The organism is Staphylococcus sp. HMSC034G07 (genome assembly GCF_001835975.1).
Classification (GTDB): domain Bacteria; phylum Bacillota; class Bacilli; order Staphylococcales; family Staphylococcaceae; genus Staphylococcus; species Staphylococcus ureilyticus.
The window spans coordinates 361,289-418,959 of record NZ_KV826609.1 but is presented as its reverse complement, the minus strand read 5'-3'; the positions used below and the strand labels follow the sequence as shown (position 1 = coordinate 418,959).

Below are 57,671 nucleotides of genomic sequence, written 5' to 3'. Positions count from 1 at the left end.
GTATTAATTGATAAATACTTTGATATGATTGAGTCTTTTTTTAAACAAATCAATCACATTCATACGATTGATTTTGAACAATTAAACGATTATCCAGTTGTACCAATGAATTTTAAAGAGCGTTATCAATATATGCTTGCCCGTAAATACCATTTTATGGGTTACAGTCAAATGAAGACAGTCAAATCAGAATTAATAAAAATGAATGCATCCTATCAAATACGTAGAAAAAACAAAGGTAATCCTTAAAGTCCCACTTCCCAACTTGTTGGGTTAGTGGGACTTATGCATGAGCAGAAGCTCAGGTAATCCTTAAAACCACTTCCCAACTTGTTGGGTTAATGGGACTTATGCATGAGCGAAAGCTCAATACTTGATAGTCAGTTGCTCACTCATACAAAGCCATCAATCTTCAATTAGTTACGAAAACTCTATAAAATAAAGAAAACGCCAATTTCTATAATATTTCAATAGAAATTGGCGTTTATTTGTTAGTAAAGAATAATGATAATCAAGTGTTTATTAAGCACTTAGTTACTTGTTCAAAAATTTATTTGGACACTATTGTGCTCTTGATAAACCAGTAGAATTATTTGCATTATTACTGTTCGAGCTAGCTGATGATGCATTATTGTTATTGTTGTTGTTATTATTGCTACCACCGCTATTATTATTACTACTACTGCTGCTGCTTCCACCTTGTCCTCGAGGCTTATTACTTGTTGTGTTGTCATCAGGATGTCCTGCAACAGATAGGCTGTCTTTACTATCACCATTTACTGAGTCAGGTTTACTAAAGTCCTTGCCGTCTCTTGGTGAGATATTACTCATTACATCCTCGAATAAATATTGCGGATATTCTTGTTCGTCATGACCAACAAATGAATTTACGCCGCCTTGTTTAACTTCTTTGAAGCCCATCCACACAGACATGCTGTATTTTGGCGTGAAACCATTCATCCATACATCTTTTGCAGCATCGTCAGGTAAACCATATTGTTGATAAGTTTGATCACCATAAGTACCTGTACCAGTTTTGGCTGCAACATTTACACCAGATATACCGTGGCCATATGCAGAACCATATGCTTCAAATGTACCTTTAAGTACTTCTGCAAGCATATAAGAAGTGGAATCTTTCATTGCTTTCTTACTTGTGTGATCGTAATTAATTGTTTCCCCATCTTCTTTTTCTACTTTTTTAATAGAATGCGCATTATTATATTCGCCACCATTTGCAATTGATGCAAAAGCAGATGCTAATTGAGTAGGAGAGAATTCTGATGATGAACCACCTAATACTTCAGAAGGTCCAATATCTCCTTCATATTCCAAACCTACTTTATTTGCGAAATCTTTTGGTGCGTCATTTCCAGCGTTCTCTTTTGAAGATTGCCATGCTTTTAATGCTGGAATGTTGAAACTTTGACGTAAAGCGTCATACAATTTAACCTCGCCGTGACCTTTAGTATCATAGTTTCTAAATGTAACACCATCAACTTGATATGCTTCTTCATCCTGAATTGCGTGGTTCGTAGCCCAATTCATATTTTCTATAGCAGGGCCATAAGCTAAGAATGGTTTTAATGATGAACCAGTAGGGTGTGCATCTGTAGCTAAGTTTCTATCAACAATATCTTTATAGTTTCTACCACCTGATATTGCCACTAATCCGCCAGATTCACTGTCTACGATAGAAGCACCAACTTGTTGGTCTTCGTTTTTATAGTAACCACCATTATCTACACGATCTTGAAGCGTTTGTTGTACGTCTTTGTCCATATTTGTGTAGATTTTAACACCACTGTTAAGAACTTCTCCTAAATCTTTACCTTTGAATGCTTTATTATTCATTAATTCAGATTTTACGAAGTTAACATAAGAATCGTATTCAGGATTTGAACTTTTATCACTAACTTGACGTTCTTCCGAATCACGTTTTACTAAATTATCTTCTAATGATGTATTTTGTGCTTCTTCTTTTTGCTTCTTAGTAATACGATTATGATATTCCATTAAGTATAAAACAGTATCTTTACGTGATTCTGCTTCTTTTGGATGATCATAGATATTATAAGTATTCGGAACTTGTGGTAAACCAGCAAGATAAGCCGATTCAGCTAAATTTAAATCTTTTAAATCTTTATCAAAATAATATTTAGCTGCAGCCTTCACACCATAAACACTGTCAGAATAGTAAATTTTATTTAAATACATCTCAAATATTTCATCTTTACTATATTCTTGTTCAAGTCTATATGATAGGTAAGCTTCTTGTGCTTTACGGGCAATTGATTTTTGATCCGTTAAGAATGAACGTTTAACTACCTGTTGAGTCAATGTCGATGCACCTTGTGAACCAAATCCTCCCGTAAAGTTTTTAGCCACTGCACCAAACAAACGTTTATAGTCAAGTGCACCATGGTCATAGAAACGATTATCTTCTGTAGCCAAGACAGCTGCTTTCATGTTTTTAGGTACTTCATCTAAATCAACATGTTCACGTCTTTGCCCATTATCAATCGTTTTAATCAAATCGCCATCTTTATCATATATTTTAGCAGGAATTGGATCTTGTAATTTTGATTCTGTAAATGCTGGTGCTTTCCAAGCATAATATGCAAATAACAAAATACCAATTAATGCTAGAACAATGAAGGCTATGATGAGAAATCCGATTATCTTAATAATCGTTCTTTTTATATTCCTATTCTTTTTTTCTCCGGACTTATCATTCTTTTTTGAATCAGAAGTCCTTTTTTTCTCCGTCATACGCGGTCCTCACTTTCATCTAATATCAACTTATCAACTGCTTTGAGGTAATTCAATCTTGGTTGATACTGATAAGGAATATAGTAACCATTTTTTCTAATTTCTTCAACCGTAATCGACTTTTTAATTTCTTTTTTGTACCGATGCCAATAATATTTAAATTTGCAATAAGGCAATAAATAAACTTCATCTAATAATTTAAAGCGAATTAATAAAAAAACAATACCTCCTTGATCATAACAAGCATCCATGTGTATCACTTGGTGCTCATGCATATTATTCAATGGAAATGAAGTTTTATTTTTAGTTTCTTTCGCTTCAAAATCTAAATAGTGCCCTTTATAAATACCATTGTAATCAGTAGTCGAAGGCGTTCGGAAATAAGCCTCATTAATTACCGCCTTACTTCTCATAGGATAATGAACATTAACTATTTGAACGGGGGTGGGCTTTTTATGTATAACAGCTTGCCCAAGTTTCAAATAGTGCGTATTAGATAATTCAATATCGCTCTCAAGTGACATACCTCTGCCACCATAATTTATTTTACTCTTATCATCCTTATAAGTTCGTCCGACTTGAGACTTATTTCCGTAAAATGGTTTCCCATTTGGATAATTCATTGTTTTTCACCACTTTAATTTGGTTTCAAAAACTTTTTCCATTATACATGAAAACAGTCATTTTTTCCAAACTATGAAATATAAAGCAATGTATCTGTACATACATCAATATTTATTTTAACGTGCTTTTCTCAATTAAACAATATTTCCCTATAAATAAGCCTATAATATGACATAAATGTAAGTTCGTTGTTTCTCAAATGACTATCAAATTCATTTATGGTAAATTTAATATGTAGGAGGAAACTTCATGCAACAATTAATTACCCAACTCTTAAATGATGTACAAAAGATGCAAAATAGATACGAAACAGTCAAATCGAAAGATATAGATTATGACTTTTACAAAGATGTTGTTCCATTTACGAGTTACATAGATAATCTGTTAGAAACGTTTAGCACCTTCGAACCTAAAATACTAAGATTATCCTATATGAATAAGAAAAAATTTGATTTACTTATTTCAAATATTGAATCACTGTCCGTTGAATGTCATTTTAAAAGGACTAGCCGGAAATTATTTACTGAAAAAGTCAAGGCAGTACAATACGATTTAAGTTATATACAAAGAAGTGATGCTAAATTATGATAAAGACAATTTATGTGACTGGCTACAAGTCATTTGAACTTAATATCTTTAAAGATGACGCACCTGAAGTTTCATATTTAAAAAAATTTATAGCACATAAATTAAAATCATTGATTGAAGAAGGACTTGAATGGGTATTAATACAAGGACAGATGGGTATAGAATTATGGACTGCTGAAGTAGTAATTGATTTAAAAGAAACATATCCTGATTTTAAACTTGGTGTCGTTACACCATTTTATGGCCACACAGATAGATGGAATGAACAGAATCAAGCAAAATATAATCACATTGTACAGCATGCTGATTTTGTAGATAGTGTATTTCATACATCATATGTGGGACCACACCAATTTAAACAAACAGATCAATTTATGCTCGACCATACAGATCAAACATTACTAATATATGATGAAGAACAAGAAGCTAGTCCAAAATACTTTAAGCAAATGTTAGTTGATTTTATGGAAAAAACAAATTATACTTGTGACATTGTTTCGTTTGATGAATTAACAGAATTTATCAACGATTTACAGTGGTCTCAAGAACAAAGTTTCGAATGAGGTGGAAAAAATATGTCAGATGTTTCATTAAAACTATCAGCTAAAGATATTTATGAAAAAGATTTTGAAAAAACTATGACACGTGGTTATAGAAGGGAAGAAGTGGATGCTTTCTTAGACGACATCATAGCAGATTATCAAAAGATGGCAGATTTAGATAATGAAGTTGTTAAACTTTCCGAAGAAAACAATAAACTAAAAAAAGAACTAGAAGAATTGAGATTGCGTGTGGCTACTTCAAGACCACAAGAAAACAAAAACTTTTCAGCAAATGGGAATGCTGCAAGCAATGCTACTAATAATAACAATGTCGATATACTAAAAAGAATTTCAAACTTAGAAAAAGCAGTTTTTGGTAAATAATAAAACAAGCAATCATAACAAATGCGATGTCCAAGTAGTTATAATTGCGTACATAAAGATAAGTTTTGTTTTTCTCAAAACTTATCTTATTTTTATTTGTTCTGATCTTTGAAAAATGATATACTCTTAAAGATGGTGTTTTGGGTAATCGCTATAGCGATATAGAGGAAAGTCCATGCTCACACAATCTGAGATGATTGTAGTGTTCGTGCTTGATGAAACAATAAGTCAAGGCATTAAGTTGACGGCAACGAAATAACCTAAGTCTTTAGATACGGTTAAAATAGTTTGAAAGTGCCACAGTGACGTAGCTTTTATAGAAATATAAAAGGTGGAACGCGGTAAACCCCTCGAGTGAGCAATCCAAATTAGGTAGGAGCACTTATTTAACGGAATTCAACGTATAAATAAGGCATACTTTAAAAGTATGTAGACAGATGGTTACCACCAGCGTACGAGTGTAACTAGTACACGTTGGCAGTACAAAGGTACAAAACATGGCTTATAGAAACATCATTACTAGACCCCAAGCTCTCCCAATTAGGAGAGCTTTTTTAATGTTTAAAATTAACATAAAGCCATAATATAATCCAGAACAGAAGTAAGGTCATATCTATTTAAAATAACTTTTGATAAAATAAAATTAAATCCACTTAAAAAAGGAGCAAAACAATGTATCAATTATTAGCTGTGTGCCCAATGGGGTTAGAAGCAGTTGTTTCTAAGGAAATTCAAGAACTTGGTTATACAACAACAGTAGAAAACGGCAAAATCTTTTTCGAAGGTGATGAAGCAGCAATAGTTAAATGTAATTTATGGTTAAGAACTGCTGATAGAATAAAGATTGTTGTTGGACAATTTAATGCAACAACATTTGATGAATTATTTGAAAAGACAAAAGAACTCCCTTGGGAAACAATCATCGAAAAAGAAGGAAACTTTCCAGTACAAGGTCGTAGTGTAAAATCTACTTTGTATAGTGTGCCAGATTGCCAAGCAATCGTTAAAAAAGCAATAGTAGAGCGTTTAAAATCTGCTTATAAAGAAAAAGGGTGGCTAGATGAATCGGGAGCTAAATATCCAGTGGAAGTATCTCTATTAAAGGATAAAGCACTACTGACAATAGATACTTCTGGATCAGGACTTAACAAACGTGGTTATAGACTAGCTCAAGGTGAAGCACCTATAAAGGAAACACTTGCTGCTAGTTTAATTAAATTAGCAAATTGGAAAGGTGATACACCATTGATTGATCCATTTTGTGGTTCTGGAACGATTGCGATTGAGGCATGTTTAATTGCTCAAAATATTGCACCCGGTTTTAATCGAGATTTCGTTTCAGAAACATGGGATATTATGCCTGATAGATTATACGATGAATTGAGAGATGAAGCTGATCAACAAGCTAATTATGATAGACCTTTAAAGATATATGCATCAGATATTGACCCAGAAATGATAGAAATAGCACGTAGAAATGCTGAAGAGGTTGGCTTATCAGACATTATTAACTTTAAAGTTCAAGATGTTAACACTTTATCAATTGAGTCGGCAGAACCAGTTGCATTGATTGGCAATCCACCTTATGGTGAACGCATTGGCGATAGAGCAGAAGTGGAAGAAATGTATCGTTATATCGGCCAATTAATGCAGGAGCATCCTTACTTATCAACTTATATTTTAACAAGTAACAATGAATTTGAATTTTTAGTTAATCAAAAAGCAACCAAAAGACGAAAGTTATTTAATGGTTATATAGAGTGTACTTACTATCAGTACTGGGGGAGTAAAAAACCTAAAAAATAGACTGCATGAGCAATCAGAAAGAGGTGTGACAAATGAATAACGAGTTTAAAAAAGGCATATTTTTTGCTTTTGGTGCATATATTTTATGGGGGATTTTACCTATATATTGGGATTTAATAGAAGATATTGGTGCTTTTGAAATATTAGCTTTTAGAATTATACTTTCAATGATATTTATGTTAATAGTGGTAGTCGTCACTAACAATACAGCACCATTTAAACGTGATTTACAACAGCTCATAGCAAATCCTATACAACTCATTGCTATCATAGCTGCTGGTTATGTAATAACAATTAATTGGGGCACTTTTATATGGGCTGTTACGAATGGCCACGTATTGCAATCCAGTTTAGGCTACTACATTAATCCACTCGTAAGTATACTATTAGCGTTAATTTTTCTTAAAGAGCGATTTAATAAATTAGAATGGATTGCCATTGGATTTGCAGTTATCGGTGTTTTGTATATGACTATAAGAGTCGGTGTATTCCCTAGTATTTCGTTACTACTAGCATGTTCATTTGGTATTTACGGATTGATTAAAAAAATCGTACCGATTGATGCAATCAGTAGTATTACAATAGAATGCATTGTTACTGCACCAGCAGGCATTATATACCTATGGTACATATGGCAACAAGGTAGTTTAACGTTTGGCTATAATACCTCATCTTTCTGGTTAATCTTCTCAGGAGCTGTAACGGCAATTCCACTTATACTATTCTCAGCTGGCGCCCGTAGAATTCCGCTATCACTGACTGGTTTTATACAATATATCGGACCGACAATTATGTTTGTATTAGGTATTTTCTTATTCAAAGAACCTTTTAGCATCGATCAATTTATTACATTTATTTTTATTTGGGTTGGCATTGTAATTTATAGTATTTCACAATATGTAAAAATTAAAAAGAATAATAACCCTGTTATTCACTAAACGATATTTTCAATTCCGTATAGGTAACTTTATATAAGTTATCTTTACGATTTTTATTATGTTTTGAAATTGTTCAAAACATGTTTACATATCAAATCGGTCATTTTATTATATTCAATGTCGCAAATATATCATTAGTATAAATTATGCATTTGTAGTATTGTAAAATTAGATAAAAAGTGAACCAATCGAAAATTTATTATATACACTATTATTTTTAATCATATATTATAATGGAGTGATTATATGACGAGAGTATTAATATTAGGGGCAAATGGAGCTATTTCTAAAGCAGCTATTAATTCTTTTTTAGAAAACACCTCATATACGCTGAGATTATTTTTAAGAGACGCTAACAGATTACCTGATTATGCATCAGATCGCATCCGTGTACGTGAAGGAGATGCTACAAACTTCGAGGATGTTAACAGTGCAATGGAAGATGTAGATATTGTATTTGCTAGCCTTTCTGGTGAATTAGATAAAGAAGCAAGTACTATTGTTAAAGCTATGGAACAAAATCACGTTGATCGTTTAATATTTGTAGCGGCTCTTGGTATTTACAATGAGGTACCAGGTAAATTTGGTGAATGGGTAAATAAACAAATCCATAATCACTTACCTATTTATAAACAAGCAGCTGATATCATTGAAAGTTCAAACCTCGATTATACTATTTTAAGACCTGCATGGTTATCAGATATTAACGAAATTGATTATGAGATTACTCATAAAAATGAATTATTTAAGGGAACAGAAGTTTCCAGAAAAAGTGTTGCTGCTGTTGCAGTCCAAATTGCCAAAAACCCTGAACTGTATTTAAAAGAAAACATTGGTATTAACAAACCTAATACTGATTTTAATAAACCAAGATGGAAATAAAAATAAAATTGTAAAATCGACTAATTTATTAATGATTGCGAATACCACCAGTTAAGGTGGTATTTTTAATTTTAAATTAAGTCACATTCAATAAGTGGAAAATACTTTTTACATTTCTACTTATAAAACATTGCTAAATACAATTTAATTTTGCTAACTTACTTTAGACGCACATTAATTTGTTATACAATAGAAATTAATTACATATAAGTAATAAAGGGGATACATAACATGTCTAAAACGAAGCAACTCGATATACTATATAAATTAAAAAAAGAGGTTGAAAAATCAAACAATCATAGATTGATTCATATTATAAATCAAGTCATTAAAAAAATATTTTTAGAACAGTATACTGCTACTTTTGTCGGCCATTTTTCAGCAGGCAAATCCACACTTATCAATATGCTACTAGAAGAAAGCATACTACCAAGTTCACCAGTGCCCACAACCAGTAACACAGCAATTGTCTCTGTATCAGATGAACCAGGTATTATAGCTAATTTGAACAACCAAAAATATACTTTATTAACAAACTACGATGAAGTTAAACAAATGAATCGTGAAAATATTGACGTTGAATCTGTAGAAATTAAATTTCCTTCTGATAAATTTAATAAAGGGTTCACACTTCAAGATACACCAGGCGTTGATTCAAATGTATCAACACACCAATCTAGTACTGAAGAATTTATGTATACAAGTAATGTTTTATTTTACACAGTAGACTATAACCATGTTCAATCTGCAATGAATTTTCAATTTATGAAACAGCTGAACTATGCTGGTGTTCCGGTCGTTTTTGTTATCAACCAAATAGATAAACATCATGAATCGGAAATTCCATTCGACACATTTAAACAACGCGTTGAAAAATCAATTGCTGAATGGGAAATCAAATTAGATCAAATATTTTATGTTTCTAAATTTGAACATGAACACAACCAAATTCAAGCACTTTCAGATTATCTCATCGATAAAGATCAACATAGAGAATCAATGGCGGATTATGTGGAGCGTACTGTGAATTTTATTACAGACGAACAACTATCTTTTATACAACATGAAATTCAAACGATTCTAAATGAGCTAGATATATTTGAAGAAGACTTTGACCAAGCATATTTAAACTTTCAACAACATCAACAAGTAAGTGAAGAAGCGAAGTTACTTAATAACCCTGATCAATTGTATGATTTCTTAAAACAAAAGCGTAAAGCGATTCTCGACAATGCATATGTTATGACGCACGATACTAGAGAAAAAATAAGAACTTATTTAGAGAGCAAAACTAAAGACTTTAAAGTAGGCGGCATATTCAATAAAAAGAAAAAAACATTAGAAACGCAACAAATTAGACTTCAAGAATTACTTGAGCAATTACAAGAAAAAGTAAATCAAGAAATACGCCAACCTTTGAGAGAAGATATGTCATTTTTAACGCGATTTATTAACTCATCCGAAGTAAATGATGCGATTTTAAACCAACACTATCAAATGCCTCCAAATCTCATAGATGATTTGTATCAAATGCAAATATCTATTAGTAATCAATATGTTTTAACATTTTCAGATGACTTAATGAAATCTATTAAACAATTTATTATTAAAGAAACTGAACCATTATTTGAGAAAGCAATCAGCCATTCTCAAGCAAACGACATTGGCACAGAAGAAGTAGAAGATTACAATGATTATGTTAAATTTATGGAGTTGCGTAATCTAAGAGAATCACTTGAAACACAAAATTATAGACACTACTACATTCATATTGATGATTCACTAGATAAATTAATAGATAGAGAAGAAATCACATATCAAGCTAAACCAGAGCATTCAGAAGTTCAAAAACAGAATCGTTCTAATACCACTAAAACAAAAACAACGGATACTACAATTCAAGATATAAAAAATTCATTAAACTTGATAAAAGATATTCCATTATTCGAACAAACAAAACAAGATATCAACGATACACTGAAACGCCTAGATCATAAAATCATTAAAATAGGTGTTTTCGGGACGTTCAGTGCTGGAAAAAGTAGTTTAATCAACGCACTACTAGGCGATGCATATCTTGTTAGTTCACCAAATCCTACAACAGCAGCAATGACAGAACTGACATACGGTGAAGAAAGTCAAATTACACTTAAATCACCTGAGCAAATCTTAGAAGAGTTAAACCAATTATTTGAATTGGAAAATAAAACTTTTGATTCAATTGAGGCATTTTTAAATCAAAACACAAAAAAACTAACAGCATCTTTAGAAAAAAACAAATTAGCATTTATCAATGCGATTGAGAAACATTATGCGATGTATCAAGAAATGCTAGAACAAGGTTTAACACATACCATTGCACGGGATGAAATAAAAAAATGGAGTGCAGAAGACGAATATGCAACCTTTGTAAATACAGTTCATTTGAAATTACCTATCGATTGGTTGAAAGATAAAGTTATCGTAGATTCACTTGGGTTACATTCCAATAATCAACGTCATACAAATGAAACAGAAAAGATTTTAACTTCTTCAGATTTAATACTTTATGTAAGTTATTTTAATCATTCATTCACAGATAATGACAAACGCTTTATAGAACATATGAAAGAAATGAACCAATTAAGTGAAAATCAAGCATTTAAAATGGTCATAAATGCAACTGATTTAGCTGAAACTGAAGAAGACTTAAATGCAGTCATAAACTATGTAAGTGATGCACTTAACCAAGTAAATATGAATTCGGACATTTTTGCAGTTTCGAGTCGAGAAGCTTTAAAAACAGGAGACTTAGGAATTGATAAACTAAAAAATAGTATAAACTATTTTACTCAAGTTGAGTCTAAAGATATATTGCAACAACAAATGACGAAACAATTAACCAATATTTCAGAAGCATTTGACCAAATGATAGAAGACGCACAGCATAATCAATCTAAAATTAAGCAACGTAAAAACAAACTCGAGCAGTATCATAATCAAATATTACTGAATAATAATATATTACAAATTGCCGTGCAGCGTGCTTCAAATGAAGTTGAAGATCAAATTTATCACCTCAATGAACGTTTGAAAATTCAGTTGTTAGATGAAGTTAAATCAATTTATAATGGGCAAATGACACAGAGCAACAACTTTAACGAAGCAAAACGTCATTCCACAAAGCAATACTTAGATCAAATTCATCAAAGATTGTATTTAGAACAATCCTTACTAGTGGAACGTGTTAAAAAGTATTTCATTCAACAAATACATGAAGAAATTGCTCCTTTAAAACAAAAATTAGAGCAATTACACATTTTCATTGAACCTGAATTTAATAAGAGTAATATAGAACTAGACGATCCTTATTTAAAAATTGATTTAAGTCAAATGCTTTCCGCTTTGCCTAAATCATTAACGAAAAAGAACATCTTGCAGCCAAAAATGCAAAATGAAGTTCAAACCACAATAACTCAAAACACGCTCGTACAACTTAAACCTTGTATAGCTGAATTAAGAAAAGCATTAATTGAAATCGTGAATAATTTGAATAATGATGCAGAAATAAAATTCAATCAGTATGAAAAAGATATACACACACAAATTAAACAACTCTTAGCATTTGAAATGGATCATTCTTTAATAAAACAACTCCAAGAAACAAATAGCGAATTAAAAGCTCAGTTGTTAATTTAGAAAGAGGTACTTACGATGTCCAAAAAGATATTATTAATAGACGGTATGGCTCTACTGTTTCGTCATTTTTACGCAACTAGCCTACACAAACAATTCATGAGAAATTCATCAGGTATTCCTACAAACGGTGTTCAAGGGTTTGTTCGTCATGTATTTACTGCGATAAACGAAATACAACCTTCACATGTGGCTGTGTGTTGGGATATGGGTAAATCTACATTTCGAAATGAAATGTTTGACGGATATAAACAAAATCGACCCGCACCACCAGAAGAATTGATACCACAATTTGATTATGTTAAAGAAATATCAAACCAATTTGGATTTGTAAATATTGGTGTCCAAAATTATGAAGCAGATGATGTAATAGGCACTTTGGCACATCAATATTCACAACAAAATCAAATTTTTGTAATCACTGGTGACAAAGATATTCTACAATGTATTAATCCTAATGTTGAAATTTGGTTAACTAAAAAAGGATTTAACTTATACAACCGCTATACATTAGACAGATTTCAAAATGAATATGGATTAAATCCGCTACAATTAATAGATGTTAAAGCATTTATGGGAGATAGTGCTGATGGTTATCCTGGTGTTAAAGGGATTGGTGAAAAAACTGCTATAAAACTTATTCAAAATCATGGTTCTGTTGAAGCAGTGATTGACGCTTTAAACGAATTGACACCTGGTCAAAGACATAAAATAGAAGATAATTTATACAATTTGAAACTTTCTAAATCACTAGCTAAAATTCATACAGAAGTACCTATTAATACTTCTGATTTATTAAACGACATGAAGTTTGGGACGGAATTAGCTGAAATACTAAATATTTGTAAAGAACATGAACTCTATGTATCAGGAAAATACTTAGCTACACATTTTAGTTAAATAAAAAATAAAGGGCTCATACGTATTTAAATAAATACGTACGAGTCCTTTATAATTATTGTCTAATCCTTTTCATCGTACATGTTTAACGAGATAAAAATGATATCCTTCTATCCTGTAGTCACACTCATATATTTTAAAATAAAGGTTTAAATTCAAAAAATGTGTTTAGAATCATCTATTAAAAGTTTCTCACTATAGAAAGGGACTATTTCTGATTTTCGTCATAATAAGTTTTCAAATATCCTACTGACTTTGAATTGTTAAGATACTGTTTTGATTTAACGCTTTTTTGCTCTTGTTTTAGTAATTTTATATAAGGCATTTTTGGCATGATGATTTGCTTCTTTATTTTGATTCCTTGGAACCCATTTAACAAACAATAAATCAAAATATGACTCTAATGATTTTATTTTGAGCAAGTAATTTATAAACTGCTTATTTTTTACTTGTCCTTTGTTCATACTATCTTCTATTAATTTCGAATCAGTGTATACGAGTGCTGTAGTAATCCCGTGGTGTTTTGCACATTCCAATGCAAATACGAAAGCTGCCCATTCTGCACTATGATTGTCTAAGATTCCTAAATCACAGTCATAATGCAATCGTTCTTGCTCAGTAATGATAACGATAGAACATGCGCTTTGACCAGGATTGCCTGCTGTAGCAGCATCAAAATATATTTTCGCCATAAATTCACCTTCAAATTTAATAAGTTAATTTTATATTATCAAAAGAACATAAATAAGTATAATCATGTAGATGCATTTTTCTTGGAAAAATACATCAATATAACGTAAGCTATTACCGTCGTTAAAAAAGCACAACATTAATTTAATAAAGGATGATCTAATTGAAAAATATGTTTATTATACATGGCTATCAAGCTAGTACAAAAAGCCATTGGTTTCAATGGTTAGCCTCACAAATAGAGGCATATGGTTATAATGTTGAAATTATACACTTACCAAATTCTGATCATCCTGAACTTGATTCATGGTGTCAAGCAATAGATGATATTATTCAAAGTAAATTGAATTCAGAAACTATTATCGTTGCACATAGTTTGGGAGTCATATCAATATTACATTATTTAACTTCTGTTAAGCCTCATTCAAAAATAAAAGGCCTTTTTCTAGTTTCAGGTTTTAACGAAAAGTTATCGAACATACCCGAATTAAATCAATATATAGATAACACACGTATAAAACTCGATAAATTATGCGCGCAACACATTATTACAATTGGTGCTTTAAATGATCCAGTAGTGAATATAGACGCGACAGATAGATTATCAAAACAATTAAATGTCAATACACATTATATAAATCATAACGGCCACTTTTTAGAAACTGAAGGGTATCACACATTCAAGTTCTTAAAAGAAAAGATAATTGAAATATTATAATTATATTAAATCACCAGAAATAAATAAGCCCGTAAATGAACTTATCTGTTAATCATTTACGGGCTTTTCCTCAGTTATATTAAAACATGTCATTAATAACCTTCATCTAATTTTTGTATTTTGCCTTTTCGGTACATTGATTTTGCCCAATAACCAAAAGGAACATTAAAGATAGTAGAAACAATTTTTAATAAATACGTTGTAATAAAGATTTCAAATACCGCTTCATTTGGCATTGCACCTAAAAAAGCAATGATGACAAATAACGCAGTATCCACGATATTACTTAAAATAGTACTACCATAAGCTCTTATAATAAATGTTCTATCTGAACTAAACACTTTTTTGATTAATGAGAAAAGTAATACATCTAAATGTTGTCCAATAATGTATGCTATAACCGAACCTAAAGCAATCCTTGGAACAATATTAAAAATAGATTCTAATGCTTTTTGTGTATTATCTACCGGGGAAGGTGTGAAATGAAGCGAAAATTGCATCACGATAATCATCACCAATGTCGAACAAAAACCTAACCAAACTGCACGTTTAGCTATTTTGCGTCCGTAAATATCATTTAAAATATCAGTTGCTAAATAGATAGATGCAAACATAACATTTCCCAGGGTTGCTGAAATAGTAAAAATATCGATTGTTTTAATAACTTGGATATTAGCTATAATGGTGCCAATAGCAATCCATGCAATCAAACCATGTTTACCAAACAAACGATACATAGTAACTAATAAAATGAATGTTACTAAAAAAGTAATAACGCCAAATATTTCATTAAACAATTTTATTCCTCCTAAATTTTGATAATGCGGGTGTTTAGAAACCGCAAAATAAACAACTACATTATTTTACTAGAAAATATTAAAAAAGCAAGTTCAAACTTCAACTGATTTTTAAATATTTATACTAATGTTATATTTCATATTAATGATTAAACAATCGTTGTTACAAATGATATAATATCAACAAGTCTCAAATCTTATAATAAATTAACTAGTTGGGTACTTATAATTCATTTTTAGAAGTACAGGAGCGTGAAACGTATTCTAACCTATTCTGAAAAAGAGGCAATTGATGCCATAGACCAATTAATGAACACATATTGTAAAGCGTGTTTATTGAAACGTCATATAAAAAAGACAAACGGCAAAACACAAGCACATCATTTTTGTATTAATGAATGTTCTGTCGGAAAACAAATTAAGCAAATTGGCAATGAATTACAATAAAAAGGAGCATACGATTATGGAAATAATAAATATAGCTACGACACCAAATCCAAATACGATGAAAATTGATTTAAACATAGATAGTGGGGATAACAAACCTAACACATATACAAAAGTTAAAGAGGGACAACCTGACTTCATCAATGCAGTACTAGATGTAGAAGGTGTTAAATCTATATTTCAAGCAATGAATTTTATTTCTGTAGATAAAAATTCAGAAGTAGATTGGGATACACTTTTACCAAACATCACAAAAGCTCTAGAAGAAATATAAACATAAGGAGGGTGCCTTAATGGAAATAGTACGTGTTGAACCTACACCAAGTCCAAATACAATGAAAATTGTACTAAGTGAAAAAAGAGAAGATAACCAGTCTAATACTTATTCATCAGTCGCAGAAGGGCAACCTGATTTTATCAATGATGTTTTAGCAATTGATGGTGTTAAATCTATATTTCATGTAATGGATTTTTTGGCTGTAGATAAAAAACCAAAATTTGATTGGGAAGATGTTTTACCAAAAGTAACAGCAACACTCAATGATGAACAAGAAATAACTTCCGAAGCACAACCAGATGAACATTTTGGTGAAGTAAAAGCAGAGGTTTTGACATTCAAAGGTATTCCTTATCAAATTAAACTAACGACAAGTCCAGAAGAACAACGTAAACAATTACCTGAAATATATGTTGATAGCATGTTAGCTGCACAGAAAGATGATGATAATGTTGTGTTCCAACGTAAATGGGAAGATTTTGGAATACGCTATGGCGAACTCTCAGAGGTAATGGAAGACGTCGTTGAAGAAATAACGGCAATCTATCCTAAAGATCAATTGCAAAAACGAGTTGAAGAAGCTTTAGCATCCAACGTTACAATTCCTGAAACTAAATACCGACATGTAACATTGGAAGCATATCAAGCAACTGAAAGTTGGAAAGAACGATTAAGAATGCTAAAATCATTCCCAACACCTACAATTGAAGATTTACCGTTGCTCGGTGAGGTCGTGAGTGATGAACAGAAAACACCATTAAGACGTGAAGCAATTATACTCCTTGGAATGATTGAAGATGAAATCGTACTCCCATACCTCTATAAAGGCTTAAACGATAAAAGCCCTGCAGTAAGAAGAACTGCTGGTGATTGTTTAAGCGATTTAGGTTTCAAACAAGCATTACCAGAAATGGAAAAAGCATTAGACGATCCACATAAAATAGTCAGATGGAGAGCAGCAATGTTTATTTTTGATGAAGGTGGGCCAGAGCAGTTAAATTCACTTCGTGAACATGCTGACGATTCAGCCTATGAAGTGAAGCTGCAAATCGAAATGGCTATAACAAGAATTGAAAATGGCGATGAGGCATTAGGTTCCGTTTGGAAACAAATTGCAAATCGAAATAATAGCTAAAGAAACTATCATTAAATGAAATAGGAGTGTTATAAATGAATGCTTATGAAGCATATATGAATGAACTCGCAACACAAATGCGCAGCGAACTCACAAATCACGACTTTAACAGTTTAGAAACTGCTGTTGATGTTGATAACTTTATGAATAATGTATCTGAGGATGAAACAACTTTTGTCGTGATTAATTCAACTTGTGGTTGTGCTGCTGGATTGGCAAGACCTGCTGCAGTTACTGTTGCAGAACAAAATGAAAAAAAACCAACAAATAAAGTGACTGTTTTTGCCGGTCAAGATAAAGAAGCAACCGAAGAAATGCGCGCTTTTATTCAACAAGTACCGTCCAGTCCATCGTATGCATTGTTTAAAGGAAAAGAATTAAAACATTTTATGCCAAGAGAACATATAGAAGGTAGAGATATACAAGATATTTGTATGGATATTAAAGACATATTTGATGATTATTGTGATTAATCAATAAGACCAAGGCTGAGATATAAATAAGTGTCTCAGCCTTAAATTGCTTTAATAACAAGTACAACATCCTTAATACTTATCATGCATTAATTTAATGAGCATATTTTTACTGTTTTTTGAGTAGTTTCTAGGTCATCCTTTTATTGATTATAACTATTTAAAAAGTTTATAATACTTCTAATTATTTATCATAATCATTAGAACAACCAGCCAATATTATTAAGGCATAAACTGAATACATATTTTATTCTCAAATTCCACTCATATTTTCACTTTACTAGTGGTTATTTCTTTAAATTATTGGTATTTTAAAATATGATTAACTATAAATAACTTTACTGTTGAAAGGAGTGTGTTCGTCATGCTAAATACATTTGATCAATCCTATCATGATCTTTGTAACGAAATATTAGAAATAGGAAAGCAAAAAGAAGACCGTACAAATACAGGTACTATTTCAAAATTCGGACATCAATTAAGGTTTGATTTGTCAAAAGGATTCCCATTGCTAACTACCAAAAAAGTATCATTTAAATTGATTGCAACTGAATTACTATGGTTTATCAAAGGCGATACAAATATTAAATATTTACTCCAATATAATAATAATATATGGAATGAATGGGCGTTTGAAAATTATATTAACTCAGTTGATTATAAAGGTCCAGACATGACAAACTTTGGTCATAGAGCCCAAACCGATGAGGCATTTAATAAAAAATATAAAGCGGAAATGCGTAAATTTAAAGAGCTAATTTTAAATGATGCGTCTTTTGCTAAAAAATATGGTGATTTAGGAAATGTTTATGGCAAACAATGGCGTGATTGGGAAGATAAAAATGGCAATCATTTTGATCAGTTAAAAACTGTTATCGAACAAATTAAACATCATCCGAATTCAAGACGCCATATTGTCTCAGCTTGGAATCCAACTGAAATCGATACTATGGCATTACCACCTTGTCACACAATGTTTCAGTTTTATGTCCAAGATGGGAAATTAAGTTGCCAATTATACCAAAGAAGTGCAGATATCTTTTTAGGTGTACCATTTAACATTGCTAGTTACAGTTTGCTGACACATTTAATTGCTAAAGAATGTGGTTTAGAGGTGGGTGAATTTATACACACATTCGGCGATGCTCATATTTATACAAATCATATGGAAGCTATTGAAACACAGTTGTCTCGTACAAGCTATGCGCCACCACAACTTAAAATAAATTCAGATAACTCTATTTTCGACATTAACTATGAAGATTTAGAAATAGTAAATTATGAATCACATCCAGCAATTAAAGCACCAATAGCTGTATAAAATTTTAAAAAATGATTAGTATTAATAATGATTTAATATATTTACTGATAATATTATATTACTATTAGGAGGGAAATTATGACACTTTCTATACTTGTTGCTCACGATCAGCAACGTGTTATTGGGGTAAATAATCAACTACCATGGCATTTACCAAATGATTTAAAGCATGTAAAAAAACTATCCACTGGCAATACACTTGTTATGGGCCGTGCAACATTTGATTCTATAGGAAAGCCGCTTCCTAATAGAAAAAACGTAGTATTAACAAGAAATAAATCATTCGCACATGACGGTGTAGATGTTATCCATTCAATTGACGAAATATATAATTTGCCAGGCCATGTGTTCATTTTTGGTGGACAAACATTATTTGAAGAAATGATTGATAAAGTCGATGATATGTATATTACAGTAATTGAAGATAAATATAATGGAGATACATTCTTTCCACCTTATACATTTGAAGAATGGGAAGTAGAATCTTCTATTCCGGGAACATTAGATGAAAAAAATACGATTCCACATACATTTCTACATTTAGTTCGTAAAGATACAACATAGGAGGAAAGAATAATGAAAATGAAAATTGTAACTGATTCAACATCAGATTTATCTCATGCTTATTTAAAAGATAATGATATACATGTCATCCCACTTAATTTAACTATTGATGGTAAGTCGTATGTAGATCAAGTCGACATTTCCTCTGAAGCATATATAAAAAAATTAGAAGAAAATGCTGATGTAAAAACGAGTCAACCAGCTATCGGTAATTTTATTGAGTTATATGATGAATTAGGCAAAGATGGTTCTGAAATCATTAGTATCCACATGACATCAGGGCTTAGCGGTACTTATCAAACCGCACTTCAAGCAAGTCAAATGACAGATAGTACGGTAACTGTCATAGATTCAAAATCTATTTCATTTGGATTAGGATATCAAGTCCAACATGTTGTAGATTGGAATAACCAAGGTTTTTCATCAGAAGAAATTGTTTCAAAAATAACTGACTTACAAAGTAATATAAAATTATATGTTGTTATTGGCCAATTAAATCAATTAATCAAAGGCGGTAGAATCAGTAAAACGAAAGGATTAATTGGTAATATGATGAAAATTAAGCCAATTGGGACGCTTGACGATGGTAAAATTGAACTCATTCATAATTCTCGTACTCAAAATGGTAGTATTCAATTTCTAAAAAAAGAAATCAGTACGTTTTTAGGAGATAAAAAAATTAAATCTATCGGTATCGCACACGCTAATATTTTAGAATTTGTGGATAAAATTAAAAAGCATTTTACCGAAGAATTTAATATCACTGAATATGATACAAATGTTACAACACCTATAATATCAACACACACTGGAGAAGGCGCAATAGGTCTAGTTGTTTTAAAATCATAAACTAATTTATAATAAATTAAGGTTCGTTTTAATTATTCTTTCATTTGTTAAATTTTCAAAACAATTTAATAGCTTATCACTGAAAATAATGATAACTTAATGACAAGATAATAAAAAAGGAGGTATACCATGGCATATGCGACATTAGCTGGGGGTTGTTTCTGGTGTTTGGTAAAACCGTTCACCTCTTATCCGGGCATTGAAAATGTTGTTTCTGGCTATAGTGGTGGACATGTTGAAAACCCTTCTTATGAAGATGTTAGTCATGGACAAACCGGCCATGTAGAAGCAGTACAAATCACATATAACTCTGAAATTACTTCCTTCGAGAACATTTTAGATGTTTATTTTAAAACATTTGATCCAACTGATAATGGCGGTCAATTTTTTGATAGAGGCGAACATTATCAACCAGCTATTTTTTATCATAATGAAGCACAAAAAAAAGCTGCAGAAGCAAAAATTCAAGAGTTAAATGAGCAGGCAATATTTAATAAACCCGTAATTACACCCATAAAACCATACAAAAACTTTTATCCTGCTGAATCCTATCATCAAGATTACTATAAAAAGAATCCATTGCATTATGAGCAATATCAACGTGGTTCTGGCAGAAAAAGTTTTATAGAAAAACATTGGGGGAAACAATATGATTAAGAAAAATAAAAATGATTTAACAGAAATGGAATACTTGGTAACTCAAGAAGATGGAACAGAGCCTCCTTTCCAAAATGAATATTGGAATCATTTTGAAAAAGGGGTTTATGTTGATAAAATTTCTGGTAAACCTTTATTTACCTCAGAAGAAAAATTTGAATCAGACTGTGGTTGGCCTAGTTTCTCAAAAGCTTTAGATGATGATGAAATCATAGAGCTCGTTGACAAAACATTTGGTATGGTGCGCACAGAAGTACGCTCTGAAGATGCGAACAGCCATTTAGGACATGTTTTCAATGATGGTCCAATTGAAAGTGGCGGTTTAAGATATTGTATTAACTCAGCTGCCGTGCAATTTATACCATTTGAAAAACTGGAAGAATTAGGTTACGGAGATTTAATACCACATTTTGAAAAATAAGGAGCGAACAAGACATGTTTAAAAAATTATTTGGTAAAGGTAAAGAAGTCGACAAAGAAACGAGTGTATATGCACCTATTACTGGAGAATATGTGAAAATAGAAGATATCCCAGATCCAGTATTTGCGCAAAAAATGATGGGAGAAGGATTTGGAGTAAATCCAACTGATGGTGAAGTTGTTTCTCCAATCAATGGTAAAGTAGATAATATCTTCCCAACAAAACATGCAATTGGTTTACAAGCTGATAATGAACTTGAACTACTTGTTCATATTGGTTTAGATACAGTACAACTTGACGGAGAAGGTTTCGAAGTATTAGTCGAAAGTGGCGATACTGTTAGTGTGGGAGACCCATTATTACGTTTTGATTTAGATTATATAAAAGAAAATGCTAAATCAGTTATTTCTCCAATAATTGTTACAAACTCAGATAACACGTCATCTGTGGCAATTGCCGACGATATAACATCAGTAACTAAAGGTGAAACTAAAATTATTGATGTGACAATGAACTAATGAAAGATCATTCATTTTATCAATTTGCATTAACAGCACGTGGTCGAAAAGACGAAAAAGGCGAATTAGCTGAAGAAATTTTTGATGATTTGTCTTTTCCACGACAGGAAAAAGATTTTCATGCTCTATCAGATTACATTGAAATGCAAGGAAGTTATACCGTTTCAATGTCTGTTTTTGATAGTTTATATGATGAATATACTGAATGGTTAAAATTTTAGTCTTAGTTTATATTTGAGAGAATATAGTAAAGTATATTAAAATAATAAAGTATCATAGAGAGCTGGGATTAATCTTTAATGATTCAATCCCAGCTACTTTTATTTTCAAATCAATAAAATTTCGATTTGAATTATACATATATTTAGGAAGTGATAAAATGTCGGAAAGATCAGACATGCAAAATGAAAACCACGAAGAAACTAAAAATAACGATGCTAATAACAAATATTCCACTAAAAATATGAGCTTTAAACGGAAAAATTTCATTTTAACAATCATAAGTATTGTGCTTATAACAGCAGTTTTAACAGTTTTTGCAACCATAGCAGTCATGAACTGGACAAGTGGGTTAGATGGAAAACAAAGAACAGAAATGAAAAAGGTTGAAGATGTCTATAGTATTTTAAATAAGGAATATTATAAAAATACAGATTCAGAAAAAATATCGGAATCTGCAATTAAGGGAATGGTAAAAGATTTAGATGATCCATATTCGGAATATATGACTAAAAAAGAATCTAAATCGTTTAACGAGGATGTCTCAGGTGATTTTGTGGGTATTGGTGCAGAAATGCAAAAAAAGGGAGATAAAATTCAAATTACAAGCCCTATGAAAAACTCTCCTGCAGAAAAAGCTGGCATTCAACCTAAAGATGTAGTGACTAAGGTGAATGGTAAATCTATTAAAGGTCAACCACTTGAAGCTATAGTCAAAAAAGTGCGTGGAAAACAAGGTTCAAAAGTTACATTAACAATTGAAAGAGCGAACCAAGAACACGACATCACTATTAAAAGGGATAAAATACATGTTAAAAGTGTTGAATATGAAAAACATGGAAATACTGGTGTGTTTACAATAAATAAATTTCAAAGTAGTACTTCTGGTGAATTAAAATCTTTAATTATTAAAGCTCATAAAGATGGAATTAGAAAAATTGTTCTCGATTTACGTAATAATCCCGGTGGGTTGCTTGATGAAGCTGTGAAAATGGTAAATATTTTCGTGGATAAAGGAAAAACCGCAGTTCAACTTGAAAAAGGCGATCAAAAAGAACAAATAAAAACATCAAACGATGCAAGCAAAGAAGCTAAGGATATGGATGTTTCAATTTTAGTGAATAAAGGTTCGGCCAGTGCGTCAGAAGTATTCACTGGTGCTATGATGGATTATAATAAAGCTAAAATTTACGGTTCAAAAACTTTTGGTAAAGGCATAGTACAAACCACACATGAATTTAATGATGGTTCACTATTAAAATTTACGAATATGAAATGGTTGACTCCAAAATCTCGTTATATTCATGGGAAAGGCATTAAACCTGATACAAAAATTAATGAACCTGAATATCAATCTTTAAGCGTCATTCCTAATACACAGACATACCAGTTGGGTGATGAAGACAAACATGTTAAAACAATTAAAGTGGGTCTATCTGCATTAAACTATCAGTCTAATAATAAATCTAAACGCTTTGATAAAGAATTAGAAGATGCTATTAAATCATTCCAAAAAGATAATAATTTAACAGTTAATGGAAAATTCAACAAACAAACCAATGATAAATTCACACAAGCTTTAGTTAATAAAGCAAATAAAGAAGATACTGTATTACAAACCCTATTAAACAAATTAAAATAAAGAGGTGAACCTCGCATGATAAGATTAGGTACCGTAGAAGATTTACCAACTATTTTAACGATTGTAGAAGAAGCAAAGTCAATAATGCAACAAGAAAACAACAACCAATGGGATGAACAATATCCATTAAAATCACATTTCAAAGAAGATATTAGTAAAGATTCATTGTTTGTTTTAGAAGAAAAAGATACAATTTTTGCCTTTATAGTTGTCGACCAGCAACAATCTGAGTGGTATGATGAACTGGCATGGCCAATTGATAGAAAAAATGCATACGTTATTCATAGATTGGCAGCCTCATCAGAATATAAAGGTGCTGCTACAAAATTATTTGATTTTGCTGTTAACCTTGCTTTACGAGATAATGTACATGTAATGTTAACTGACACTTTTGCATTGAATAAACGTGCTCAAGGATTATTCCAAAAATTTGGCTTTATCAAATTAGGTGAAGTAAATATTGATTATCCTCCTTTCGATAAAGGAGAACCATTCTATGCCTATTATAAAAAATTAGAAGAATAGAGGTAATAATATGACAAAAATCGCATTTACTGGTGGCGGTACTGTTGGACATGTTTCTGTTAATCTAAGTTTGATTCCAACAGCTTTAGAAGAAGGACATGAAGCATTTTATATCGGCTCCAAAAATGGTATGGAACGAGAAATGATTGAATCCCAATTACCAGAAATCCCATATCATAAAATTTCAAGCGGTAAATTAAGACGATACATCTCTTTTGAAAATATTAAAGATATTTTTAAAGTATTAAAAGGTATCTTCGATTCAAGACGCATTTTAAAAAAAGAAAAACCTGACCTATTATTCTCAAAAGGTGGTTTTGTATCTGTCCCTGTAGTTATCGCTGCTAAATCCCTAAAAATTCCAACTATTATACATGAATCTGATTTAACACCCGGACTAGCAAATAAAATTGCTTTAAAGTTTGCTAAAAAGATTTATACAACCTTTGAGGATACATTACAATACCTGCCGAGTGAAAAAGCGGATTTTGTAGGTGCTACAGTGCGGGAAGATTTAAAAAGTGGTGATAAAAATAGAGGCTATCAATTAACAGAATTTAAAGATAATAAAAAGGTTTTATTAATCATGGGTGGTAGCCTTGGAAGTAAAAAGTTAAATGATATTATTAGAGATAATTTAGACGCATTATTAAATAATTATCAAGTGATCCATTTAACTGGTAAAGGATTGCTGGATCAATCCTTGACAAATAAAGAAGGATACGTTCAGTTTGAATTTGTTAAAGACGATTTAACTGATTTATTAGCGATAACAGACACAGTTATTAGTCGTGCTGGCTCAAACGCTATATATGAATTCTTGGCATTAAGAATTCCAATGCTCTTAATTCCATTAGGCCTTGACCAATCTAGAGGAGATCAAATTGACAATGCGAAAAATTTTGAATCTAAAGGTTTTGGAAGAACAATTCCTGAAGACACTTTAACCGAGGATAAACTCATCGATCAGTTAAAAGATATCGAAACTCACCGTGAATCTATTATAACTCAGATGCAAACATACAAAGAAAGTTTTACACGCCAAGATTTATTTCATAAAATTATTAAAGATGCAAATAACTAATAATAGGGAGGATACGCAATGAGTCGTTGGAAAAGAATAAGTCTACTCATTATTTTTACATTAATTTTTGGCATTATTGCATCCTTCCATGAATCAAGATTAGGGAAATGGATAGACAATGAAGTTTATGAATTCATATATTCTTCTGAAAGTTTTATAACTACTACATTTTTCTTAGGAGTAACTAAAATCGGGGAAGTATGGGCAATGGTTTGTTTATCATTATTACTTATCGCCTATTTAATGCTTAAAAAATTAAATATAGAGGCACTTTTCTTTGCAATAGCAATGAGTTTATCAAGTACTTTAAACCCATTATTAAAAAACGTATTTGACAGAGAACGACCTACACTATTACGTCTCATAGATATCTCTGGTTTTAGTTTTCCAAGTGGACACGCAATGGGGTCAGCCGCTTTCTTTGGCAGTACCATTTACATTGCTAATCGTGTCTTGAAAGGTAAAACAAAAGGAATTATGATAGGTCTTTCAGCACTATTTATTATTTTAATTTCATCATCAAGAGTATATCTTGGTGTTCATTATCCAACTGATATCATTGCTGGTATCATTGGTGGTGCTTTTTGTGTCGTATTATCAACATTAATATTAAGACACAAATTAAAAATTTAAAAAATAACGAAATAGAACAAATGGCAATTTCTATATAAAATAGAAATTGCCATTTTTTAAATTCATCTGAGATACTTATATCTCAAACTTAATTTAATTGTGTCAAAAATTATTATAAAAACCGATTTCATAATGCAAACCGGTTTCTATATATACGTTGATTTACAACGTTAGTCTTTTACGGGCATATAAAAGGGGATATTTACGAAAATGATCAATTCTACTAAAACAAATATGTGTGGGGGGAATGTCTATGTAGTATTGATAATCATTTTCAATTACATTATACAACACTGAGAATAATTGTCAATTAGATTTCGAATATTTTCTTATTTTTTATTTCAACATCGTTATACTTATTTATATTCAATATCTTATTTTATTTTTAATACCCTGTTACTTTCTATAAACTGTTATTTCATATATTATATATTTTGAGGTGTAAGCAATGACAAAAATTTTAATTGTTGAAGATGAACAAAATCTTGCACGTTTCATCGAGTTAGAATTAGAGCACGAAAACTATGCAGTAGATATTGAATATGATGGCAAACCTGGGTTAGAAAAAGCTTTAACAAATGATTACGATTTGATTTTGTTAGATTTGATGCTACCTAATATTAATGGTTTAGAAATTTGTAGACAAGTCAGACAAAATAAATCCACTCCTATAATTATTATCACAGCAAAAAGTGACACTTACGATAAAGTAGCTGGATTAGATTATGGGGCAGATGATTATATAGTAAAACCCTTTGATATTGAAGAATTATTAGCAAGAATAAGAGCAATGTTACGTAGACAGCCACAAAAGAACATCATCGACATGCAAGGCATTATTATAGATAGAGATGGCTTTAAAGTAACTGTAGATGGTAATTCTTTAGATTTGACGAAAACAGAATATGATTTATTGACCTTATTAGCTGAAAATCGTAATCATGTATTACAGCGAGAACAAATTATCGCAGATGTGTGGGGGTATGATTCAGAAGTTGAAACTAACGTTGTTGATGTATACATCCGCTATTTAAGAAATAAGCTTAAACCATATAATAAAGATAAAATCATAGAAACTGTACGTGGCGTGGGATATGTGGTTAGAAAATGAAACAGCGTAAATTAAAAACCAAGTGGATGATTATCACAACAACGATTACATTTTCAACCATATTTATATTTAGTTTAATTATCATATTCTTTCTAAGTAACGCATTACGTCACAACGAACTAAGCGAAGCTGAAAGAAGTTCATCGGATATCATTCAACTTTTCGAATCTAAACAATTAAACGATATTACACCATTAGACTTAAATGCTTCGTTAGGTAATTTTCAAAAAGTGATTCTTTATAATAAAAATGGTGAAAAACAAATAGAGACTTCAAATGACAACGATATCGTTTATTCACCTAATTTCAAACCTAAAGAAATTGATACGGCTTTAATAAAAAAATACCATAACAACGATTATTTAATTATTACAAACCGGATTAATACGCACCATTTTAAAGGATATAGCGTAATCATTCATTCTTTAGAGAATTATAATGCACTCGTCAATTCATTGTATTTTATTGCACTCATATTTGGAGTGATTGCTACTTTTATAACTGCAATGGTAAGTTATTTCTTCTCTGCACAAATTACAAAACCATTAATCTTAATGTCTAATAAAATGCAGCAAATTCGTCGTGATGGTTTCCAAGAAAAAGTGGACTTAGTTACTAATTATGAAGAAACAGATAATTTAATTGTCACTTTTAATGAAATGATGTTCCAATTAGAAGAATCGTTTAACCAACAGCGTCAATTTGTTGAAGATGCTTCACATGAGCTACGAACTCCATTACAAATTATTCAGGGTCACTTAAATTTGATACAGCGGTGGGGCAAAAAAGATGCAGCAATTCTTGAAGAGTCACTCGACATATCCTTAGAAGAAATGACTAGAATTACAAAATTAGTTGAAGAATTATTATTGTTAACAAAAGATAACAACAATAGTAAAGAAAATGAAACCGAAAGTGTAGAAATTAATCAAGAGATTACATCCAGAATTAAATCACTAAAACAACTTCATCAAGATTATGTTTTTGAATTTGTACCTTATCAAAAACCGCTTAATATAAAAATAGACCGTTATCAATTTGAACAAGTACTAATTATCTTCATTGATAACGCCATGAAATATGATCAAGTTAATAAATATATTCAAATTCAAACAAATCTAAGGAACAAACAAATATCAATTGAAATCACTGACCATGGTGTAGGTATTCCAAAAGAGGATATAGATTTTATTTTTGACAGATTCTATAGAGTTGATAAATCCCGTTCCAGAAAGTTAGGCGGCAATGGTTTAGGTTTGTCGATAGCTAAAAAAATCATTGAATTAAATCATGGGACAATTCATGTAGAAAGTGAAGTAGGAAAATACACGACATTTAAAATCACATTTTGATTATTAACAGGTTACTCATTCAAGTAAAAATATGTTACGCTATAAAATGAAAATACAATTAGCAGAGCCAAATAAAATCAGGTTCTGCTTTTTTCATATAACTAGTTATTGATACTTTAATTTGCGTTTATTTAATGCTATTATTGATTTGTAAGCGTTTTAACTATTTTGTGGAGGGTGTAATATGAGCAACGAAAGTCAGGTTACCCAGGCACCTGTAAATTTCGGGGCAAATCTTGGATACATTTTAGATCTATATGATTTATATTTGAATGATCCAGCTTCAGTCCCTGAAGATTTACAAGTCCTATTTAGTACAATCAAAAACGGTGAAGCAAACATCACAACAAATACAGCTGATGGTCAACAAAATACGACTAAAGCTGATAGCACGATTAAACGTGTTATGCGTCTCATAGATAACATACGTCAATATGGGCATTTATTGGCAGATATTTATCCAGTTAACAAACCTGAAAGAGAAAATGTTCCAAAATTAAATATTGAAGATTTTAATTTGGATAAAGAAACACTAGAGTCAATTTCAGCAGGTATTGTATCTGAACACTTTAAAGATATTTACGATAATGCTTATGAAGCTATTGTTCGTATGGAAAAACGTTATAAAGGACCTATTGCATTTGAATATACACATATCAATAACAATAGGGAACGTGTATGGTTAAAACGTAGAATAGAAACACCATACAAAGCAACATTAAACGATAATCAAAAGATTGAATTATTTAAAAACTTAGCACATGTAGAAGGCTTCGAAAAATATTTACACAAAAACTTTGTGGGCGCAAAACGTTTCTCAATAGAAGGTGTAGACACACTCGTGCCAATGTTACAACAAACATTAAGACTTGCTAGTGACGAAGGCATTCAAAATATACAAATAGGTATGGCCCACCGTGGTAGATTAAATGTACTTACACATGTGTTAGAAAAACCATATCAAATGATGATTTCTGAATTCATGCACACTGATCCAATGAAATTCCTACCAAAAGATGGTAGTTTAGAATTAACTTCAGGTTGGTCAGGAGATGTAAAATACCATCTCGGTGGTGTAAAAACTACAAATTCTTATGGAAGTGAGCAGCGCATTTCCCTTGCGAATAATCCAAGTCATCTTGAAATCGTTGCGCCGGTTGTATTAGGTAAAACACGTGCAAATCAAGATGATACCGACAAACCTGGAAAAGTTCATACTGATTTCCATAAATCTATGCCGATATTGATTCATGGTGATGCTGCTTACCCAGGACAAGGTATTAACTTCGAAGCTATGAATTTAGAAAATTTAGACGGCTATTCAACAGGTGGTACACTCCATATTATCACTAATAATAGAATTGGCTTTACAACTGAGCCAGAAGATGGTCGTTCTACAACGTATTCATCTGATGTTGCAAAAGGCTACGATGTACCTATCATGCATGTTAATGCAGATAATGTTGAAGCAACTATTGAAGCAATTGAAATTGCTATGGCGTTTAGAAAAGAATTCCATAAAGATGTTGTCATTGATTTGGTTGGTTATCGTAGATATGGGCACAATGAGATGGATGAACCATCCATTACCAATCCGTTACCATACCATAATATTCGAAAACATGACCCTGTTGATGTACTTTATGGTCATCAATTAGTTCAAGATAATATTATTTCTGAAGATCAAATGAATCAAATCTTTGATGAAGTTCAAAAAGAACTCCGTGCCGCTCATGATGAAATAGATAAAAACGACAAGATGGATAATCCAGATATGCAAAAACCAGATAGTCTTGCCGAACCACTCCAAAGTGTCGATGTGGATGTAAGTTATGAACAACTTAAAGAAATTAATGATGCAATGCTATCATATCCATCTAACTTTAATGTTCTTAAAAAATTGAATAAAGTCTTAGAGAAAAGAAGAGAGCCTTTTGAGAGCGAAGATGGATTAGTTGATTGGGCTCAAGCAGAACAATTAGCATTCGCAACAATCACTCAAAAAGGTACGCCTATTCGCTTAACTGGACAAGATAGTGAACGTGGTACATTCAGTCACCGTCACGCCGTACTCCATGACCCTGATTCAGGTGAAGAATATATCCCACTTCACAATGTTCCAGGACAAAAAGCAACTTTTGAAGTGCGTAACTCGCCACTATCAGAAGCAGCGGTTGTTGGTTTTGAATATGGTTATAATGTGCAAAATAAAGATTGTATGACAATTTGGGAAGCCCAATATGGAGACTTTTCTAATATGGCTCAAATGATATTCGATAACTTCTTATTTAGTGCTAGAGCTAAATGGGGTGAACGTTCAGGTTTAACACTATTCTTACCTCATTCATTTGAAGGTCAAGGGCCTGAACATTCATCTGCACGTTTAGAAAGATTCTTACAATTAGCTGGGGAAAATAACAGTACAGTAGTAAACTTATCAAGCTCAAGTAACTACTTCCATTTACTGAGAGCTCAAGCTGCTAGCTTAGGTACACAATCAATGAGACCACTAGTAGTAATGTCTCCTAAGAGTCTCTTACGTAATAAAACAGTTGCTGACCCAATTGATAAATTTACATCTGGAAAATTCGAACCAATTTTACCAGAAGAACATGATAAAGAAGCTGTTAAAAAAGTAATTCTAGCGTCAGGTAAAATGTTTATTGATTTAAAAGAATATTTAGCAAAAAATCCAAATAATTCAATTTTACTAGTTGCCGTGGAAAGATTATATCCATTCCCAGCTGAAGAAATTGAAACATTACTAAATGAATTACCTCATTTAGAAAATGTAGCTTGGGTACAAGAAGAACCTAAGAACCAAGGCGCTTGGTCATTTGTTTATCCATATCTGAAAGAATTAACTACAGATAAATACGATTTAAGCTATCATGGCCGTATTCAACGTTCAGCTCCTGCTGAAGGTGATGGAGAAATACACAAACTTGTTCAAAATATGATAATCGAACAAAGCACAAAATTTAACTAGGGGGAAGTTAAGCATGCCAGAGGTAAAAGTTCCAGAATTAGCAGAATCCATTACAGAAGGTACCATTGCAGAATGGTTAAAACAAGTCGGTGATAGTGTAGATAAAGGTGAAGCTATCCTTGAATTAGAAACAGATAAAGTAAACGTCGAAGTAGTTTCTGAAGAAGCTGGTGTATTGCAAGAATTACTTGCAAATGAAGGTGATACGGTAGAAGTTGGCCAATCTATCGCTGTTGTAGGCGAAGGAAGTGGCAATAATAATTCAGAAGCACCTAAACAAGATAATTCTGAATCACAAGCAGCTGATAGTAACGAAAAATCAGAGCAACCAAAATCAGAGCAACCAAAATCAGAAGCTCAAAATGATAATGAAAGTACTGCTGACGATTCACAAAATAAAGGACAACGTGTTAATGCGACACCATCTGCACGTAAATATGCACGTGAAAAAGGCATTGACTTATCCGAAGTAGCAACGCAATCAAATGATGTTGTTAGAAAAGAACATGTTGATCAATCACAAAATAATAAGAATGAACAAGCTGCACAATCATCATCAAAAGAAGAACCTAAAAAACAAGCAGCTCCACAAAACCCAACAAAACCAGTTATCAGAGAAAAAATGTCTCGTCGTAAGAAAACAGCTTCCAAAAAGTTATTAGAAGTATCTAATAATACAGCAATGCTAACAACATTTAATGAAGTTGATATGACAAATGTGATGAACTTACGTAAACGTAAAAAAGAACAATTCATTAAAGATCATGATGGTACAAAACTAGGTTTCATGTCATTCTTTACAAAAGCATCAGTAGCAGCATTGAAAAAGTACCCTGAAGTAAACGCTGAAATTGATGGTGAAGACATGATTACAAAACAATACTATGACATCGGGGTTGCCGTATCTACAGATGACGGATTACTCGTACCATTTGTAAGAGATTGTGATAAGAAAAACTTTGCCGAAATTGAAGATGAAATAGCTAATTTAGCTATCAAAGCGCGTGATAAAAAATTAGGTTTAGATGATATGGTAAATGGCTCATTTACTATTACCAATGGTGGTATCTTTGGTTCAATGATGTCTACACCAATTATTAATGGTAGCCAAGCTGCGATTCTAGGTATGCATTCTATTATTACACGTCCGATTGCTATCGACGCAGACACAATTGAAAACCGTCCGATGATGTACATTGCATTAAGTTATGATCATAGAATCATCGATGGTAAAGAAGCAGTAGGTTTCTTAAAAACTATTAAAGAATTAATTGAAAATCCAGAAGATTTACTATTAGAATCTTAATCCACAACACAAAATAGTTTACTAATCCCAATACAACGGCGTTCAGCGTCGTTGTATTTTTATGTGTTTATTTCATTTTTGATAACATTCAAATGCCCGCTCTAGCATTATTTTACTATTGAAAGTCATTGTGATTATTTGAATATAAAATAAAAAGCACCTAAATTATTTAAGTGCTTTTGTATTATACGAAAGATATTATTACTAATAATAAAGCACAAGCTAAGCAGATGTAGCCTGTAACTTTAAAATTTTGCTTAAAAAATACATAACTTAAAATGAAAATAGATAGAGTTAGACTTAAGATGGATAGTAGAACAGATACATGAATGATATTAAAACTTATGAATATATGAAAAACAAATAACATTGTAGCTATTATTAATAATATTATTTCAAGTGGTTTTAAATCTTTCATCTGAGGATTGACCAAAATATTGTCCTCCCTGAATTTATCTAATTAAGCATATCCATATCATCAAACATGAAAAGCTGTAAAAATATTCATTTCAATCTATTGATATTATTACATATTAATAATGAATAGTCATATGTAAGTACACTGGTTCATCATGTTGGTTTAAATATTGGTGAAATATATTTCCATTGAATTTAATAGCTTCATTTTTATGAATAACAAAGGTTTCTCCATCTAATATAAGTGTTAAGGTACCTTCATAGACTGTGATATATTCCATTGTATTTGATCCATGGGGCGACCCGTCCATTTGCCCTTCAACTCCAATAACAACCATATAGCTTTCAAACTTCTTTTCAATATCAAACTTAAATAGAGGATATGCTTTATATTTATTATCTTCTGAAATTAAGGGTTGTATTTCATTCAAACTAACTTTCTGTATAATATTGCTATTTTCTTGTGTTAATTCTGTGAATGATACTTTTAAACCATTTGCTATCTTCCATAATGTTGTGATAGATGGAATGGATATCTTACGTTCTATTTGTCCCAACATTGTTTTACTTACACCTGTGACATCAGATAATTGTTCCAATGAATAACCACTTTGTTTTCTATATAATTTTAAATTTTCAGCTATAATGTCGTTAATTTCTCTCATCAATTTAAGCACCTCTATTTACAATATAACGTATAAACCATATACTTTAAAGACCAAACATTATAACGTAAATTTGGACGTTATAATGTTTTGATACGTGGGGGAGATTAAAATGTTAATAATATCTATGCTTATATATGCTGTTGTTGCAAGCTTTACACCCGGTCCTAATAATATAATGGCTTTGTTTTTTTCTCAAAATTTAAATTTTAAAAGCAGCTTACGATTTTCAATTGGTGTTGGATTTGGTTTTCTTTTGTTGTTACTAATATCCAGTATATTTAATACAACTTTGCATGCCGCTTTTCCTAAAATTGAATTTTTGATGAAAATATTTGCATTTATATATTTACTTTATTTAGCTTTAAAGATTTCTATGAGTTCTATTTATGGGACAAAGCAAACTTTTAGTCACAAGCTCAGTGGTTTAAAATCTGGTGTAATGCTACAATTCATTAATCCTAAAGGAATTATTTATGCTTTAACAGTAATTTCTACTTTTATCACACCTTTTTCTACGGATTGGCAAAAACAATTACCCTTTATTATCTTACTGGCTATTATCGGTTTTTTAGGTACTTTGAGTTGGGGTGTTTTAGGTTCTTTATTTAAATCATTTATATCAACACATGAACGTATATTTAATTTTGTCATGGCTGGTCTATTAGTTTATGTTGCTATAAATATTTTAATACACTAGTTATGAAATAATTGTTATTTAATGATTATCATATTGTTGTGAAAATTCGCGCGGACTACAACCATATGAGGTTTTAAATCTTCTGTAAAAATTCGAATAATCACTAAAACCACAATGAGTTGCTACTTGTTGTGGATTTTCTCCATTTTTTAATAACCTTTGAGCATTTTGCAAACGCAGATTTAATAAATAACGATATGGTGGATAGCCAACTAGTTTTGTAAATTGTTGCGTGATTTTATGTCGACTTACAAAAAATTTATTTTCAAGTTGCTCTAATGATATTTCCTGACTGTAATGTAATTCCATATAGTCTAATACCTGTCTAACTAAGTGACTAGATGGGTCATCACTATAATCAACGATACCTTCATTTTCTATTGCTACTCTATTAAGTATGATTAAAAACTGTGTCAGTAAAGATTTAGCAGCTAAATCTTTACCAAAAGCTTGATTATCTTGTTCATTAATTAAACCTTGTAACAAATAATATAATTCTCTTTTTTGATATTCCGATAACTGCAATAGATATTTAAATTTAGATGAATATTTATCAAAACACACGCTTAGATCACAATTTTCTACAGAAAGTTCATTTATTATTTCAGCATCAAATCGTAAGCCGATACGCTCTGCGTGACCATCCTTTTGTTCATCCAAACGATGGAATTCGTATGGTGGAATAATGAGCATTGAGCCAACCTCTAAATTAAAAGATTGTCCTTCTATGGTATAAAGCAAATTTCCAGATAATGAAAAAAATATTTCATAATGATCATGATAATGTAATTCATTTCCAAAATGACCGTCACTTATTTTATGCCATGCGGCGTATTGACCATCAAAGGGTAATGAAATTGTATCAAATTGTTGGGTAAATGTTTCTCTATCTTTCATGAAAATATCCCTCCTGCTCAAAAAACATACTTTTTTCCATGATTTACAATGTTGTTATTTTTCCCTCAAATTATAATTATATTATAACACTAAAATATAAATATTTTTGAAAGGAAGAATGAATATGACATCAACTCAAATTGGCGTTCAAATGATGATGCTCAAACAAAAAGTACAAGAAGAAGGATTATATAACGTACTGAAGAAAGTCAGTGATTTAGGTTATAATGCGGTCGAAATTTCTCAAATCGACATGAACCCACAGAATATTGAAGCAATGCAACAAGCGATTAATGATTTTGGAATGAATATTGCAGCAATGTCCTGTGGTGTAGAACATATATCTGCTAAACAAAAATATCCTGGAGATACATTAGAAGATGATTTCGATAAAATTGTAGCTGATTGTAAAGCTGTGAACTGTTCTATTTTGAGAATAGGAATGTTACCAATTAACTATATGGGATCCAAAGAAAGCACCTTACAATTTGCTGAAATTTGTGAAACTTATGCCAAAAGACTTAAAGAAGAAGGCATTGATTTATACTATCATGCCCATAATTTAGAATTTGTTCAATACAATGGACAATTTATGCTTGATTTAATGAGAGATCATACAAATCATTTAGGTTTCGAACTAGATATCCATTGGATTTGGAGAGCAGGACTTAATCCAATAGATGTCATTCCAAAATATGCAAATCGTATTCGTGCTATACATTTAAAAGACTATCGAGTAGGTGAAATAGATATGTCACAATACCCTGGCGAAGGACATGAAAAATTATATTATATGTTACATATGATTACTCAATTTGCTGAATTAGGAAAAGGCACTTTACCGCTTAAGGATATTATTGAAATTGGACGTGAAAGTGGCAGTGAATATTTCTTCGTTGAACAAGACGAGCTATACGGCGAAGATCCATATAATTGTTTAACAATTAGCCGGGACCACTTATATGATCTGGGTTATAAATCTTGGTTTTAATGTTTACTCTAAAATAAATATTCTGTGCTTATTTACATTTAATTAAGTAAGCGCTATCAAAATGATAAGGATGTAGATACGATGTTTAAAAATATTGAGATCTCTGGATTTTCTGATGAAATCGCTTCAGATTTTCAAACACAGTTAAAAACGGTAAATGAGCTAGGCATGAGCTATATTTCCTTACGTGGAATCGATGATAAAAATATTGGTGATTACTCAGTAGAAATGATTAAGAAAGATGTAATTCCTCGCTTAAAGCAATGGAATATCGGAGTATCATCTATAGGTTCACCAATTGGCAAAATTTATATAGATGATGAAGCAGCGTTTGAAAGACAATTAGTAATGCTCAAATCATTATGTGAAATAAGTCAATTGCTCAATTGTCAGTATATTAGAATATTTAGTTTTTATATTCCTAAAAAAGACAATTTTGATGATTATAAAAATGTAGTGATTTCAAAATTAAAGGAATTTGCAAAAATAGCTGAGCAATACAATATTGTACTGTTACATGAAAATGAAAAAGATATTTTTGGTGATATTGCTCGTCGATGTAAACTTATTCTTGATGAAGTAAACTCTCCAAATTTCAAGGCGATATTTGATTTTGCGAACTTTGTCCAATGTGGAGAAGATACACAGGACTGTTACGACTTACTTTCAGATGACATAGCGTATATCCATATTAAAGATGCAGTATACAAAGATAATGTTAATGTGCTATGTGGTACAGGTGATGGTCAGATTGAAAGTATCTTAGTACAATTTTTTGAATCAGGTTATCAAGGATTCTTAACACTTGAACCGCATCTTGTCGTTTTTGATGCTATTAAAGACTTAGAATTAGAACATTCAACTGAAACAATTCAAAATTCTGCTGCAAAAGATGGTGCAGAAGGATATAAAATGCAATATGAAGCACTTTTGAAAATATTATCGAATATAAACAATAAGGAGAATACACAATGAAAAAAATTCGTTTAGGCATTATTGGTTTGGGCGCTCAAGGTAGTACGTATGCTGAATTTATTAAAGCTGGTAAAATTCCACAAATTGAAATTGGAGCGATTTGCGACATCAATACTGAAAAGAAAAATGAAGTAAAAAATCATTATCCTAATGTACCATTTTATAATGACTATATCGCTATGCTAGAAAGTGGGGATGTTGATGCAATTGTTACAACCGTTCCTCATTATCTGCATACTGATATAGGTAAAGAAGCCTTAAAACGGGATATTCACGCTTTACTTGAAAAGCCGGCTGATATTTATGCTGAAAAAGTGAAAGAAATAAGTGAATTAGCAGCATCCAAACCACATTTAACATTTGCGATATTCTTTAATCAACGCACAAATCCACTTTATCAAAAAGTAAAATCTCTTATTGATGACGGTGTAATTGGAAATATTCGTCGTACGAATTGGATCATCACGACTTGGTGGCGTCCTCAAGCATACTATGATCAAAGTTCATGGAGAGCTACATGGTCAGAAGAAGGCGGCGGTGTTTTAGTAAACCAAGCGCCACACCAAATAGATCTATTACAGTGGCTATGTGGGATGCCAAAATCTGTGTTTTCAAATATTAAATATGGCTATCAGCGTGATTTAGCGGTTGATGATGATGTAACAACCATTCTAGATTATGGCAATGGTGCGACAGGTGTATTCATTACATGTACCCACGATATTATCGGTACTGATCGTTTAGAAATCACAGGTGATAATGGCAAAATATTAGTTGAAGATAGTAAGACAATCACATTGACACGTTTAAAAGAATCAGAAACACAAATGAATCGAAATATGTCTTGGGAAGAAGCAGCTAAAATCTTTAAAGGCAACGGATTAGAAAATATTTATGATCAGCAAACATTTGAATTTGAAAGTGTATGGGGTGAGCAACATATAAATGTATTAGAAAATTTTGCCGCTAATATCATTGACGGGACACCTTTAATTGCGCCTGGAAATGACGGCATAAATGGCGTGAATTTAGTAAATGCAATCTATTTATCTAGTTGGACAGGTAAAGAAGTAACAGTTCCAGTAAATCCCTCAGAATTTAAAGATGCATTAAAGCAACAAATTCAAAACGAAGCACATTAAAAATGTTTAAAATCGGAGCTGGTAATATGTTGAAAATTGGAATTATAGGACTAGGTGATATTTCAGCAATACATCTCAATACGATAGAGGCAAATTCCAATGTAGCATTAGTAGCTGCATGTGATATTGATAACGCCATGCAAACTAAAGTACCCAATGCTCAATTTTTTACAAATTTTGAAAATATGTTAAAAGAAGTGGATCTAGATTGTGTACATATTTGTTTGCCTCATCATTTACATGTATCTGCGACAACTGCCTGTGTAGAAAGAGGTATACATGTTTTGCAAGAAAAACCTCTATCAATTAATGCTAAAGAAGGATTAAAATTAATACAATTAGAGCAAAAATATCCAGATACTAAAATATGTGTTTGCTTTCAAAATAGATTTAATGAAACATTTCAAACTTTAAAACAGATAGTACAAAGCAAAAAGTTTGGTGAAATCATTGGTATAAAAGGTATCGTTACTTGGTTCAGACCTGAATCATATTATACTGATAAACCATGGCGTGGAAAATTAGATACTGCTGGAGGTGGTGTATTAATCAATCAAGCCATACACACCTTGGATTTAATGCAATTACTTTGCGGCCCTGTTGATACAATTAAAGGCAATGTATCACAATTGTTAGATTATCAAATTGAAGTCGAAGATACCGCTTCTGCACATATTAAATTTAAAAATGGAGCGAATGGAATGTTTTTTGCCACTAATGCTAATTTTGGCAATTCAAGTATCGAACTTCAAGTCATTTTTGAAAATGAAAAATTCACAATTAAAGATAATATACTTACACGTGTTAATAAAGAAGGTTACAAAATTCATATTATTGAAGATAAAAAATTGCCAGGTACAAAATCATATTATGGACCAAGTCATGGGACACTCATAAATCAATTCTACGATTCCATTTATAATCACACTAAAAACTATATACACGTTAAAGATGCATTACCATCAATAGCAATCATAGATGCAATACAAAAATCTTCACAAACAAATGAGACAATTCATTTTACGAGTATTTAGCAAACAAATGAAATTTTGGTATTTTAATTTATTGTGGAACATAATCATAGCGATTAAAAGTAAACTCATTCAAGTTAATTAATGAACTGGGCAGAAATCCTTTTTATATCGATTTCTGTCCATTTTTATTATTCTTAGCTTTATTGTAAATAGTAATTTTATAAACTATAATGATAATAACCAAAATAAGGAGTAATCATGATGACCACAAATAAAATTATTTTAGATTTAGCGATTACATTGGATGGATATATAGAAGGGCCGAATGGAGAAGTTGATTGGTGCATCATGGACGAAGAAATGAACTTTAATCATTTTCTAGAACAAATTGATACTATTATATATGGTAGGAAAAGTTATGATTTATGGGGCGAATTTATGCCAAATTTAAAGGATGATCAATTTGGAGATAAAATGATGTGGGACCAAATTCATAGCAAGCAGAAATTTGTGTTTACTAACCAAAATTATAATGATAAAGCGCATACAAAGTTTATTAACGGTGATGATATCAGTAGCAAGGTTTTGAAAATCAAAAAACATAGCAACAAAGACATTTGGCTCTATGGCGGCTCAAATATTATCACAACTTTTATAAATCTTAACCTTATTGACGAATATAGACTTTCAATCCACCCAGTCATTTTAGGATCTGGAAAACCTCTTTTTGAACACAATCAAAATCGCGTCAACATCTCATTATGTAATACACATGTTTATAAAAGTGGTGTAGTGCAAATGATTTATCAAAAAATAGATTAAACATAGAAGCAAAAATATCTTATTTTTGCATAAACAACTTTAAATGGGAAGTGGGCTTTATCTTATTTGCATTAAAATTAACAAAATGTCAATTTCTATAATTTTTCAATAGAAATTGACATTTATATTATTTCACCAATAATATTAAAATCTTTGGCTAATTTAAAGCGCGTTATTTTAAGCAATAAATACAAAAAGCTCAATAATCGCTAAAATTAAAAACACTAGAAAAACAATGCCATAAATATTATTTTTCTTAATACTTTCTTTGCTTGCTTTTTGCTGTTTTGCTTTATTATTTATATTGGAAAAGAAAGTAATACCTGAATAAACTGCAATCAGTACTGTGACACCAAATAAAATCCATGCACCAAACATATATATAACCTCCTTAAATAACTAAAATAAATATTTTCATACATATAAAATAATTATTCCTATTATATACCTATATTAATACATTTCTGCTAATCCTCCAATGTTTAAAATTTACAATTTTGTAAATACAATCACAATCAGATACTTCATCATACAAATAACATGTAAAATAAGTTATAATGTATTGAAAGAATATGAATAGAGGGGTTAATATAATGAATGGTCTTAGAAGTGTTACTACAGGGACAAATGATTTAAGTAAAACCAAAGAGTTATTCTCCAGCATACTTGGATTAAATGTGGCAGATAAAGGACAAGCTTTACGTTTTGGTGATGCTGAATTAAATTCAGGTACACGTATACATTTTGTAGAAGTACCAAACTATATTAACAATAACAACCATATTGAAAATATCGGTTTAAGAGTTCCAAGTGATGAAGGACTTGAAGAATATCAATCAATTTTAGAACAGCATCAAATTGCTTTCGGTGCGCCTACTGATTTAAACGGTCATAAATATTTCAATTTCCAAGATCAAAATGGGCAGACATTTAATATTTATTCCAATGAACATAATTCTGGTACACCACTCGGTATACCAACCTTCGAAAGTAATGTAAACCCGCTGCATCAAATTCAAGGCCTAGGTCCTGTTATCTTAAAAGTTAACGATATAGTACTTACACAATCTATTTTAACTAGGGTGTTTGGCCTAGAACATTTTGCAGAATATACTCCTAACGACCATGCTAATTTTAAAATACAAGTTTTTCGTATTGGTGATGGTGGTTTAGGCGGCGAGCTGCATGTTCACGCATCAGACGAAGAAATTTTAATGCCGGAACATGGTATATTAGAACAAATTGAATTTGGAATAGAATCTAAATCACAATTCCAAAAGACTATTGAAGAACTTGAATCCATTGGAATCCCTTATCAAACATTAGATCAAGAAGGCGAAAGATCACTAAGAATCACTGAAAAAAGTGGTATTACATTCATTTTAACCTTAGAAACTTCATAATAAAAAAGAGAGGATTTTTAGCTATGCTACATGAAACTTGGAAAGATCATACACCCATTAAAAAAGTAGAAGTTACACATACAGATGCACAAAAATTCACAGTGTCTGACATGTTAACTGTAGGACAACAATATGATGTAATAAATGAAACTGAAGAATATTATCAAATCATCGACAACTCTGGACTTGTCGGTGGCTACTTTAAAACCTATTTTAAAGAGGTATAATTTACAATATGAAACATGTGAAATAGAAAACGTGTACTATTAAATATAACTTAAATTAATAAGACTAGGGCTATATAATTTCAAACATTATCCAAGCCCCAGTCTATTTTTAATGATATGAATTTTATAAATTATTTTATTTTTAAAGGAGCAAGGAACAATGACGAATTCGCAATATATTAACAAAGATGAAACTGTGTTTGATGATGCAACATCAATGATGGCATTGAATAAAAATATTTTATTAAAAGGACCAACGGGCTCTGGAAAAACAAAGCTAGCTGAGACTTTGAGCGAAACAATAGATCGTCCAATGCACCAGGTCAATTGTTCAGTAGATTTAGACGCTGAAAGTTTATTAGGTTTTAAAACGATACAGACAAATGAAAATGGCACACAAGAGATTGTATTTATTGATGGACCAGTTATCAAAGCAATGAAAGAAGGCCATATACTTTATATCGACGAAATCAACATGGCAAAACCAGAAACTTTACCCATTTTAAATGGCGTATTAGATTACCGTAGAAAATTAACAAATCCGTTCACTGGTGAAATTATCAATGCTGCCCCTGGATTTAATGTAATCGCTGCAATAAACGAAGGATATATTGGTACATTGCCAATGAACGAAGCACTTAAAAACCGGTTTGTCGTTATTCAAGTAGATTATATTGATGGCGATATTTTAAGTGATGTAATTAAAAATCAAAGCCAATTATCAGATGATAAAACAATACAAAAAATCATTAATTTTAATGAAGATTTACGAACAATGACCAAACAAGGCCAAATTTCTGAAGAAGCAGCGAGTATACGTGCTTTAATTGATTTAAGTGATTTGGCTACCGTGATGCCTATAGAGCGTGCCATTAAACGTACAATTATCGATAAACTAGAAGACGAACGTGAACAGCAAGCCATATTAAATGCAGTAGAATTAAACTTTTAGTGAGGGATATTTATGAGCGATCATTTTATATTATTTAATGACGAACAGCTAGATGCAAAGCAAGTAATGATGTTGCAAGATTTGGCTCGATTATTACTAAAAAATGAACAAACACAAGTTAAAATTCAAAAATTCCCATATTACGATCCAATCAATAATATGTTAATAACGAGTGCTTTTTGGTCGCATAGAAGAAATGACATTGAAACAACGGGGCTCAAGACTGATGTCATGCTTGCTGCTTACGGCTACAAATTGATGGATGAAACAGTTGTCAACGAAGTTATTCATAATAATACGTTTAAGCATCCAAAATTTTTCCAACAACTTTTTAAATTATTAGAAGATAAAAGAGTATTAAACGAAATAGTTAAACAACGGCCGTCTACTAAAGATGCCATTCACATGCGCAATGAAATTAGATTAAGTTATACTAGTACACAAATCAATGTATATAAAACCAAAAAGACGTTTACAGATTTACTCTTTTTATATTTGGAATCATCGTTTTTAAGTGAAAACTTTTACGACATACCCCAAATTGGTCCACAAATTGATGATATTCTGACAAATATGTATCAATATTTGCCTAATTTTTTCTATAATGATTCGTCCGAGGATAATATGTACTTAGCTGAACGGATTATGTTCCAAATTGATGATATCTTAAATGAAGATATGTTAAATGAATATTATCATTTACCTAAAAAAGTATATGAAGCCATTCACGAACTCAAATTTGAAGATATAAAACGAACGGATGCAAGTAATACTGATAAATCTTCAAACAATGACCATGACGAAGAAAGTGTTAGTGAAGATATAGAATCTAATCATCAAGATAGTGCTTCACAAGGTGGAGCATATTTAGAAATGGAACTACATGAAGGTGAAAATAGTGAGGTTGTTGGTGATAATGACACTGCTAGAGAAGGCGACAGCGGCGATGATATGACAGATATGCAAACTAAAAAAGGTAAAGGATCTACGAATCAAGTAGAAAGTGAAGAAGGTGGGGCAGTAGGCAATCATTCCGCTTTTGCATTAAAAGGGATAAACGCAAACGTAGACGTTAAATGGAACATACCTGAAATACTACCTGAATATCATAATGAATATCATGATGTTGAAAAAGAAGTCCAATTTGAAACAAAAGACTTGATACAAATTATCAAAAAAACAATAGATAGAGAATACCAAGATGAGCGTCGAAATCTAACAAAAGGACGATTACAAAAAAATCTATTAAATTGGTTTATTGATGATCAATATAAATTATTTTATAAAAAACAAGATTTAAGTCAATCATTTGATGCAACCTTTACTTTATTAGTTGATGCTTCAGCAAGTATGCAAGATAAAATGTCTGAAACAATTAAAGGTGTCGTTTTATTTCATGAAACGTTAAAATCTTTAAACGTAAAACATGAGATACTAGCATTTAATGAAGATGCCTTTGATGCTGATGATACAAAACAACCTAATATTATTGATGAAATTATTGCTTATGATCAATCAACTATAAAACGAGAAGGACCTAGAATCATGGCATTACAACCACAAGATGATAATAGAGACGGTGTTGCGATAAGAATTGGCAGCGAACGCTTAATGCGTAGAGCGCATAATCAACGTTTTCTAATTGTGTTTTCTGACGGTGAGCCATCAGCTTATAATTATAGTCAAGATGGTATTCTTGATACTTATGAAGCTGTGGAAACAGCTCGTAAATTGGGTATTGAAGTTTTTAATGTATTTTTAAGTCAAGACCCAATTACAGAAGATATTGAAGAAACAATTCATAACATTTATGGCAACTATGCAATTTTCGTAGAAGGTGTAGAAAATCTACCAAGCCATCTTGCACCATTACTTAAAAAATTATTATTAAAATCTTTTTAGTACGTAATTTATTTATAAAATCACACATAAATTGAAATATTCAGAAATTTATATAGACGCATTCTTATAAATCGTGATAGAATAGTAAATATTATTTTATAGGCAAGAAGGAGAACGATTTATGAATAAAAATACATGGATTATAGGATTCACGCTGTTTGCTATGTTTTTCGGAGCCGGCAATCTTATATTTCCACCAAATTTAGGTTTAGATAGCGGCCAATTCTTTTGGCCTTCCATATTAGCATTTGCTTTAACTGGTATAGGATTGCCCTTATTAGGGGTAATCGTTGGTGCTTTAGATAAACAAGGTTATATTGGTTCTTTAAATAAAATTTCACCAAAATTTTCTGTGATATTCTTAATTGTCATATATTTAACAATTGGACCTCTTTTTGCAATACCACGTACTGCATCTACGTCATTTGAAATGACAATTACGCCAATTGCCCATACAAATAGTAGCTTAGCATTGTTTATATTTACAATCATTTACTTTTTAGTAGTTTTATATTTATGTATTAATCCAAATAAAATGGTAGATCGCATTGGGTCATTGTTAACACCATTATTATTAATTACTATTTTAGCGATGATTATCAAAGGGTTTGTTGATTATGGTGGTAATACACATAGTCAGGCAGCTGAAGCTTTTACTTCTAATTTTGCAGGTTTTTCACAAGGATTTACGAATGGTTATTTGACAATGGATGCGATTGCTGCCATTGCTTTTTCAATGATTGTGGTTAACGCGGTAAAAGCAACTGGCATCACGCACGCCAACAAAATTTTCAGACAAACACTATTAGCTGGAATTATTGCTGCAGTGGCACTTATGTTTATTTATATTTCCTTAGGATTTATTGGTAACCATATGGCTGTCCCGCAAGAGAAAGTTGCCAGTTTAATTGCTAACGATCAAAATATTGGTACATATTTACTAACGACAATGGCAAGCGCTGGATTTGGTGCTTTTGGAAAGTACTTGTTAGGTATCATCGTAGCTCTTGCTTGTTTAACAACTGCTTGTGGATTGATCGTATCTGTTTCAGAGTATTTTAATAGAATATTCCCAAGAATTTCATATAAAACTTACGTTATCATCTTCACGTTAGTGAGTTTTATTTTAGCAAATCAAGGATTAAACTCAGTGATTACAATGTCAGTTCCTGTTTTAAGTATTGTATATCCAGTAGCGATTACTTCGGTACTTTTAATATTACTAGCACGTTTTATTCCAACAAAACCAATTGCACAGCAAATTCCTGTAGCAGTAGTTTCTATTATTTCAATCCTTAGTGTGATTCACACACAAGGTTGGTTCAAGTTAAGTCTTATTGATAACTTACCACTGAAAGATTATTCATTAGAATGGTTCCCAATAGCAGTGATCACTACAATTATTGGTTATATTGTAGCACCGTTATTTAAGAAACAGAAAACTATCGTTTATGAAAAAGAATAATAAAATCAAATAACTCGTAGGGTATAAACATCCCTCATTTACGAAAAAACGTCAATTTCAATAGAAATTGACGTTTTTGTATATTAAGATTACTTTTTCTAGGTGAAAGGAGTACGTAACTGATGGACAGTAACAAGCTCATGATATAACAACCAAGACAAAATATACAATGAAAAAAGAGACCCGTAAATGAATCATTAAAAACATTCATTTGCGGGCTTAATATCTTATAAATTATTTTTGTACCCATTTTATTTTTGCTGTTTCATACCTAATAATTGATTTTTCATTTCTGTTTCTAATTGGTTTAATTCAGTTTCTGCTTGTTTACGTTTATTTCGACCCTGTTCTTGGATTTGGAGGGTCTGTTCAATCGTGTCTATGATATCTTGCTGTGTTGTTTTTAAGGTTTCAATATCGACAATACCACGTTCATTTTCAGTAGCTGTAGCAACAGCATTTTGCTTTAAAAGTTCTGAATTCTTGAGTAACAAATTATTTGTAGTATCTGTTACTGCTTTCTGTGCAGAAACTGCATTACGTTGTCTCATTAAAGTCAGTGCAATAGACATTTGGTTTTTCCATAAAGGAATGCTCGTTAAAATTGAACTTTGAATTTTTTCTGCTAATGCATGATTCACATTTTGAATCATTCTAATTTGTGGCGCAGTTTGTATAGCAATTTGTCTGGATAGTTGTAAATCATAAATGCGTTTATCTAATCTATCTATAAATTGTTCCATATCTGATACAGCTTGTACATCCATTTGATTACCTGTGGATTCAGCTTGAGCATTTAATTTTGGCATATCTTCTTGTTGTATCACTTGTTGCTTTCTTTTAGCTGCTTCTATATACAGTGTTAATTCATCAAAATACGTTTTATTTAAATGATACAATTCATCTAGCATTCCAATATCTTTATTTAAATTATTTTTATGTTTATCTAGTTCAATTGAAATGCGATCAATTTGAGATCCTACAGATTGCATTTTTGAAAAAATTTCATTAACTGAAGCTTTTGTTCTTCTAAAAATACGTTTTAATTTTGATTGATTTTCTGGGTTTAACTCATCTGGGTTTACAGATTTAAGTTTGCTCATCAATCCATTTAAAGATTCCCCAACAGGACCAACATCTGTGGTTTTCACCTCATTAAGAATACGATGTGAAAATTGAGACATATCAGATTGTGCAGAAGTACCATAATTTAATAAGCTATCATTATCCATTGGTTTTATTTGTTTAGTTAATTCATCAATCTTCTGTTCATCTTCTTTAGTATATTGTTTTGTGCTGTTAATAATTTCTGATTCATTTGCTGATTGTTCATCAATATATTTATCCAATGGGTGCGAATTTAAAAAGTCTTGTTCTCTTACCATTTAATTTCACTCCACTTCTTTATATAAGTTACTTTTGTCTTTTTTGTTCAATTTTATTTAATTCCATTTCTATATCTAATTGGCTATAATCTTCTTCATTAATTCTCTTTAAATCTGCTACTAAAGTTCGTTTAACTTCATCTAAAGTGATGCGAGTTTGTGCTAACTTTTGCTTTTCTTCTTCTGATTTTTTTGGTGATTTTGCTAATCTCGTATAAGATTCAATGAGATTTAATGCATTATCAATATGAGAGTAGAAAAAACTTTCTACTTTAAAAAACATTCTGGGTTGTTGCTTTACTGCATAGTATATTGCTCGAGATATTCTATATATTTCGTTTACTTGTCTAAAATCTTTGATTGATCTTACGTTAACAAAAGTTTTTAAAATTCTTCTTATCTTGTCTTGTGCATTGTTTAATTGACTATTTACAAAATGATAATCTCTTCGTGTTAAACCAATCTCATTTAAATATTTTCTAGAAGTTAAACGCTGAGTAGGGAAGTAGAATGCTATAAACGCTACTGCAGAAATAAGAAAATCAAAAATAAAATTTAACTCTAATGCAAATACACTAGAAATCCACGCGATAACAGCTATTGGAAAAGCAATAATGGTCCCATAAATTCGCGAAATATTATATCTCAAACTTCATCTTCCTTTATATTGTACTAAAATTTTCCCATGATTCATTCGTTTCTATCTCTTCAATTTCATAATCTTCAACTTGAGAAGCAGGTGAAGCACCCTCAGTGATAGCATTAATAAATGATGTTAGTGATGATTCATCTCCTTGAGCATAAATCTCTACATAATCAGATATATTTTGAACAGTACCTACAACATTATATTTTTTTGCTATCTTCTCAGTATAATAGCGAAAACCAACGCCTTGTACGATACCAAATACTTTAATATGTTTGCATTGCATATAATCACCTCTTATTATCATTATACGAAATTTTATCATACAAAACTAATATTTTTGTCTGAATAACAAGTGTCTATCCGTCAAAAGTATGAAACAGATAACTTGATTTTATATATGATACAGTTAAAATATTACACATAGCTATTTAGCAATATCTTTTGCGTATGGATGAATAAATTTTTTTAAAATACGTTACATAACATATAGACAATATATAAAATTATATACAAATAATTCAAAATAAACGTAATAAATCATGATTAATATAATGATGATCATTACAATGATTTATTTGATAAGAGCAAGTATGAAGTTGAAAGTGAAAGGGTGTAATTTACATGTGGACAGTTGCAAAAATTCGGGCTGATTACGAAGGCTGGTGGTTATTTAGTGACTGGACTGATCATATCGTGGAACAATATCATTTTGAAAACTATGAAAAGATGCTAAATTACTATCAATCTATCATTGAAAATAGTAAAAAGTACTATGACAATTTTCTGGTTGGTAAATACAATATTCATGCATTTTATAATAATTGTGAATTAGGATTTTGTGAAGATTGTGATGAAGATTTACAGATTTTTTATAGTTATATTGTTTTAAATAATAATGAAGTTTATTATAAATTACCGATTGTTTAAGAAATTGTTTTTTCACAATTGCATTGCATTTTCAGCTATTATGGCTTATAATATGAGTCAAGCAATTGTTTTATTCCATATTGCAAAGAATATTGTAAGACAGATTTACACTGTGAAATTGTATTTTTTGTAATATGCGAATAATGCATATTGAATGAATATTAGTCTTGGAGGTTTCACATTTATGAAACAAGGTACAGTAAAATGGTTTAACGCTGAAAAAGGATTTGGTTTTATCGAAGTAGAAGGAGAAAACGATGTATTCGTACACTTCTCAGCGATTAACCAAGAAGGTTACAAATCATTAGAAGAAGGTCAATCAGTTGAATTTGAAGTAGTTGAAGGCGATCGCGGTCCTCAAGCTGCAAACGTTGTAAAACTATAATATAGATTGCAATATTGACTATAAAAAGAACCTTGTTAAAGGTTCTTTTTTAATATATAAATTTTTAAAATGTAATTTAAAAAGCTCTTTTTAAAGTGAATACTCGTTAATCGAGTACTTTAAAAAGAGCTTTAATTATGATTGATTCTTTAAATTATTAACAAGTTATTTTGTATCATTTATGATTAATTGTCGCAATGATTGTCTTTTTATAACTTCTCTAGCTTTACTATCTTTTAGAAAGAATACTGACGGTTTTTGCATTTGGTTGTAATTAGATGCCATGGAATAATGATAAGCACCTGTTGATAAAACAGCTAGATAATCACCGCGTTTAACGGTACTAGGTAACTTAGCATCTTTAATTATAATATCTCCAGACTCACAAAGTTTTCCAGCTATTGTTACAGTTTCATCTTTTGGTTCATTTCTATTAACTAATAATGCTTCATACTGAGCATCATATAATGCAGTACGAATATGATCACTCATCCCACCATCAACTGATACATATTTGTTAACATTGGGAATCTCTTTGATTGTACCAACTTCATATAATGTTATACCGGCTTCTCCAACTATAGATCTACCAGGTTCTATTCCAATTTCTGGAAGAGGGTAGTTAAATTCAGTTGAAAATTCTTTTATCGCATCAGTAATTTCTGAAATCCCAGTTTCGATAGGGAAACTTACATCACCTTCAACATATTTAATACTGAAACCACCGCCTAAGTTAATCAGTTCAACCTCTATAGCATTTTCTTTTAACCATTGAATTACTATTTTTGCTGTTTCAATCATCGCTTCTGTGCCTTCAATTTGCGATCCTACATGAAAGTGAACACCTTTTAAATTTAAATGTTTCGTGTTTTTTACTTTTTCAACTGCTTGATTTGCCAATCCATGTTTAATTGACAAACCAAATTTACTATCTTCCTGACCAGTTTGAATAAATTCATGTGTATGGGCTTCAACACCAGGATTTAAACGTAATACGACATTTACCGTTTCACTCGCATATTTATCGATGAGTTCTATTTCTTCTAATGCATCAATAACGATATAGCCAACTTTGCTTTCTAAAGCATACTGTAACTCATGCTTTGTCTTGTTGTTACCATGAAAATGTATATGCTGTGGGTCAAAACCTGCTTCCAATGCCGTATACAATTCTCCTTCAGATACTACATCTAGTTCAAGACCTTCTTCTTGTACTAATTTCACCATTTGTAGACAAGTAAATGCTTTAGAAGCATATGAAATGCTATAGTTTAATCCACTTTTCTGAAAAGCAGTGTGAAATCGTTGCATTTGTGATCTGATTTGATGTTCATCGTAAACAATAGTAGGGGTTCCAAAACTTTGAGCTATTGTTTTAAGACTTGTACCTCCCATTGTTAACTCGCCACGATCATTATATTCTACTACCATAATTTATCTATACTCCTTTATTAGTGAGTCGTGATTCATTGCACTTAATTGTTCAGAATTCGCGCCAACACCTTTAAATGTAAACTCGTCAACACGAATATCATTATTATATAATATTACTTCATCTTGTGCGTGCACGTTGTTATCAACTTCAACAAACATATGGCTCATCATCAACGCACGAATAGGGTAACGCTTGCCGTTGATAAGTGCCTCATGTTTTGCTCTTGATTTAAGAATACCATCTCCATAGCCAATATCAACTACTGCTAATTTTGTGTGATTATGCGTAGCTTCGAATGCAAAACTATAGCCACAATAATCACCCTCATTTACTTCACGAACTTGGATAACATTACCTTTAACGGTCAGTGATTGTTCAATCTCATTTACATCAATCGTTTGATAAGGTCTAGAACCGTAAAGCGCAATGCCAACGCGCGCATGTGTATGGTTATCAAACACACCGTTTTCCCTATAATAACTTGCACTGTTTTGTGCATGTATCATTTCAAAGTGATAACCTTCATCTAATAATACGTCAACAATCTCTAACCAAGCTTTACGCTCTTCATGATATTCTGATACACCAAATTCATCTGCATATCCAAAGTGAGTCCATAAACCTGTAATACGCATTTTATCTTTACTTTCATCTTTCATATGATGGTGCAACACTTCTTTTATTTCATCTATATTCTTCAAACCTGAGCGATGCAGTAAATTTTCAAATTCTAAATGAACTTGAATACCTTGTAAATCTTCAATATGTTCATAATAGAAATTTAACGAGGGTAGGGTCATTTGAATTTGATAATCTCGTACTTTATCAAATTCATATACTGCATTCATTAAGAAAATCGTTGCATTAGGGGCTAATTGTCTTATGCGAACTGCTTCTCTTAGGGATGTCGTACTAAAAGTATTAATACCAGCTTCTAAAAATTGCTGTACTGCAAACTCCAACCCATAATGATAGGCATTATTTTTAACTACTGCCATAATTTGATTGTTTTGAATTACTTTAAGCACATTATTGTAAAATCGTTGAGTGTCAACAAACCAAACTGCGGTCATTGTGATTCCACCTCACTATAGGATTTTAAAATCGCTTCATAATAATCTGCAATTTTAATTAACATATGTTCATTAAAATTTAAAAGGGCAGTATGCAAACCTGTGACAAAACCTTTTGTCTCGTCTCGTACACCGACAAAAATAAAATAACTAGGTGCAAGTTGACTATAAAAGCTGAAATCCTCGCCAAATAAGTAAGGTGTAGGTTTATCAACTATTTTTAAGTTAGCAATGTTGAGACCATTTTCAATATGTTTACGTAATTCAGGTGAATTATATGTTGGTGGATAGCCTTCTTCAAATTTCACTTCACAATCAACGTCAAATAACAATTTTACACTTTCAGCAATTTTGTGCATTTGCAGTTTCACAGTTTCCAAATCATGGACATCATAAGTTCTAATAGTGCCTTCTAAATAGCCATTGCTTGGTACTGTGTTTATGGCTTCTCCGGCTTCAAAATGACCCATATGTACAATATTTCTCTTTAAGCCATTTAAATGGAATTGTTGTATCTGACCCACTTGACTTAAAACATGCTGCAGCGCTTCTCCAGCAGAATGTCCTTGTTCTTTATCCGCAACATGACTTGATAGACCAGTTAAATAAAAACGATACTCTGTAGCACTTGCTGTAATTTCTTCATCACGAATTACAACTCGACCTTCATCTTCAAAAGGCATCACGTGGATACCAAATATAGCTTCGATAGGGTATTTATCAAAAGCGCCTGCACGGATTAAACGGTTTGCGCCACCTCCTGTTTCTTCAGCTGGTTGAAAGATAAATACAATATTTTGAGGCAATGTGCCTTGATCAGCCATAGACTTACAACGTTTAACAAATAACATTAATGCAGTTGTATGCCCATCATGTCCACATGCGTGCATGACATGATCTGTTTCACTTCGATAAGAGACATCATTTTCTTCATAGATAGGCAAAGCATCTATGTCTGCGCGATAAGCAATCGTATGATTACCATTACCTGGTAGATAAGCAATCAAACCTGTTTCCAATGGACGATCGTATTGGACACCAAGTTCATCTAAAAATGCAGCAATATATTTAGTGGTTTCAAATTCATGGAGGCTTAATTCTGGATGTTGATGCAAATGACGTCTATGCGTTGTAACAAATTCTAACTCATTCATTAAAATCAAATCCTTTTAGTTATTTTAATATGTATTAATATAAAAAATGCTTATTTATGTATAAAAAGGAGGTTAGACGATTTTATAGTTACAAATTAATATATACATTAATAATAAATGAATACATTAGTAATAAAATGTTATATCGTCTAAAACCTCCTACAAATATTAAAATTTCAGTTTTTATGATCTATCTTCTTAATTCAGTATTAATCATTTAATTTTCTTAGTGCTGAAACGATTTCTCTTTTTGAATCTTCAACTTCACTTGTTTGCTTAATTACTTTTGCTGGTGTTCCAGCAACCACAGAGCCGGCAGGGACATCTTGCGTAACGATTGCACCAGCTGCAACAATAGAGCCTTCGCCAACGCGAACACCTTCAAGTATTACAGCATTTGCACCAATGAGTACGTCATCTTCAATGATCACAGGTGATGCACTAGGCGGTTCAATTACGCCAGCTAATACTGCACCAGCTCCAACGTGAACGTTTTTACCTGTAGTAGCACGACCACCAAGTGTTGCGTTCATGTCAACCATCGTTCCTTCGCCGACTACAGCACCAATATTGATCGTAGCACCCATCATAATCACTGCACCATCTTCAATCGTAGCTTGTTCACGAATAAATGCACCAGGTTCTATACGTGCATTCGTATTAGTTAAATCTTTCAATGGAATTGCTGAATTACGACGATCCATCTCAACTTCTAATTCATCAATCGCTGATTGATTTTTTTCATAAAATTGTTTCCAATCATCCGCTTCACAAAAGATTACTTTAGAGTCAGGTCCACCAAACACTTTAAAATTATCAGGAAATGTTACTTTATCAAACTTACCATTCACATAAACTTTAAGAGGTGTAGATTTCTTTGCATCACTTATATATTGAATAATTTCTTCTGCCGTTAAATGTTGTACCATAATTTTTTCGCTCCTTAAAAGTTATAAATTATCAAATGTATAAAAATCATTTGATTTATTAATTAATTTTTCTGCTGCACCAATCGCTCCATTGGCAAAAATATCTTTTGATTGAGCACGATGGGTGATTTCTATTGTTTCATCAGTACCTGCAAATAACACATCATGTTCACCAACAATCGTACCACCACGAATTGAATGGATACCAATTTCATCTTGTGTACGTTTTTCATCTAACTCATGTCTGTCGTAAACTGGCGTTGTTTTTTCACGTAATGACTCAATTACATCATAAAGCTTTACTAATGTACCACTGGGTGCGTCCACTTTTTTATTATGATGTGCTTCAGTTAGTTCAATGTCAAAATCTTGAAGTAGGGGAACTGCAGCTTCCAAAATTTTAGTTAAAGCATGAACTCCATAACTCATATTTGCACTGAAAAATACTGGCATTTTACTACTTAATTCTTTTAATTTTGCAATAATTTTTTCTTTTTCTCCAGTTGTTGCGATAACTAATGGCAAATTAAATTCATCATCTAATAAAGGCAACAATAACTCTGGATTTGAAAAATCAATTGCAACATCGGCATCTTTAACGTCTGAAATACGTTGGAACGTTGGATAAGGGTATGATTTAGATGAATTAGGTACAATCACACCTTCAATTTGATGTCCTTTTGCTTCAACTAATCTTGCTACACGTTGATTCATGGCACCATAGCCTATTAAAACAATGTTCATGTATTGTCACCTGCTTTAAATTGTTCGTATGCTTGTTCTAACGTTTGACGTTCTGCATCTTGCAGTTTCACTAGTGGAAGGCGTACTTCATAATTACCAAACCCTTCAACGGCTGTTAATGCTTTGATAGGAATAGGGTTAACATCAACAGCTAATGCATCTAATAGCGTTTGTATAGGTTGAAATTGTGAATTGATATCTTTTCCACTTTGTTTTGCATCGAATAATGACTGGAATGCATTAGGAATTACATTTGCAGCGACAGAAATGACACCGTTACCACCTTTTTCAAAATAATCTACTACATTATCATCATTACCGCTATACAAAGCAAAATGATTTAAATCTAAACGTTTTTTCAATTCATCCATATATTCAAAATCATTAGTAGCATCTTTTATCGCTACAATATATTCATTATCACTTAATGTTTCAACCGTTTCTGGATTAATAGTCATATTCGTACGTGAAGGTACATTATACAAAATGACAGGTAATTTTACTGCATTAGCTATGGTTGTAAAGTGTTCAATCAATCCACGTTGATTTGTTTTATTGTAGTAAGGCGTGATTAACATAATACCATCTGCGCCAATTTCTCTCGCACGTACTGAAGCTTGAATAGATTTTTGAGTATTATTCGTACCTGTGCCAGCAATCACTGGTACTTTGCCATCTACATAATTAACAACCGTCTCTAATACTTGATCTTTTTCTTCATCAGTTAATGTAGGGTTTTCGGCTGTTGTACCATTAACCACGATACATTTCGCATTATTTTCTAATAAATATTTTACATGTCTTCTAAGGGCATTTAAATCAACTTCGTTGTGTGTGAAAGGTGTTGTCAAAGCAACACCTACACCTTCAAAAATATGTCCCATTTTATCTTACTCCTTTCAAACTCATTACTTGTTCTAAAACTTGTACTGCATTTAAAGCTGCACCTTTTAGTAAGTTATCTGAAGTACACCAAACATGGAAAGTATTATCTAACGAATCATCTCGACGAATTCTACCAACAAATATTTCATCCTTACCAGTTGCATTTATCGCTAGTGGATATTCATTTTGTTCTGGATTATCAATCAGTACGACACGTCCGTCATTGTCAAAAAGCTGCTGAATTGCTTGTACTGAACTTTCGCTTTCAAGCGTAACGCTCATATGCACACTGTGACTATCTTGAACAGGCACACGCACACAAGTTGCTGTTACTTTCAAATCTTCATCTTTTAAAATTTTTCTTGTCTCATCAATCATTTTTTGTTCTTCTTTTGTATACCCATTTTCTAAAAAACTATCGATATGTGGTAAAACATTATTATAAATAGGATGTGGATATGCTTCAGGTGCTTTACCATTCGCACCTTCAGATAAATCTTGTCTGCCTTTTACACCAGACCCTGAAACAGCTTGATATGTTGTATAAGCTACACGTTCTAATCCAAATGCTTCTTGCAATACTTTTAAAGGTACAACCGATTGAATAGTAGAGCAATTTGGATTAGCGATGATTTTTCTTTTTAATACAGGTTCATTAACTTCAGGTACAATTAAATCAATGTCATCTGCCATTCTCCATTGACTAGAATTATCAATAACAATGGCACCAGCTTGTTCAAAAATAGGGGAGAAATGGGCGCTGGTACTTCCTCCGGCACTCATTAAAACATAGTCATAATGTTCACTTGCAGCTTCTTCAGTTAATTCTTTAACCGTATATGTTTTGCCTTGAAATTCAATTTTTTCTCCTGCTGAACGTGCTGAAGAAAACAATACTAATTCATCAAATGATATGTTTTTACGATCTACTGTTTCTAACATTTTTCTTCCAACTAAACCAGTTGCGCCTGCTATTGCTAATTTTGTCATATATTATACACTCCATTTTCATTTTAATAAGTTTGCTAAAATTAATTATATTTAGAAAATTCAGATATCAAAAGTTTGATACAAGGCATGAACTGCGCGTTCACCATTTTCAGAATCTATTACACATGAAATACTTATTTCGGATGTGGTGGTTTGATAAAATGCAATATCATTTTCAATCAATGTTATAAATGCTTTTGAAGCAACACCAGACATATCTCTCATACCAGAACCAATTAATGAAAGTTTAACGTATCCCTCATTTATCTTGAAGTCTAAAGCATTAAACCTTTCTTTTAAGTCATCTAAGATGTTTGTTATTTGAACAGCATCTGTATCTTTTATCGTGAAAGACATTTGTAACCCTTCCAAATTAACGATTTGAGAAATCATATCGACATTGACTGATCCTTCTTCTAAATGGTTGAATAAATCTGTCAGTAATCTATTATCCGGTAGGGGATAACTAATTGTAACATGTTGCATATGTTTATCTAATGCAACACCAGTAACTGCTTTTTTTTCTAATAATTCTGCTTGTGACATAATCCATGTTCCTTTCACATTTGATAAAGTTCTTCCTAAATACAAGGGGATGTTATAATTTTTCGCTAATTCAACGCTTCTCGTTTCAAGTACGCCTGCACCTAAAGCGCTCATTTCCATCATTTCTTCATACGAAACATACGACAGACGTTTCGCATCTTTGTAAACCCGTGGGTCTGTCGCATATACACCATCTAC

60 protein-coding genes and 1 other RNA gene (1 of these 61 cut by a window edge) are annotated in these 57,671 nt (G+C 31.6%); 43 read left to right on the top strand and 18 right to left on the bottom strand.

Translation table 11 applies throughout. The features are described 5' to 3' along the window. On the top strand, nt 1-249 hold the 3' portion of the coding sequence (locus HMPREF2586_RS10015) for a YpoC family protein (protein WP_064208947.1). It extends 87 nt beyond the left edge of the window; 249 of the gene's 336 nt are visible here — the last part of the coding sequence; its start codon lies beyond the left edge, outside the window; the stop codon is at nt 247-249. Nucleotides 250-561: 312 nt separating this feature from the next. Here the strand turns inward: HMPREF2586_RS10015 and HMPREF2586_RS10010 are convergent, their stop codons facing one another. Further along, nucleotides 562-2,772, bottom strand: coding sequence for a transglycosylase domain-containing protein (locus HMPREF2586_RS10010; protein ID WP_070658553.1), 2,211 nt, complete (start codon nt 2,770-2,772; stop codon nt 562-564). Then, entirely contained in the window at nt 2,769-3,395 is a 627-nt protein-coding gene (recU, locus tag HMPREF2586_RS10005) for a Holliday junction resolvase RecU (protein WP_046208244.1), read from the bottom strand. The genes HMPREF2586_RS10010 and recU overlap by 4 nt, the downstream gene beginning before the upstream one ends. Nucleotides 3,396-3,645: 250 nt before the next feature. On the opposite strand from recU, the gene HMPREF2586_RS10000 reads away from it, so the two are divergent. The 9 genes from HMPREF2586_RS10000 (at nt 3,646) to HMPREF2586_RS09960 (ending at nt 13,111) form a co-directional block, all read left to right on the top strand. Beyond that, the gene (locus HMPREF2586_RS10000; protein WP_064208949.1) at nt 3,646-3,984 is read left to right on the top strand and encodes a DUF1798 family protein; all 339 of its coding nucleotides are present in this window, start codon (nt 3,646-3,648) and stop codon (nt 3,982-3,984) included. Beyond that, nucleotides 3,981-4,547, top strand: coding sequence for an SLOG family protein (locus HMPREF2586_RS09995; protein WP_070812731.1), 567 nt, complete (start codon nt 3,981-3,983; stop codon nt 4,545-4,547). The genes HMPREF2586_RS10000 and HMPREF2586_RS09995 overlap by 4 nt, the downstream gene beginning before the upstream one ends. Nucleotides 4,548-4,559: 12 nt before the next feature. Next, nucleotides 4,560-4,910 carry a cell division regulator GpsB gene (gene gpsB, locus HMPREF2586_RS09990; protein WP_046208247.1) on the top strand — a complete coding sequence of 117 codons (351 nt, stop codon included), beginning with the start codon at nt 4,560-4,562 and terminating at the stop codon, nt 4,908-4,910. A 136-nt stretch (nt 4,911-5,046) separates the two neighbouring features. Next, nucleotides 5,047-5,420, top strand: an RNA gene (gene rnpB / locus HMPREF2586_RS09985) — RNase P RNA component class B. 162 nt (nt 5,421-5,582) lie between these two features. After that, nucleotides 5,583-6,716 (top strand): THUMP domain-containing class I SAM-dependent RNA methyltransferase, encoded by a 1,134-nt coding sequence (locus HMPREF2586_RS09980; protein ID WP_070658551.1) that lies wholly within the window; start codon nt 5,583-5,585, stop codon nt 6,714-6,716. Nucleotides 6,717-6,748: 32 nt separating this feature from the next. Next, nucleotides 6,749-7,654, top strand: a complete 906-nt coding sequence (gene rarD, locus HMPREF2586_RS09975; protein ID WP_046208249.1) for an EamA family transporter RarD — start codon at nt 6,749-6,751, stop codon at nt 7,652-7,654. A 246-nt stretch (nt 7,655-7,900) separates the two neighbouring features. Beyond that, nucleotides 7,901-8,536 (top strand): SDR family oxidoreductase, encoded by a 636-nt coding sequence (locus HMPREF2586_RS09970; protein ID WP_046208250.1) that lies wholly within the window; start codon nt 7,901-7,903, stop codon nt 8,534-8,536. 231 nt (nt 8,537-8,767) lie between these two features. Next, nucleotides 8,768-12,214, top strand: a complete 3,447-nt coding sequence (locus HMPREF2586_RS09965) for a dynamin family protein (RefSeq protein ID WP_070658548.1) — start codon at nt 8,768-8,770, stop codon at nt 12,212-12,214. A gap of 15 nt (nt 12,215-12,229) precedes the next feature. Continuing rightward, nucleotides 12,230-13,111, top strand: a complete 882-nt coding sequence (locus HMPREF2586_RS09960; RefSeq protein WP_064208952.1) for a 5'-3' exonuclease — start codon at nt 12,230-12,232, stop codon at nt 13,109-13,111. 281 nt (nt 13,112-13,392) lie between these two features. On the opposite strand, the gene HMPREF2586_RS09955 is transcribed toward HMPREF2586_RS09960, so the two are convergent. Further along, on the bottom strand, nt 13,393-13,803 hold the full coding sequence (locus HMPREF2586_RS09955) for a ribonuclease HI family protein (protein WP_046208253.1): 411 nt from the start codon (nt 13,801-13,803) through the stop codon (nt 13,393-13,395). Nucleotides 13,804-13,973: 170 nt separating this feature from the next. On the opposite strand from HMPREF2586_RS09955, the gene HMPREF2586_RS09950 reads away from it, so the two are divergent. Further along, a complete protein-coding gene (locus HMPREF2586_RS09950; RefSeq protein ID WP_225309918.1) occupies nt 13,974-14,519 on the top strand; it encodes an RBBP9/YdeN family alpha/beta hydrolase in 546 nt (181 codons plus the stop codon). A gap of 92 nt (nt 14,520-14,611) precedes the next feature. On the opposite strand, the gene HMPREF2586_RS09945 is transcribed toward HMPREF2586_RS09950, so the two are convergent. Beyond that, the gene (locus tag HMPREF2586_RS09945) at nt 14,612-15,316 is read right to left on the bottom strand and encodes a queuosine precursor transporter (protein WP_046208255.1); all 705 of its coding nucleotides are present in this window, start codon (nt 15,314-15,316) and stop codon (nt 14,612-14,614) included. A gap of 252 nt (nt 15,317-15,568) precedes the next feature. Between HMPREF2586_RS09945 and HMPREF2586_RS09940 the strand changes: the two genes are divergently transcribed. From HMPREF2586_RS09940 to odhB, 19 genes are all read left to right on the top strand, one after another. Further along, entirely contained in the window at nt 15,569-15,763 is a 195-nt protein-coding gene (locus tag HMPREF2586_RS09940) for a zinc-finger domain-containing protein (protein WP_046208256.1), read from the top strand. A gap of 16 nt (nt 15,764-15,779) precedes the next feature. Beyond that, a complete protein-coding gene (locus HMPREF2586_RS09935) occupies nt 15,780-16,037 on the top strand; it encodes a NifU N-terminal domain-containing protein (protein WP_046208257.1) in 258 nt (85 codons plus the stop codon). Between the two features lie 19 nt (nt 16,038-16,056). Next, the gene (locus tag HMPREF2586_RS09930) at nt 16,057-17,175 is read left to right on the top strand and encodes a conserved virulence factor C family protein (RefSeq protein ID WP_070658545.1); all 1,119 of its coding nucleotides are present in this window, start codon (nt 16,057-16,059) and stop codon (nt 17,173-17,175) included. Nucleotides 17,176-17,210: 35 nt separating this feature from the next. After that, on the top strand, nt 17,211-17,648 hold the full coding sequence (gene brxA / locus HMPREF2586_RS09925) for a bacilliredoxin BrxA (protein ID WP_046208259.1): 438 nt from the start codon (nt 17,211-17,213) through the stop codon (nt 17,646-17,648). Between the two features lie 364 nt (nt 17,649-18,012). Then, nucleotides 18,013-18,969, top strand: coding sequence for a thymidylate synthase (locus HMPREF2586_RS09920; RefSeq protein ID WP_046208260.1), 957 nt, complete (start codon nt 18,013-18,015; stop codon nt 18,967-18,969). Between the two features lie 78 nt (nt 18,970-19,047). Further along, entirely contained in the window at nt 19,048-19,533 is a 486-nt protein-coding gene (locus HMPREF2586_RS09915) for a dihydrofolate reductase (RefSeq protein WP_046208261.1), read from the top strand. A gap of 9 nt (nt 19,534-19,542) precedes the next feature. Next, nucleotides 19,543-20,382 (top strand): DegV family protein, encoded by an 840-nt coding sequence (locus HMPREF2586_RS09910; RefSeq protein ID WP_046208262.1) that lies wholly within the window; start codon nt 19,543-19,545, stop codon nt 20,380-20,382. Between the two features lie 129 nt (nt 20,383-20,511). Next, nucleotides 20,512-21,039, top strand: a complete 528-nt coding sequence (gene msrA, locus HMPREF2586_RS09905; protein WP_046208263.1) for a peptide-methionine (S)-S-oxide reductase MsrA — start codon at nt 20,512-20,514, stop codon at nt 21,037-21,039. Continuing rightward, nucleotides 21,032-21,460: a peptide-methionine (R)-S-oxide reductase MsrB gene (gene msrB / locus HMPREF2586_RS09900; protein ID WP_070658543.1), complete on the top strand. Its 429-nt coding sequence runs from the start codon at nt 21,032-21,034 to the stop codon at nt 21,458-21,460. The genes msrA and msrB overlap by 8 nt, the downstream gene beginning before the upstream one ends. Before the next feature lie 14 nt (nt 21,461-21,474). Further along, nucleotides 21,475-21,978, top strand: coding sequence for a PTS sugar transporter subunit IIA (locus tag HMPREF2586_RS09895; protein WP_046208265.1), 504 nt, complete (start codon nt 21,475-21,477; stop codon nt 21,976-21,978). Further along, nucleotides 21,978-22,199 (top strand): YozE family protein, encoded by a 222-nt coding sequence (locus HMPREF2586_RS09890; RefSeq protein ID WP_046208266.1) that lies wholly within the window; start codon nt 21,978-21,980, stop codon nt 22,197-22,199. Before HMPREF2586_RS09895 ends, HMPREF2586_RS09890 begins: the two co-directional genes overlap by 1 nt. Before the next feature lie 158 nt (nt 22,200-22,357). Next, nucleotides 22,358-23,839 (top strand): S41 family peptidase, encoded by a 1,482-nt coding sequence (locus HMPREF2586_RS09885; RefSeq protein ID WP_070812730.1) that lies wholly within the window; start codon nt 22,358-22,360, stop codon nt 23,837-23,839. Nucleotides 23,840-23,854: 15 nt separating this feature from the next. Further along, a complete protein-coding gene (locus HMPREF2586_RS09880; RefSeq protein ID WP_064208958.1) occupies nt 23,855-24,364 on the top strand; it encodes a GNAT family N-acetyltransferase in 510 nt (169 codons plus the stop codon). A 10-nt stretch (nt 24,365-24,374) separates the two neighbouring features. Beyond that, nucleotides 24,375-25,448 carry an undecaprenyldiphospho-muramoylpentapeptide beta-N-acetylglucosaminyltransferase gene (locus HMPREF2586_RS09875; RefSeq protein ID WP_046208269.1) on the top strand — a complete coding sequence of 358 codons (1,074 nt, stop codon included), beginning with the start codon at nt 24,375-24,377 and terminating at the stop codon, nt 25,446-25,448. A gap of 18 nt (nt 25,449-25,466) precedes the next feature. Continuing rightward, nucleotides 25,467-26,081: a phosphatase PAP2 family protein gene (locus HMPREF2586_RS09870; protein WP_046208270.1), complete on the top strand. Its 615-nt coding sequence runs from the start codon at nt 25,467-25,469 to the stop codon at nt 26,079-26,081. 448 nt (nt 26,082-26,529) lie between these two features. Continuing rightward, nucleotides 26,530-27,192 carry a response regulator transcription factor gene (locus HMPREF2586_RS09865; protein WP_046208271.1) on the top strand — a complete coding sequence of 221 codons (663 nt, stop codon included), beginning with the start codon at nt 26,530-26,532 and terminating at the stop codon, nt 27,190-27,192. Next, on the top strand, nt 27,189-28,544 hold the full coding sequence (locus tag HMPREF2586_RS09860; RefSeq protein ID WP_046208272.1) for a HAMP domain-containing sensor histidine kinase: 1,356 nt from the start codon (nt 27,189-27,191) through the stop codon (nt 28,542-28,544). Before HMPREF2586_RS09865 ends, HMPREF2586_RS09860 begins: the two co-directional genes overlap by 4 nt. Nucleotides 28,545-28,728: 184 nt before the next feature. After that, complete coding sequence (locus tag HMPREF2586_RS09855; RefSeq protein ID WP_046208273.1) at nt 28,729-31,533, top strand: 2-oxoglutarate dehydrogenase E1 component; 2,805 nt, start codon at nt 28,729-28,731, stop codon at nt 31,531-31,533. Between the two features lie 13 nt (nt 31,534-31,546). Beyond that, the gene (gene odhB / locus HMPREF2586_RS09850) at nt 31,547-32,839 is read left to right on the top strand and encodes a 2-oxoglutarate dehydrogenase complex dihydrolipoyllysine-residue succinyltransferase (RefSeq protein ID WP_070658539.1); all 1,293 of its coding nucleotides are present in this window, start codon (nt 31,547-31,549) and stop codon (nt 32,837-32,839) included. Nucleotides 32,840-33,372: 533 nt separating this feature from the next. Here the strand turns inward: odhB and HMPREF2586_RS09840 are convergent. After that, a complete protein-coding gene (locus tag HMPREF2586_RS09840) occupies nt 33,373-33,921 on the bottom strand; it encodes a helix-turn-helix domain-containing protein (protein WP_064208960.1) in 549 nt (182 codons plus the stop codon). Nucleotides 33,922-34,033: 112 nt separating this feature from the next. On the opposite strand from HMPREF2586_RS09840, the gene HMPREF2586_RS09835 reads away from it, so the two are divergent. After that, nucleotides 34,034-34,621, top strand: a complete 588-nt coding sequence (locus tag HMPREF2586_RS09835) for a LysE family translocator (RefSeq protein ID WP_064208961.1) — start codon at nt 34,034-34,036, stop codon at nt 34,619-34,621. A gap of 18 nt (nt 34,622-34,639) precedes the next feature. On the opposite strand, the gene HMPREF2586_RS09830 is transcribed toward HMPREF2586_RS09835, so the two are convergent. Next, complete coding sequence (locus HMPREF2586_RS09830) at nt 34,640-35,518, bottom strand: AraC family transcriptional regulator (RefSeq protein WP_046208278.1); 879 nt, start codon at nt 35,516-35,518, stop codon at nt 34,640-34,642. A 124-nt stretch (nt 35,519-35,642) separates the two neighbouring features. Here HMPREF2586_RS09830 and HMPREF2586_RS09825 point away from each other — a divergent pair, with 124 nt between their 5' ends. The 5 genes from HMPREF2586_RS09825 to HMPREF2586_RS09805 all read left to right on the top strand — a co-directional run bounded on the left by HMPREF2586_RS09825 (nt 35,643) and on the right by HMPREF2586_RS09805 (nt 40,422). Then, nucleotides 35,643-36,509: a sugar phosphate isomerase/epimerase family protein gene (locus HMPREF2586_RS09825; RefSeq protein WP_064208962.1), complete on the top strand. Its 867-nt coding sequence runs from the start codon at nt 35,643-35,645 to the stop codon at nt 36,507-36,509. 81 nt (nt 36,510-36,590) lie between these two features. Continuing rightward, on the top strand, nt 36,591-37,484 hold the full coding sequence (locus HMPREF2586_RS09820; RefSeq protein WP_046208280.1) for a sugar phosphate isomerase/epimerase family protein: 894 nt from the start codon (nt 36,591-36,593) through the stop codon (nt 37,482-37,484). Continuing rightward, on the top strand, nt 37,481-38,626 hold the full coding sequence (locus tag HMPREF2586_RS09815; RefSeq protein ID WP_046208281.1) for a Gfo/Idh/MocA family protein: 1,146 nt from the start codon (nt 37,481-37,483) through the stop codon (nt 38,624-38,626). The genes HMPREF2586_RS09820 and HMPREF2586_RS09815 overlap by 4 nt, the downstream gene beginning before the upstream one ends. A 26-nt stretch (nt 38,627-38,652) precedes the next feature. Beyond that, nucleotides 38,653-39,660 carry a Gfo/Idh/MocA family protein gene (locus tag HMPREF2586_RS09810; RefSeq protein ID WP_046208360.1) on the top strand — a complete coding sequence of 336 codons (1,008 nt, stop codon included), beginning with the start codon at nt 38,653-38,655 and terminating at the stop codon, nt 39,658-39,660. Nucleotides 39,661-39,858: 198 nt separating this feature from the next. Further along, nucleotides 39,859-40,422, top strand: a complete 564-nt coding sequence (locus HMPREF2586_RS09805; protein WP_046208282.1) for a dihydrofolate reductase family protein — start codon at nt 39,859-39,861, stop codon at nt 40,420-40,422. Nucleotides 40,423-40,599: 177 nt separating this feature from the next. On the opposite strand, the gene HMPREF2586_RS09800 is transcribed toward HMPREF2586_RS09805, so the two are convergent. Further along, a complete protein-coding gene (locus HMPREF2586_RS09800) occupies nt 40,600-40,800 on the bottom strand; it encodes a Mid2-like cell wall stress sensor domain protein (protein ID WP_070658535.1) in 201 nt (66 codons plus the stop codon). Between the two features lie 215 nt (nt 40,801-41,015). Between HMPREF2586_RS09800 and HMPREF2586_RS09795 the strand changes: the two genes are divergently transcribed. From HMPREF2586_RS09795 to brnQ, 5 genes are all read left to right on the top strand, one after another. Continuing rightward, nucleotides 41,016-41,825, top strand: coding sequence for a VOC family protein (locus tag HMPREF2586_RS09795; RefSeq protein WP_046208284.1), 810 nt, complete (start codon nt 41,016-41,018; stop codon nt 41,823-41,825). Nucleotides 41,826-41,848: 23 nt separating this feature from the next. After that, on the top strand, nt 41,849-42,052 hold the full coding sequence (locus tag HMPREF2586_RS09790) for a DUF6501 family protein (protein WP_019468793.1): 204 nt from the start codon (nt 41,849-41,851) through the stop codon (nt 42,050-42,052). 160 nt (nt 42,053-42,212) lie between these two features. Then, entirely contained in the window at nt 42,213-43,004 is a 792-nt protein-coding gene (locus HMPREF2586_RS09785; protein ID WP_046208285.1) for an ATP-binding protein, read from the top strand. A 12-nt stretch (nt 43,005-43,016) separates the two neighbouring features. Further along, a complete protein-coding gene (locus HMPREF2586_RS09780; protein ID WP_070812729.1) occupies nt 43,017-44,906 on the top strand; it encodes a vWA domain-containing protein in 1,890 nt (629 codons plus the stop codon). A 121-nt stretch (nt 44,907-45,027) separates the two neighbouring features. Further along, nucleotides 45,028-46,371: a branched-chain amino acid-like transporter carrier protein BrnQ3 gene (gene brnQ, locus HMPREF2586_RS09775; protein ID WP_046208287.1), complete on the top strand. Its 1,344-nt coding sequence runs from the start codon at nt 45,028-45,030 to the stop codon at nt 46,369-46,371. 251 nt (nt 46,372-46,622) lie between these two features. Here the strand turns inward: brnQ and HMPREF2586_RS09770 are convergent, their stop codons facing one another. From HMPREF2586_RS09770 to HMPREF2586_RS09760, 3 genes are read right to left on the bottom strand one after another with little or no spacing between them, the layout of a single operon-like run. Next, complete coding sequence (locus HMPREF2586_RS09770) at nt 46,623-47,756, bottom strand: toxic anion resistance protein (RefSeq protein ID WP_070658531.1); 1,134 nt, start codon at nt 47,754-47,756, stop codon at nt 46,623-46,625. A 28-nt stretch (nt 47,757-47,784) separates the two neighbouring features. Further along, nucleotides 47,785-48,405 carry a 5-bromo-4-chloroindolyl phosphate hydrolysis family protein gene (locus tag HMPREF2586_RS09765; protein ID WP_046208289.1) on the bottom strand — a complete coding sequence of 207 codons (621 nt, stop codon included), beginning with the start codon at nt 48,403-48,405 and terminating at the stop codon, nt 47,785-47,787. 13 nt (nt 48,406-48,418) lie between these two features. Next, the gene (locus HMPREF2586_RS09760; protein WP_046208290.1) at nt 48,419-48,688 is read right to left on the bottom strand and encodes an acylphosphatase; all 270 of its coding nucleotides are present in this window, start codon (nt 48,686-48,688) and stop codon (nt 48,419-48,421) included. Nucleotides 48,689-49,026: 338 nt separating this feature from the next. Here HMPREF2586_RS09760 and msaA point away from each other — a divergent pair, with 338 nt between their 5' ends. Next, the gene (gene msaA / locus HMPREF2586_RS09755) at nt 49,027-49,332 is read left to right on the top strand and encodes a regulatory protein MsaA (RefSeq protein WP_070658529.1); all 306 of its coding nucleotides are present in this window, start codon (nt 49,027-49,029) and stop codon (nt 49,330-49,332) included. A gap of 184 nt (nt 49,333-49,516) precedes the next feature. Continuing rightward, the gene (gene cspA / locus HMPREF2586_RS09750; protein ID WP_001831260.1) at nt 49,517-49,717 is read left to right on the top strand and encodes a cold shock protein CspA; all 201 of its coding nucleotides are present in this window, start codon (nt 49,517-49,519) and stop codon (nt 49,715-49,717) included. Between the two features lie 165 nt (nt 49,718-49,882). Here the strand turns inward: cspA and lysA are convergent, their stop codons facing one another. The 8 genes from lysA to HMPREF2586_RS09710 form a co-directional block, all read right to left on the bottom strand. After that, nucleotides 49,883-51,148 carry a diaminopimelate decarboxylase gene (gene lysA, locus HMPREF2586_RS09745; RefSeq protein WP_070658527.1) on the bottom strand — a complete coding sequence of 422 codons (1,266 nt, stop codon included), beginning with the start codon at nt 51,146-51,148 and terminating at the stop codon, nt 49,883-49,885. A gap of 3 nt (nt 51,149-51,151) precedes the next feature. Further along, complete coding sequence (locus HMPREF2586_RS09740; protein WP_070658525.1) at nt 51,152-52,225, bottom strand: alanine racemase; 1,074 nt, start codon at nt 52,223-52,225, stop codon at nt 51,152-51,154. After that, a complete protein-coding gene (locus tag HMPREF2586_RS09735; protein WP_070038140.1) occupies nt 52,222-53,379 on the bottom strand; it encodes an amidohydrolase in 1,158 nt (385 codons plus the stop codon). Before HMPREF2586_RS09735 ends, HMPREF2586_RS09740 begins: the two co-directional genes overlap by 4 nt. Before the next feature lie 209 nt (nt 53,380-53,588). Beyond that, nucleotides 53,589-54,308: a 2,3,4,5-tetrahydropyridine-2,6-dicarboxylate N-acetyltransferase gene (gene dapD, locus HMPREF2586_RS09730; RefSeq protein WP_064208971.1), complete on the bottom strand. Its 720-nt coding sequence runs from the start codon at nt 54,306-54,308 to the stop codon at nt 53,589-53,591. A 21-nt stretch (nt 54,309-54,329) separates the two neighbouring features. Further along, on the bottom strand, nt 54,330-55,052 hold the full coding sequence (gene dapB, locus HMPREF2586_RS09725; RefSeq protein ID WP_070658524.1) for a 4-hydroxy-tetrahydrodipicolinate reductase: 723 nt from the start codon (nt 55,050-55,052) through the stop codon (nt 54,330-54,332). Next, a complete protein-coding gene (gene dapA / locus HMPREF2586_RS09720; protein WP_070658522.1) occupies nt 55,049-55,936 on the bottom strand; it encodes a 4-hydroxy-tetrahydrodipicolinate synthase in 888 nt (295 codons plus the stop codon). The genes dapB and dapA overlap by 4 nt, the downstream gene beginning before the upstream one ends. Nucleotide 55,937: 1 nt before the next feature. Then, on the bottom strand, nt 55,938-56,927 hold the full coding sequence (locus HMPREF2586_RS09715; protein ID WP_046208297.1) for an aspartate-semialdehyde dehydrogenase: 990 nt from the start codon (nt 56,925-56,927) through the stop codon (nt 55,938-55,940). Between the two features lie 60 nt (nt 56,928-56,987). Next, the coding region (locus HMPREF2586_RS09710) for an ACT domain-containing protein (RefSeq protein WP_141756820.1) at nt 56,988-57,671 on the bottom strand (684 nt) is incomplete at its 5' end.

Excerpts from the sequence above, each read along its gene's own strand:
- HMPREF2586_RS10010 (WP_070658553.1), bottom strand. The coding sequence starts at position 2,772 with ATGACGGAGAAAAAAAGGACTTCTGATTCAAAAAAGAATGATAAGTCC.
- recU (WP_046208244.1), bottom strand. The coding sequence starts at position 3,395 with ATGAATTATCCAAATGGGAAACCATTTTACGGAAATAAGTCTCAAGTC.
- HMPREF2586_RS10000 (WP_064208949.1), top strand. The coding sequence starts at position 3,646 with ATGCAACAATTAATTACCCAACTCTTAAATGATGTACAAAAGATGCAA.
- HMPREF2586_RS09995 (WP_070812731.1), top strand. The coding sequence starts at position 3,981 with ATGATAAAGACAATTTATGTGACTGGCTACAAGTCATTTGAACTTAAT.
- gpsB (WP_046208247.1), top strand. The coding sequence starts at position 4,560 with ATGTCAGATGTTTCATTAAAACTATCAGCTAAAGATATTTATGAAAAA.
- HMPREF2586_RS09980 (WP_070658551.1), top strand. The coding sequence starts at position 5,583 with ATGTATCAATTATTAGCTGTGTGCCCAATGGGGTTAGAAGCAGTTGTT.
- rarD (WP_046208249.1), top strand. The coding sequence starts at position 6,749 with ATGAATAACGAGTTTAAAAAAGGCATATTTTTTGCTTTTGGTGCATAT.
- HMPREF2586_RS09970 (WP_046208250.1), top strand. The coding sequence starts at position 7,901 with ATGACGAGAGTATTAATATTAGGGGCAAATGGAGCTATTTCTAAAGCA.
- HMPREF2586_RS09965 (WP_070658548.1), top strand. The coding sequence starts at position 8,768 with ATGTCTAAAACGAAGCAACTCGATATACTATATAAATTAAAAAAAGAG.
- HMPREF2586_RS09960 (WP_064208952.1), top strand. The coding sequence starts at position 12,230 with ATGTCCAAAAAGATATTATTAATAGACGGTATGGCTCTACTGTTTCGT.
- HMPREF2586_RS09955 (WP_046208253.1), bottom strand. The coding sequence starts at position 13,803 with ATGGCGAAAATATATTTTGATGCTGCTACAGCAGGCAATCCTGGTCAA.
- HMPREF2586_RS09950 (WP_225309918.1), top strand. The coding sequence starts at position 13,974 with ATGTTTATTATACATGGCTATCAAGCTAGTACAAAAAGCCATTGGTTT.
- HMPREF2586_RS09935 (WP_046208257.1), top strand. The coding sequence starts at position 15,780 with ATGGAAATAATAAATATAGCTACGACACCAAATCCAAATACGATGAAA.
- HMPREF2586_RS09930 (WP_070658545.1), top strand. The coding sequence starts at position 16,057 with ATGGAAATAGTACGTGTTGAACCTACACCAAGTCCAAATACAATGAAA.
- brxA (WP_046208259.1), top strand. The coding sequence starts at position 17,211 with ATGAATGCTTATGAAGCATATATGAATGAACTCGCAACACAAATGCGC.
- HMPREF2586_RS09920 (WP_046208260.1), top strand. The coding sequence starts at position 18,013 with ATGCTAAATACATTTGATCAATCCTATCATGATCTTTGTAACGAAATA.
- HMPREF2586_RS09915 (WP_046208261.1), top strand. The coding sequence starts at position 19,048 with ATGACACTTTCTATACTTGTTGCTCACGATCAGCAACGTGTTATTGGG.
- msrA (WP_046208263.1), top strand. The coding sequence starts at position 20,512 with ATGGCATATGCGACATTAGCTGGGGGTTGTTTCTGGTGTTTGGTAAAA.
- msrB (WP_070658543.1), top strand. The coding sequence starts at position 21,032 with ATGATTAAGAAAAATAAAAATGATTTAACAGAAATGGAATACTTGGTA.
- HMPREF2586_RS09895 (WP_046208265.1), top strand. The coding sequence starts at position 21,475 with ATGTTTAAAAAATTATTTGGTAAAGGTAAAGAAGTCGACAAAGAAACG.
- HMPREF2586_RS09890 (WP_046208266.1), top strand. The coding sequence starts at position 21,978 with ATGAAAGATCATTCATTTTATCAATTTGCATTAACAGCACGTGGTCGA.
- HMPREF2586_RS09885 (WP_070812730.1), top strand. The coding sequence starts at position 22,358 with ATGTCGGAAAGATCAGACATGCAAAATGAAAACCACGAAGAAACTAAA.
- HMPREF2586_RS09880 (WP_064208958.1), top strand. The coding sequence starts at position 23,855 with ATGATAAGATTAGGTACCGTAGAAGATTTACCAACTATTTTAACGATT.
- HMPREF2586_RS09875 (WP_046208269.1), top strand. The coding sequence starts at position 24,375 with ATGACAAAAATCGCATTTACTGGTGGCGGTACTGTTGGACATGTTTCT.
- HMPREF2586_RS09870 (WP_046208270.1), top strand. The coding sequence starts at position 25,467 with ATGAGTCGTTGGAAAAGAATAAGTCTACTCATTATTTTTACATTAATT.
- HMPREF2586_RS09865 (WP_046208271.1), top strand. The coding sequence starts at position 26,530 with ATGACAAAAATTTTAATTGTTGAAGATGAACAAAATCTTGCACGTTTC.
- HMPREF2586_RS09860 (WP_046208272.1), top strand. The coding sequence starts at position 27,189 with ATGAAACAGCGTAAATTAAAAACCAAGTGGATGATTATCACAACAACG.
- HMPREF2586_RS09855 (WP_046208273.1), top strand. The coding sequence starts at position 28,729 with ATGAGCAACGAAAGTCAGGTTACCCAGGCACCTGTAAATTTCGGGGCA.
- odhB (WP_070658539.1), top strand. The coding sequence starts at position 31,547 with ATGCCAGAGGTAAAAGTTCCAGAATTAGCAGAATCCATTACAGAAGGT.
- HMPREF2586_RS09840 (WP_064208960.1), bottom strand. The coding sequence starts at position 33,921 with ATGAGAGAAATTAACGACATTATAGCTGAAAATTTAAAATTATATAGA.
- HMPREF2586_RS09835 (WP_064208961.1), top strand. The coding sequence starts at position 34,034 with ATGTTAATAATATCTATGCTTATATATGCTGTTGTTGCAAGCTTTACA.
- HMPREF2586_RS09830 (WP_046208278.1), bottom strand. The coding sequence starts at position 35,518 with ATGAAAGATAGAGAAACATTTACCCAACAATTTGATACAATTTCATTA.
- HMPREF2586_RS09825 (WP_064208962.1), top strand. The coding sequence starts at position 35,643 with ATGACATCAACTCAAATTGGCGTTCAAATGATGATGCTCAAACAAAAA.
- HMPREF2586_RS09820 (WP_046208280.1), top strand. The coding sequence starts at position 36,591 with ATGTTTAAAAATATTGAGATCTCTGGATTTTCTGATGAAATCGCTTCA.
- HMPREF2586_RS09815 (WP_046208281.1), top strand. The coding sequence starts at position 37,481 with ATGAAAAAAATTCGTTTAGGCATTATTGGTTTGGGCGCTCAAGGTAGT.
- HMPREF2586_RS09810 (WP_046208360.1), top strand. The coding sequence starts at position 38,653 with ATGTTGAAAATTGGAATTATAGGACTAGGTGATATTTCAGCAATACAT.
- HMPREF2586_RS09805 (WP_046208282.1), top strand. The coding sequence starts at position 39,859 with ATGATGACCACAAATAAAATTATTTTAGATTTAGCGATTACATTGGAT.
- HMPREF2586_RS09800 (WP_070658535.1), bottom strand. The coding sequence starts at position 40,800 with ATGTTTGGTGCATGGATTTTATTTGGTGTCACAGTACTGATTGCAGTT.
- HMPREF2586_RS09795 (WP_046208284.1), top strand. The coding sequence starts at position 41,016 with ATGAATGGTCTTAGAAGTGTTACTACAGGGACAAATGATTTAAGTAAA.
- HMPREF2586_RS09790 (WP_019468793.1), top strand. The coding sequence starts at position 41,849 with ATGCTACATGAAACTTGGAAAGATCATACACCCATTAAAAAAGTAGAA.
- HMPREF2586_RS09785 (WP_046208285.1), top strand. The coding sequence starts at position 42,213 with ATGACGAATTCGCAATATATTAACAAAGATGAAACTGTGTTTGATGAT.
- HMPREF2586_RS09780 (WP_070812729.1), top strand. The coding sequence starts at position 43,017 with ATGAGCGATCATTTTATATTATTTAATGACGAACAGCTAGATGCAAAG.
- brnQ (WP_046208287.1), top strand. The coding sequence starts at position 45,028 with ATGAATAAAAATACATGGATTATAGGATTCACGCTGTTTGCTATGTTT.
- HMPREF2586_RS09770 (WP_070658531.1), bottom strand. The coding sequence starts at position 47,756 with ATGGTAAGAGAACAAGACTTTTTAAATTCGCACCCATTGGATAAATAT.
- HMPREF2586_RS09760 (WP_046208290.1), bottom strand. The coding sequence starts at position 48,688 with ATGCAATGCAAACATATTAAAGTATTTGGTATCGTACAAGGCGTTGGT.
- msaA (WP_070658529.1), top strand. The coding sequence starts at position 49,027 with ATGTGGACAGTTGCAAAAATTCGGGCTGATTACGAAGGCTGGTGGTTA.
- cspA (WP_001831260.1), top strand. The coding sequence starts at position 49,517 with ATGAAACAAGGTACAGTAAAATGGTTTAACGCTGAAAAAGGATTTGGT.
- lysA (WP_070658527.1), bottom strand. The coding sequence starts at position 51,148 with ATGGTAGTAGAATATAATGATCGTGGCGAGTTAACAATGGGAGGTACA.
- HMPREF2586_RS09740 (WP_070658525.1), bottom strand. The coding sequence starts at position 52,225 with ATGACCGCAGTTTGGTTTGTTGACACTCAACGATTTTACAATAATGTG.
- HMPREF2586_RS09735 (WP_070038140.1), bottom strand. The coding sequence starts at position 53,379 with ATGAATGAGTTAGAATTTGTTACAACGCATAGACGTCATTTGCATCAA.
- dapD (WP_064208971.1), bottom strand. The coding sequence starts at position 54,308 with ATGGTACAACATTTAACGGCAGAAGAAATTATTCAATATATAAGTGAT.
- dapB (WP_070658524.1), bottom strand. The coding sequence starts at position 55,052 with ATGAACATTGTTTTAATAGGCTATGGTGCCATGAATCAACGTGTAGCA.
- dapA (WP_070658522.1), bottom strand. The coding sequence starts at position 55,936 with ATGGGACATATTTTTGAAGGTGTAGGTGTTGCTTTGACAACACCTTTC.
- HMPREF2586_RS09715 (WP_046208297.1), bottom strand. The coding sequence starts at position 56,927 with ATGACAAAATTAGCAATAGCAGGCGCAACTGGTTTAGTTGGAAGAAAA.